The following is a 57,671-nucleotide window of genomic DNA, read 5'->3' as shown; positions in this document are numbered from 1 at the left end:
TTTCAAAAGCTGAAAATATATCCTGCTCAAAATCCTGATAAATAGTAGGAACATCTTTGAATTCAGGAATATATTTATCCAATAAAATCAATTCGTTTCTAGGTATTTTTTCTAAAATTGGTAGGTAAATATCTTTGTTTTCCAAAAAATGTGGCATGATTACATAGTAATTGTATTTGCCCAAATTTCTTACAATAATATCATCCAAAGATTCTGAAGAATAATTATGAATCTGTAAATCAACTATTCCATTTTCATCTAGACCTTTTAAGAGAGCATAATAGATGATTTTTTTATAAGAGCTCATTTTGTTCATTACTAACAAAACACGCATTTTCGTTTCGTTATGGGACTTTACAAAATACCCTTTGCCGTGCACGGACTCTATAAAACCCAGTTTTTTTAGTTCTCTATATGCTTTCTCAACAGTGTCTCTCGAAAGTAAATATTCAATACTAAGTTCAGTGATTGACATCAGTTGATCTCCATTTTTATAATGTCCCCGTTCAATCTCGTTCACTATACCATTAACAATCTGCTTGTATTTTGGCATTTTGTCTTTATCATTGATGGGTAGAAGTCTACTGGCGTTTTTCATTCAATATTATTCGGCGTTAATGTTTCTACAAATTAATGATTTTTTTCGAAAAGAGGTCTCCTGCACTGTCTTTTTAGATATTTTCTTTGCAATCGTTCCCGTAGATTTTCGATAAATACTGAAGAGTACAGGATTTGAAAAGTAGAAAAACCTATTAAATTGCCTTAAAAATCAACCAAAATGAAAAGACTAGCCTTCAAAATGAAGCTTTTCCCGGGAAAAGTAGAAGAATATAAAAAACGACATGATGAAATCTGGCCAGAGTTAGTGGATTTGTTGCATCAACATGGTATTTCTGATTATTCTATATTTTTAGATGAAGACAGTCTCTCGCTTTTTGGAGTTTTAAGAGTAGAAGATGAAGCCCAAATGGACGGACTTCCCAAAACGGAAATCATGAAAAAATGGTGGGCTTATATGGCTGACATTATGGAAACAAATCCAGATAATTCGCCAGTTAGCGTGAGTTTGAAGGATGTGTTTTATATGGCATAGTTTCACAAATAAGTAAAAATCTCATTTTGGTTTCAACTTATTTTGTCATATTATATGTTCATGCTGAAATGGTTTTAATTAAAAGAAAAATTTAAGACATATACTCGACTTCCCTCGAACTGACAAAGCTTGTCTCATCGAGCGTAGGCGAGATGCGTCATCTGAAATGTTCCAAATTTAATGAATAATGCGAGGCGTTTTTTTCGAGACCTTCTTTCACTTCTTCATTTGTTTTTTATAAGTCAAAAATTGAAGTGCTCGAAAAGATTTTATAGTTACAGCAAGCATTATTAAATTTTGATATTAAACTGAATGAAATTGAAATCAATAAGTCTAGAAATGCTCAGCATAAATCTTTAAATTTAAATTAATAAATAATCAAAATATCATTTTTGAAAAATGAAAATTACCTTTTTAATTACCACTTTATTCTTATCTCTAGCTTCATTCGCCCAACGAAATGTAACCAATGCCAACGACAGCAATACTCCTCTCCATTTGCTCCAGCCAGACTATCCTGTTCCTTATGGAATACCTAAAGTTGAGGACGTGAAAGCATCTTTAGATAGAGTTTACAACTATCTTAATGGTGTCACTCCAATGGCATTTGTGGATTCTAAAACGGGAGAAGAAATTACTGATTTGTCGAGAATATCAGGTACAACTGCTTTAAAAAAAGGTGACTATCGTTTGGTAAGCTATGAATGGGGTGTTACCTACGCAGCTATGTTGGCTGCCAGCAAAGCGACTGGCGAAGATAAGTACAAAAATTACTCCTTAGAAAGATTGAAATTCATAGCCAATGCTGCCCCATATTTCAAAAAAACATCTGAAGAACATGCCGATTGGGCTACCGCAGGTCCTTTGAGGGGACTGATTAGCCCAAAAGCATTGGACGATTGTGGAGCAATGTGTACGGCCATTTTAAAAACTAAAATGAGTGGCGAAACACTTGACGCTAAACTTTTGATTGATACGCATATAGATTATATCATGAAAAAAGAACACAGACTCAAAGACGGAACCCTCGCTCGTATGCGTCCACAAGCAGATGCACTTTGGCTGGATGATCTTTTTATGGGCGTGCCCGCCATTGCCAATATGGGAAAGTTTACGGGCGATAAAAAATATTATGACGAAGCAGTAAAACAGATTCAATTGTTTCATAATAAGATGTTTAACAAAGAAAAAGGTGTATATATGCATGGCTGGATACAGGGTATGAAAGAACATCCTCAGTTTCACTGGGCAAGGGCAAACGGGTGGGCGATTTTGACAAAAATAGAAGTTTTGGATGTGTTGCCAGAAAACCACCCAGGCCGTCCAATAGTATTGAAAATGTTGAATGACCACATAAGAGGCTTAGCAAAATACCAGTCTGGTTTTGGATTTTGGCATCAATTATTAGACAAAGAAGATTCATATTTGGAGACTTCAGCAACCGCCATTTATACGTATTGCATTGCTCATGCTATCAACAAGGGTTGGATAGACAAAATGGCCTATTCGCCAATGGCGATTTTAGGCTGGAATGCCATCTCAACCAAAATCAATGACAAAGGTCAAGTGGAAGGCACATGTGTAGGCACAGGCATGGGGTTTGACTCTGCTTTTTATTACCATCGCCCAGTCAGTCCATTTGCTGCTCATGGATACGGCCCAACTATATTAGCAGCATCAGAAATTCTCAATTTGCTGAATAACAACACTTTCGAAATTAATGATAGCTCAATTCAGTTGAAAAAGTAAATCAATTCTCCGAAATTGATTTTATTGTTTTAAAAAGAAAAAGCACAAAAAACATTATGTTAAATGTGCTTTTTTAAATCATTTCGTAATAGCATATCGTAAAGAAAGGCCAAAGTTTGGAAGGTAAAGGCCTGTATTGTTTACAAAGTTAAATTCTGGTTTCCAGTCTAGACTAATATTTAAAGGAATTTCGGTAAACGTATGCTCTAGGCCCAAAATCCCATCGGCTCCAACCTGAATGTAATTGTCATCATAGTATCTTTTATGGTAATTTGAAGCAACACCCATGTGACCTCCAAAGCCGTAATACCAACGCCACTGCCCTGTTGAAAATGCTTTCTCGTGCCATTCTGCTAATGCAGTCGCTTTTAAGCCATTTCCAAATCCGTTGAGTAATATTTCAGCACCAGGGCCTCTGCCTTTGTTGATTTTGAAAGTTAGACCAGCAGTTCTGTCAAATCTCGCACCGACAGCATATTTGTATTGTGCAGAAGCACTTATTGTGATGAATAAAAAGAATAGAACGAAATACTTCATATTATTGGTTTTTAATAAAAGTACGTCTATATAATCTGTTTAGTTTTTTTAGGTACTTAATTTTACCTTAAAATTTTTTTTGAAATTTTAAGCATAATTAGAACCAATTTGGCTCGATTCTGTCCAAATCGCTTGTATTCAAATATTTATTTTTGTGAAAGTATTAAAATGAGATTAAATTCTTAAATTCTTCATTTAAAGCCATGCCGTTTTCAAGATTCCATTTCTTTCTTTCCAAACCTTTTTCACCTGGCATTCTCACAGGATTTTTCTCATTTAAAGGTGTGCTCGCTAGACAAGCGTTTTTGAAAAACTGCATTTCTTTTAAAAAATAATTTTCTCCGGAAAACTTACTTGGATCTATAACTTGTACAAATACGGATGCTCCCCATCGCTCAGGATTGTCACTACGCCCATGGCCACCCAATGCACTCGTCATGGCTTCTACAATTATGCCCAATGCAAATCCTTTGTAGCCTAGGTCCATTCCACCAAGAGGCAAAACCGTAGAAGCTGGCTTCTCGAAAAATGTTTGTGGGTCATTTGTGGCAGTTCCGTCTGGTTTTAAAAGCCAATCGCCACCTAATTTTTCATTGTTTTTAGCGGCACGATTTACCACAGCATTCGCAGTTGTGGACATACTTACGTCAATCAAAATAGGCTCACTTTCAGTCGGAATTCCAAGTGCCAAAGGATTGGGAGAGTATACAGGAACTTTACCGCCAAAAGGAGCCACAGTAGCATTTCGTGGATCAGAACATGCAATTATTACCATTAAATTTTGTCTTGCCACCACTTCCAAAAAAGCTGCCAAACATGCAATGTGATGCGACTTTTGGATTACAACAGTGCCAATTCCTTCCTTTTTTGCAATTTCGGAAGCCTTTTCTATCGCTTTTTCGGTTAGCCAAGTGCCAGGCAAATATCTTCCGTCCCAAGTTTCAGTGGTGTTGGTGCTGTTCAATATCTCAAAACTTCCATCGGTTTCCATTTGACCTGATTCCAATTCATCCAAATATGGCTTAACCAAGGCCAAACCATGCGTGGTATGTCCCAAAAGTTCTCCTTCGGTAAGTATCCTTGCCAAAGATTCTGCCTTTTCAAAATCTAATCCTTTTGTTTCGAAAACCGTGGTCAGTTTCTGGATTAATTCTGGATATTTTATGCTTGTATTTTGCATTTGTTAAAAATTACAGTAAAACCAAAGGATATTCTTTGGCAATCAAATCAAAGTCTGAGTCATTTTGAACCAAATCACAATTAAAATGCATAGCATAATAAGCTATTAAGCAATCATTTGGTTTTCTAATGGTGATTCCTTTAATTCTTAGATTTTGGTAAATAAGTGCTGCATTTTCTGTTGCTAAGTATGGGTTGATTTCTAGTAGATTAAGTGCATTTAATAATTCAGATAGTCTATAGAACTGACTTTCGCTTTTGGTTCCTTGTAGTACTTCCTGGAAAATAGTTGGGCTTATATACACATCCTTGTCTTCTTCTAAAATAGACCGCAGCAGTTCACTTTTCTGATTTGAATTTCCTCTAATAAAATCTACCCAAATGGAGGTATCAAATAGGAGTTTTTTCATCTGTTCGCATTTGATTCAAGTCTCCTTCCCAAATATTGCTTCCCCAAAGTTTAGCCAATTCCTGCTTTTTTAATTTTTTAATTAAAGATTCAAGAGCGTAATTCACCATGTCTTTTTTGGTCCGCAATTTGGTTAAACTCATAGCTTCATTTACTAGTACATCATCAAGATCAATGTTGGTTCTCATATTCAAAATTGTTCATACACAAAAATAATATAATTAGTACACAAAAGAAATCATTTGGTTTTTATTCCCTTGACCCGACTTTGCTTTTTCCTAAAAACGATAAAAAAATATTCTTTTCCCAATACCCTAAACCGCAGGATGCTAAAACTGTTTTAGATTTCGTATTTTTGGAAATCAATAATATGCTTTGAATGAAAAATTTCTTAAGTCTAGTCTTACTATTAATGGTTTTTGGGGTAAAAGCTCAAAAAAACAAGTTTCCAGATGGATCCAAAATGTCTCCATGGTTTAGTGATTATACTAAAATCAAACTTGAAAATCTTGGTAAACAATATGTTATAACTGATTTTGGTGTAAAAAATGATAGTACAATTGTACAAACAGCTGCTTTACAAGCAGTAATTGAGAAAGCCGCTGAAAATGGTGGGGTAGTGGTAATTCCCGAAGGTGTTTTTCTATCAGGAGCTTTGTTTTTTAAACCTAAAACGCACCTTTATATTTCCGAAAATGCCAAATTGAAAGGTTCGGATAATATCAAAGATTACCCGATCATGCCTTCTAGAATGGAAGGTCAAAGTATTGATTATTTTCCTGCATTGGTTAATGCTTATGGCGTGGATGGCTTTACGATTTCGGGAAATGGTACGATAGATGGCAACGGTCTCAACTATTGGAAGGCGTTTTGGCAGAGGCGAAAAGAAAATCCAAATTGTACAAATCTGGAAGTTTCTAGGCCAAGGCTTTTGTTTGTTTGGAACAGCAACAATGTGCAGGTGCAAGACGTAAAACTGCATAATTCGGGTTTCTGGACCAGTCATTATTACAAATGCAACAATCTCAAAATTCTCAATCTGCATATTTACTCGCCACACGAACCCGTAAAAGCCCCAAGCACAGATGCAATAGACCTAGACGCTTGTACAAATGTGTTGATAAAAGACTGTTACATGGCCGTGAATGACGACGCCATAGCTCTCAAAGGCGGAAAAGGGCCATTTGCTGATACAGACCCTAACAACGGCGGCAATGCTAATATTTTGATAGATGACTGCGAATTTGGGTTTTGTCATGCGGCATTGACATGTGGCAGCGAAGCTATTCATAACCGAAATATAGTAATGAGAAACTGCAAAGTAAATGAAGCTATGCGTGTTCTTTGGCTCAAAATGAGACCAGATACACCTCAGAAATATGAATACATAAGTGTAGAAAACATTACAGGGAAGGCTCATAGCCTGATTTATGTAAAACCTTGGACACAGTTTTTTGACCTAAAAGGACGTAAAGACGTTCCTCTATCTTTCTCTGATAATATAAGCCTGAAAAACATAAAAATGAACTGCGATATTTTCTTTGATGTAGCCATCACCGAAAACGATAAACTCTCCAATTTCTCTTTTAAAAACCTAAACATAGAAACTCGAAATGCAAAATTGGATAAAAGTATTGTCAATGGTTTTTCTTTGAAAAATGTGGTTGTGAATGGGGAGAAGGTGAGGTGAAAAATTTAATTAATAGGGGAAATTAGCTGATTAAAGAATATGATACTTTGTTATAATTTAGCAATTTTATCATTTATGCTGCAATTAAGAGCTTTATTCACCGCAAAAAATGCACCAATTAATTTGTAAATGCGGTGAATAATATTAATATTTGTCGCAAATTATGCGGTGAATAGAAATGTTTATACATCAAAAATCGGAATGGCCTTCTTTTTATTGGGATGAGGCACTGCTATCTCAGCGGTTAGGAGAAGTGCGTCATTTGCAAGGTAAACTCTTAGGTAAAATGGAATCTTTGGGTTTTGAACTGCAAAACGAGGCTTTATTGGATACACTGACACTTGATGTTTTAAAATCTACAGAAATAGAAGGGGAATTTCTTAATCCTGAACAAGTACGCTCATCTATTGCTCGGCGGCTTGGAATGGAACTCGCTGGAGCGGTGCCATCAGACCGAAATGTGGACGGCATGGTAGATATGATGCTCGACGCTACCCAAAATTGTTTTGAACTACTTACTACAGACAGGCTTTTTGGATGGCATAGTGCTTTGTTTTCTTCGGGCCGAAGCGGTATGTATAAAATACTTGTGGGCAACTGGAGAGAAGATACAACTGGTCCAATGCAGGTAGTTTCAGGAGCCTTGGGCAGAGAAATTGTGCATTTTCAAGCACCTGGATCAGAGAAAATACCTGTAGAAATGGAGCGTTTCATGATTTGGTTTAACGCTAAAGCAGAAACAGATGAAGTGATAAAGTCAGCAATAGCACATTTGTGGTTTGTTACGATACACCCATTTGATGATGGCAACGGGCGTATAACGAGAGCATTAACAGATATGCTTTTGGCGAGGTCAGATCACAGCACGCAACGGTTCTACAGTATGTCAGCACAGATAAGGCTCGAAAGGAAATCCTATTACGATATATTGGAAAAGACACAAAGGGGTGATTTGGATATTACAGATTGGTTGATTTGGTTTTTAGACTGTTTATTGAAATCGCTCAAATCGACAGCTTTTGTTTTGGCTAAGGTACTTGAGAAAGCAAGTTTTTGGCAAAAACACAGAGCAACTAGTCTAAACGATCGTCAAAGGTCAATGCTCAATAAGCTTTTTGACGGATTTGAAGGTAAACTTAATACCTCAAAATGGGCAAAAATAACGAAAACCTCAACGGATACAGCATTGAGAGATATTCAAGATTTGGTGAATAAAGACATTCTGAAAAAGGAAGAGGCAGGAGGTAGAAGTACGAATTATGAGTTGATTTTGTGAGTTTTAATTTTTCGAAAATTGTACTTGAAAATTTTGAAGTTCTAAGTTTAAAAGATATTTTTATTTGAGAATAAGTTAAAAGGAAAATCACCAATGAAAAAAATCACAAAAAGAGAAGTAGTAGCATTCGTATTCGGAATTATGGCAGTATTTGTTTTAGATATAATTGTAAACTGGGATGACTCAGTGAAGGCATTTAATGAAGGTTACGATTCTGTAAGAATTCAAACCAATAAATAAATTGTATTGAAAACTAAAATAAGTTTTAATTGTCTTTCCATAAATAAGCTAAATGTGAAGAAATTTGCGATGTTTTTTGTTGTTTTAGCCTTTTTCTCCTTCACCCTAAAACCCAAACCTACCCTCTATCTCATAGGAGACAGCACTGTAAAAGCTGGCCAAGGAAAAGGTGAAAATGATATGTGGGGTTGGGGAAGTGTAATCGGGGAAAAGTTTGATTCGACTAAAATCAATATTGAAAATCATGCAATTGGCGGGCGAAGCAGCCGCACTTTTCTTTCAGAAGGTCGGTGGGAGCCAATTTTGAATAAAATGCAAAAAGGAGATTTTTTGATAATCCAGTTTGGACATAATGATGACTGGGCTATTAACGATACCATCAGAGCGAGAGGAAGTATTAAAGGTATAGGTTTGGATTCTGTGGAAATAGACAATTTGATAACCAAAAAGCACGAAGTAGTGCATAGCTTTGGATGGTACATTAGCAAGTATATTAATGAAGCTAAAGCCAAAGGAGTTGATGTTTTTGTTTGTTCGCAAGTGCCTTTCAATAAGTTTGAAGACGGCAAAGTGAAGCGACAAGAAGAGTATTATCCAAAATGGGCTAGACAAGTAGCTGAAAACAACAAAGCGAATTTTATAGACCTTCACGAAATGTCGGCAAAAGTATATGATACTTTGGGCTATGACGAAGTAAAATCCAAATTTTTTACACCAAAAGATAATGTACATACCAATAGGGCAGGAGCTCAGCTTAACGCTGAAAATGTAACTTTGGGAATTAGAAATACAAAGAAATCCAGATTGAAAAAGTATTTGAAGTAAGAAATCAAATTCATATAACAAATATAAAAAATCAGTAAAAATCCGTGTTCCGAAGGACCAGTGCCACCTGTGTGCCATTACAAAAGCATACATATATCACAAAATCTCATTATTTTTGATAAAACAATCAAATTTGAAATCAACTATCGTATATGGAATTTCTATGGCAGTTTTGCTATTTCTTTTGAAATGGCTGGAAGTTAAGTATTTGATAATGGACAACTTATTTGAATTATATGCAGGAATAATTGCTATCGTTTTCATGGTTTTAGGAGCTTGGTTTATGTACAGTTTGCAGCAGAAAAAACAAGAAATAGCGGAAAAAAAACAAATAATTCAAAATACCGAAATTGGCCTTAGTCAAAGAGAATTAGATGTTTTAGAATTGATGTCACAGGGATATTCGAACCAACAAATAGCAGACAAACTATTTCTTTCCATTCACACTATAAAAACCCATAGCTCCAATCTTTTCTTAAAATTAGACGTAAAAAATCGAACCCAAGCCCTACTAAAAGCAAAAGAATTAGAGATTTTTTGATAATTTCATACTAAAGTATGAGCGAATTGCATCTAAATATTTTGAATATTGCCTAAAATTTAAACAAAAAAATATGAAACAAATTATTCTTAAAAACGGAATCATTGCAGGTTTGGCTATTTCTGTTTTCATGGTATGCTCTATGGCCTATGTTTATAATTCAGAGCATGGAGAAGGCAGTATGCTCATAGGTTATGCTTCAATGTTGGCTGCCTTTTCATTTATTTTTATTGGCATCAAAAAATACAGAGATGCTGAATCTGATGGTAAAATTACTTTTTTTACGGCAATTAAAATCGGCATTGCAATAAGTGCTATTGCAAGTCTAATGTATGTGATAGCTTGGGGAATAGAATATCATTTTTTTATGCCAGATTTTTTGGATAAATATATTGCTTCTTCTATTGAAAAACTTCAAAAGTCAAACTTAAGTACAACAGAACTTGAATCGAAAATAAAAGAAATAGAAAATAGTAAGGGGCTATATGATAATATTTTCTCTTTTTCTCTTGTAACCTTTGCTGAGATATTTCCAGTGGGTTTATTGGTTACAATTGTAAGTTCTTTTATCCTTAAGAAAAAATAAGTCGTTTTACAAAAGTACAATTATTTGATTTAAATATCACATTCACAAAAATGCTAGTTCTAAGTGAATGTATGGAATACCTATCTGAAATTTTAAGCGTTTATTTAAAAGAAAAAAAGCATAAAAAAAACCTCCCAATTCAGGAGGTTTTCAATATTTTAAAACTTTAACGTAGCTGGTAAGTATTTCGCAACCAGATCTCTGTAATAAGGCATTAGCTCTTTTACATTTGGAGGCGTTGGGAGTTTTGAATACAAATCATAAGGATTGAATTTGTCCACCCATTTAAACATCTCGTGGTCATGCTCATTCATCAAGTGATCGTATGCATGCTCGCGGTGTTGTGAATAAAACGAATGATAACGCAACATATACAAACCTTCTTCTGGCAAATAATCTTTCATAATCTGATAAATGTATTCATCATGTCCCCAAGACATTTGCACTTTGTCTAAGCCACAATTTGGCTCGTAAATACCATATTTCGTATTGTATCTAGGGTCTGAAGAGTCAGGATTCTCTGCAAAAAATTCAGAATAAACGATCTTGTCGGAATGTTTACAACCAGTAGGGAAGGTGTCGCCCACCACAGCCCATTGTGGCTCACCAAACAGGCAAAGCACTTTGCCTAAGTCGTGTAAAAAACCAGTCAAAACAAACCAATCAGGATGACCATCTTGACGAATCGCCTCGGAAGTCTGCATTAAATGCTGCAACTGATCCATGCTGGTATCAGGGTCAGAATCGTCGATAAGTGTGTTCAAGAAATCTACTGCATCCCAAACGGCCATCTCCCTTTTGTCAAACTTAAGGAAATTCTCTTGCTTGGCTTTCGCAAACTCGTAGGTTTGGAAAATATGATTGAGTCTGTAAAATTCCTTTACGGTATCCTGACGTTCAGAATCCACATAATTTCTATACTCCTCTTTCGATTTTTCGAAAGGCTCAGGGTAACGCTCTAAAACATCATCTTCCCACTCTTCTATCGAAGCCAATGGGTTTATTTCTTTTTCTGAAAAATTATTTTCCATTTTGTAAATGATTGAATTTGTGACAAATATATCAATTTAACAAATCATAATGTATTTAGTGTTTCCAATATTTTTAATATAATTTTAACATCGTCAAAAAAGTATTATTTTTCATTAATTTATGCTTAAAAAATAATTGCATAATTTGTTTGTTAAATGGTAAAATTCTATTTTTGTTCTAAATACTTTAATCAAATAAACCTATGGGAAAACCTATACCTCAAGAGGCATATGTCTCTAAAAAGTCCTATTTTAAACCTCATCTAAAAAAGTTAGGCTCCATTAAAAAAATAACCTTGAAAACAGGGTCAACATCTGATTTTGGAGGAAATAAATATACTCCTTGATTTTATTTTTTAAAATAAATTTAACTTAAAAAGTGATGAAAAAATATAGAATTATTGTTTTTTGTTTACTCGTAAACGTAATTTCAAAGGCTCAAGATCCTTATATTGGAGTTGGTTCTGGTCAAGGTATAGGTCAATATGCTTACATTGAAAAAAATGCTGTCAGTTTTGCAAATTTATATCGAAATACTTATAACAACGTAGAATATTTAGCTGCGAGATTTTGGGTAGATGCTGGTAGTGGCGTGGAGTGGATATATTATACAAATTATGATAGCAACAATTGGCAATGTGGGGGAAATAATGATATTTATAAATCTACTCAAAATTTTGATCCAAGTAATTTTGGTTCTCAATGGATAGCTGGTGCAAATGTTTATGTTTCCGTCAGATCCGGCTATTGTGGAGGTGCTACTGGTGGCCCATTTAATGAGAGGCATTTTCAGATTTTCGATTTTGAGGTAAAAAATGATATTCCATCCGGTTCTGTTTTTGATGCCGATGGTAATTGTTCGCAAACTACCACAAAAGGGAATAATATTGTAGGAAGTTTTACAATTGATATAGGTTCTTTATCTAGTAAAACATTAGAACGTTTATTTTTTTCCAATTCAGGATCTTTTTCCGAAGGGGTACAAATACCAAATAATGGATTTAAATTATTTTTTGAACCTAGCACAGGTTCTGAAACGTTTGATGGGTCAGAATCAAGTGTACAATTGTATGGAGATTGGGGAGGAAATTCTACCTCAAATAACGAATATGGTGCCGACAATATGAACATTCCACTATCTGGTATTACTAGATTTTATGTAGTTTTATGTGATATCGTTAATGGTTCAGTAAATCCTTTGAGTATTGGGTCTTTTCCTGATGCAGTAAATTTAAATATTTTAAACGATGGACTTAGTTTAGGACCAAGCCTTGATGCCAAAACATTAGCCAGAATTAACCAAACATCTTTAAATTTAAATAGTCCGTTCCCCGTAAAACTTCTAAATTTCAAAGCAAATTCTGAAAATCAATTAGCTCATCTAAGTTGGGAAACAACAGAAGAAACTAACAATGAGAGTTTTGAAATACAAAGAAGTGCAAATGCTATCGATTTCGTTACAATAGGGCAATTAAAAGGTAATGGCACTACAAATGTCGAAAAAAGCTATAAGTTTACTGATATTTCACCTATAAATGGCCAGAATTATTACCGATTAAAACAAAATGACAAAGATGGGAAATTTGAATTTTCTAAAATTATTTCTCTAAAAATCAATACCTTAAATGAAAGGCAAGTTATTGTTTTTCCAAATCCAAGTAATAATGGTTTTAGAGTTAATAATCTAGCATTTGGAGCTAGTGTTTCAATTATGAATGTGCTTGGTAAAAAAGTTTTGGAAACTATTGCGGTGAAAGAATTTATGGAATTTAAAAGCGAAGATTTTGATTCTGGGACATATTTTTTAAATGTCAAATTTCCGGATGGAAAGCAGGAAACAAGAAAGTTAATCATTGAAAAATGAGAATTAATTAATAATATTCCTTAAACTTTTCAATCTTAATTTTATGAAGAAAAGTATTTTTTTGTTTACATTTTTCTTTGCTTACTATGCTCATTCTCAGAAAATAAGCTTTGACCCAATTGATTGGCAAGCTGATCAATCTGTTACTATTAATTTTGATTTTAATGGAACCTCTTTTAGCGGATACTCTGGCGATTTGTACTTATGGTCTTGGGTCAATAATGGTGCTGGTCAAGGTTTTGATGCTCCAAACAATGGCACATGGGCCAATTCAAGTATAAGTTCTAAATTGACTGATTTAGGAGGGAATTTAAGGAGCATCACAATTTTGCCAAATACCTTTTTTGGTTTACATGAAGATTTTTTAAAAGCTTCTGGAATAAATTTCTTAGTCAAAAAGCTTGATGGAAATGATGTTTCTGGTGGAGTGCCTGGTAAAACCCAAGATTTTGCAAATATTTATCCTTTTGCAAATGAAGGAATCCAAGCTAATATTAATTGGTCTGGAAACAAGCCAATCAGATTAATGGTTGATTTGGGTGGCACCAGCTTTTCCGGTTTTGTAGGGCCTTTGTTTTTATGGTCTTACTACAATAACGGAGGTGGAAACATAAATAGTCCATATAATGGTTCTTGGACAAATTCCAACCCAGCAAGTCAATGTACAAGAATAGGTAGTTCAGATCTTTGGTACATTGATTTTGTTCCAAATACATATTTTGGCACTTCGGCATCCAATCTAACCAAATCAACAGTTTTCGGATTGATAAAAAAGCAGAATGGAAACGATGGACAAACTGCTGACTTTGGATTAAACAAAACAGGTTTTAAAAAATATATAATTTATCAAAAAAATGCTAGCAATGTTAGCCTGAGTCTTAGTTTGCCTCCTGACAATGTACCTGTCACATTTACTTTTACAGCTTCGGATAATCTCATTGGCACTAGTCAAAAAGTTTTCATGCATTCAGGTGTGGTTACAGAAGGCTTGGCTTCTATAGCTTGGAACCATACCCAAGGGCTTTGGGGAGATTCTCTAATAAGCCCTGGTCAAATGACCAAAATCGGGTCTGATGTTTATACTTTAACTATTCCTTCTATTCGAGATTATTACCAATTGTCCTCGGCAGAGAAAGCTTTTAAAATAATGGCAGTTTTTAGGTCGGCAGACGGCACTATTATTGAAAAAGACGGCTCCTCAGATTTCCAACTTTTATTGGAGACAAGCAGATATTTAGAAACACGTGAACCTTCAGGGTCTTTCATTGCTAAGCAAATAAATAAACCTTTTAGAATAACAGGATTCACAAACCAAATTTCCGAATTTTCAATGTATGTAAACGGAAATTTAGAGCATTCAAGTATCGCAGCGAATAGAAGTAGCTTTTTGTATACTCCCACCTCAGAAGGAATTTATACTATTATTATCAAAGCAAATAATGGCATTTCTGATTTAGCAGATACTGTAAAAGTTTCTGTTTGTTCGTCAAACCCCATCTCATTGTCGTCTACATTACCTACAGGTTTAAAATATGGGATAAATTATTCAGTGGATTATACAAAAGCAACTTTGGTTTTACATGCTCCTACTGAGAATATCAATTCAGTTCATGTTGTTGGAGATTTTAATAATTGGTCAGTGAACTGCAACTTTCTGATGAATTATGACGCTTCAAAAAAAGTATTTTGGAAAGAGATTAATAGTTTATCACCAGGACAAGAATATGTTTTTCAATATCTCATTGATGGAAAAACCAGAATAGGAGATCCTTATACTGAAAAAGTCAGCGACCCATGGAATGATAGTTCTATATCTGGTGCAGTTTATCCAGGTTTGATACAATATCCTACCGAAGCTATGCCTAAAAATGGCGAAACACCTACCATTGCTTCTGTTTTGCAAACCCAATCAAGTCAATTCAATTGGCAGATTGAAAATTTTAATAGAATTCCTCAAAACAAACTCAATATTTATCAACTACATTTTAGAGATTTTACTACAGAGGGAACCTATTTGGCTGCTATTTCTAAGTTGGACTATCTCAAAAGGATGGGTATAAATGCTATTGAGACACTGCCAGTAAGCGAATTTGAAGGAAATGACTCTTGGGGTTATAATCCAAATTATTATTTTGCTGTAGACAAAGCTTACGGTACTAAAAACGACTACAAAACATTTGTTGATGAGTGTCACATAAGAGGGATTTCGGTTATTGGCGACATGGTTTTGAATCATGCATTTGGCACAAATCCACACGCTCGCATGTATTGGGACGATTTGAATAATCGGCCAGCTACCAATAATCCATGGTTTAATGCGGTTTCGAATTTTTCAAATCCTGCTGCACAGTGGGGCAACGATTTCAATCATGAAAGCCCGCATACTCAGGCTTTTGTGGATAGTGTAATACATTTTTGGTTGACCGAATTCAAAATAGATGGAATAAGATTTGACTTTACAAAAGGTTTTGGGAATACACCCTATCCAAATGGCCTTTGTGCTGATGAATGGGGTGGTTGTTATGATGCTTCAAGGATTGCATTATTAAAAAGGATGGCTGACAAAATGTGGCTCATTGATAATGGTGCTACAGGTTCACAACCTTATGTAATCATGGAGCATTTGGCCAATGTTTCAGAAGATAAAACACTTGCCGATTATAGTTTTGGAATTAATCTGTGGTCTGGCGTTTCGCCGAACAATAAATACAGTGAAATAGCTATGGGTTGGGCACCAGATGCGGGTGATCCTAATAAAAGCAATTTGGCAGAGGTATATTATAAAAACAAAACCTATAATAATCCAACCTGGGTGAGTTATATGGAAAGTCATGATGAGGAGCGAATTGCGTATAAACAAACTCAATATGGCAATGGCTTAATTAAAACAGACTTGGTTTTGCGTTCTAAATTTCTGCAAGTCTCAGCTGCAATGAATCTGCTTTTTACAGGTCCTAGGCAAATTTGGCAGTTTGGTGAGCTAGGTTATGATTACAGTATAAATTATAATGGTCGTACAGGTAAAAAACCGATTCGATGGGATTACTTTGACGTGCCAGAAAGAAGGAATATTTATGAAACTTATGCCAGATTATTTTGGCTTAGAAATCGAATGCCTTTGACATTTCATAAAGATTTTGACAATCTTGGAGGTGCCAAAACCGACCTTGTAAGCCAATTTAAAAGATACCATTTTTACAGCTCTGTTGGAGATACTGCAGTTACAATAATAGCCAATACAGCAAATTCAGTTATCACTGGCAATCCCGACTTTAACGCTTCTTTGAGCTCACAGTGGTATGAATATTTTAGCCAAACTTGGCAGACTGTTTCAAGTTCGATTACCCTACAGCCCGGAGAATTTAGGTTGTATTTTAATAAAAAACCAAACTTTCTTGCTCCTGATATTTCTTTAGTAAGTTACACAAATGCACCCAAAGGTGCTGATACTACGAGCCTACAAATAAGTTTTCCTGAGCCAGTTTTAAAAAGGAATTTGAATGATTTCTTAGGTGCAAATATTGTAGATTTTACAAAAGTTTTTGAATTGAAAGATGCTGAGAATAATGTTCACTTTTTTTCAGGCACAATTTCTTTTGATAATAAAAAAGTGTTAATAAAGCCGAATGTTAAACTTTATTCTGGTAATTATACACTAAAAATAATTGCTGATTCTGTCCAAAATTATGGCGGTATAAGACCAGACAATGACATTTATTTTAATTTTTCAATAGAGGCAACACCTAGACCCTGTGTTTTGTCAAGTATATTATCTAGTCCCTTAGACGACTTTTTTGAAAGTGCCGAAATTATACAATCTGCAAGTACTATTGAGGCAACAAACAAGATTATATTAAAAAGTCGAGTAGATTATGATGCTAAGAATGCAGTGATTTTGAATCCCGGATTTGAAATAAAACCGAACGATAAAGGGTATTTTTTGGCTAAAATCGGTGGATGTGACTTGTAACTAGAATAATACGGATTTTGTATTCAGGTATTTACAGAAGAGTGAAGTCGAGAATTAAGTATATTTTTGTCAAAAAAACAAATATATGAGAGTTCTAAGTATAATTTTATTTCTTCTATACAGCTTTTCAAGTAATTGTCAAAAGATTATTTCGAAAGAAACTGCCTTAGAAAACATGCGTTTGGCCAATGAATATTTGATGAAAAAATGGCCTGATCCATCTGAAAAAATTGTGCTGGACAAAGTCCGAACTTCTAATCTTTGGACGAGAGGGATTTATTATGAAGGCTTAATGGATTTTTACAAAATAGATGCCGATAAAAAATACATAGATTATGCTGTAAAATGGGGAGATGGCAACAAATGGGCTACTTGGTTTGGTGTGAATTCTCGACATGCAGATAGCCATTGCTGCGGTATCACCTATATTGATTTGTACCAAATGGACACCACTCAAAAACAACGTCTATCAGAAATTAAAGCTTCTATTGACTTAATGATTGCTTCTGAAAAAGTGGATGATTGGACGTGGATTGATGCTTTGCAAATGGCCATGCCAGTTTACGCAAAGTTAGGGGTGATGTACAATGACGAACGTTATTTTGAGAAAATGCATGAGCTTTATCTGTTTTCAAAAAACGTAGAAGGAGGTGGTTTGTATAATCCTAAGGATGGACTTTGGTGGCGAGACAAAAGTTTTGTGCCGCCGTTTACCACTCCAAATGGAAAGCAATGTTATTGGTCAAGAGGTAATGGCTGGGTAGTGGCTGCCATGGTGAAAATGTTGGAAATATTGCCAAAAGATACCAAGCATTATAAAGAATATGAGGAGATGTATTTGACAATGATGAATTCGCTTTTACCGCTTCAAAGGAAAGATGGTTTTTGGAATGTTTCACTGGCCGATCCTGATGATTTTGGTGGATCAGAATTATCAGGAACAGCACTTTTTGTGTATGGAATGGCTTGGGGAATAAATAACGGATATTTGAGTAAGAAAAAATATTTAAAACCCACCATTAAAGCATGGAATGCCATGAATAAAACCTGTCTTCATTCTGACGGAATGTTAGGATTTGTACAATCCACAGGAAAAGAACCAAAAGATGGCCAACCTTTGAGTTTTGACAAAAAAGCCAATTTTGAAGACTTTGGTTTGGGCTGCTATTTGTTGGCAGGTACGCAGGTTTATTTGTTGAAAAAGTAAATGGATTTATAAAAACAAAGCCAATCATTTTTAAAAAGATTGGCTTTGTAAATTGTTCTTACTTTATAGCTCCACCGCCACGTTCGTGGTTTCGGATTCTGACTGCATCATATACGTCATATACAAATATTTTGCCGTCTCCGATGTTTCCCTCAGAGGCGTTTTCTAATATTACATCTATACATTTTTCAAGGTTTTCGTCACTTACTACGCAGATTATCATTACTTTAGGTAACAGTATCATTGGTTTTTCTAAACCTCTGTAAATTTCGGAATATCCTCTTTGAAGACCAGCACCTTTCACTGGCATAACTGTCATACAAGGTATGTCAGCGGCAGTTAATCCTTTCTGAATCGCCTCCAATTTCGAAGGTTTTACTATTGCTTCTACTTTTTTCATTGTACTGTTATTTTATAATTATTCAAAAGTGGTGTAAGCCTCTACGCCAAACTCCACGGCATCTATTCCTACCAATTCTTCGTGTCGATGAATTCTGATACCTATCGTCTTTTTCATTATGAAAAAGATAGCGTAAGTCGTCAAAAATGAGAATAGAGAGATTACTACTACGCCCAAAGTTTGAATTCCTAGAAAACTCATATCACCCGAAAATAGAAGTCCTTTTTCTTCTGCAAAAACACCAACAGCAATTGTGCCAAAAAAGCCGTTTACGCCGTGAACTGCAATTGCCCCAACTGGATCATCGATTTTCAATTTGTCAATTAAAACTACACAAATATCAACAAAAACCCCAGCAAAAAAACCAATTACTATAGCCGAATTTGGGCCTACCAAATTACAACCAGCCGTTATGGCCACCAAGCCCGCCAATACACCGTTGATTACCATCGTGATATCGACTTTTTTATACCTTATTAAAGTATACGCCATCGTAGAAACTCCGCCAGCTGCCGAAGCCAAGAAGGTATTTACAGCAACTTTGCCTATCAATTCCCATTTGCCTACAGCAGCTAATGTTGAGCCTGGATTAAAACCAAACCAACCAAACCACAGCAAAAATGCCCCAACAGATGCCAAAGTTAGATTATGACCCGGAATGGCATTTGCAGAACCATCCGCATTGTATTTTCCCATTCTTGGGCCAACTAAAATTGCACCTGCTAATGCTGCAAAACCACCAACCGCATGTACTGCTGAAGAACCAGCAAAGTCATTAAAGCCAAGTTTAGCCAACCATCCGTTTGGATTCCAAACCCAGTTGGCCGCTACAGGATAGATTATGATACAAAATATTACTACAAAGACTGCATAAGACCACATTTTCATTCGTTCGGCTATGCCGCCAGAAACAATAGAAATGGAGGCGATAGCAAAGCCAAGCTGTAAAAACCAAAAGAGACTGTTGGAAATGGTAAGGTTTAATCCAAGGTCACCTGAAAGTATGCCTGTGCCAAAGGCAAAATAGCCATTGGATGCACCATAGGCAACTGCAAAACCAAAAGCATAAAATGCCAATCCACCTATCATGATGTCAATCATCACTTTGGCTATAATACTCATTGAGTTTTTGGAGCGTATAAACCCGGCCTCTAGCAATGCGAAACCTCCCTCCATTTGAAAAATCAAAGCAGCACAAAGTGCTACCCAAACACTGTCTATAGCATGCACCAATTCCTGCTGATTGGCAGCTAATTCTTTTATTTCGTCCATTATATTTTGTTGTACTTAAAAAATACTTGTTTTAAAGTATTTTTTAATTTTTTCTTAAAAAAGTGTGCAAATGTAAGCCTATATTTTTGGTAAAAGCAAAGATTTTTCAAAAAATAATACAAAATACTACCTATTTGATTTTATGTTTTTGGCAAATTATCTATTGGAAAAATGTATTTTCAAGAAATTTGTATTTGAAAACCATAGATTAATTGAAATATTGTAAACATTAATTGGGATATTTCAAGAAAGGATAGCTATGTTAGATTTTAAGTTTGGATAAAGGTAGATTTTTAATTAAAAACACGTTTGGATTTCGGTTGAAAAGGTTTTCAAATTGAACAAAATCAAATAAAATCAATATTCAGAATATTTTTATTTAAATTTGAAAAATGACCTTTTACAATAAATGAAAATTACTTTTTTTCTGAAAAAATATTACTTTTTTCAAACACTTTTCTTGTTCAAATCTTTGATTGGATTCACACAAAATACTAATTCCGTGGTAGCTCATAGAGGAGCATGGAAAGCAAAAAATCTACCTGAAAATTCTATTGCCTCATTAAAACAGGCTATTGCTTTAAAATGCAAAGGCTCAGAGTTTGATGTTCACATGACAGCTGATGAAGTTTTGGTAGTTAATCACGATGCTAAATATCATGATTTAGAAATCGAAAAATCTACTTATATGCAACTGTCTGCTTTTAAGCTGTCGAACGGTGAAAAGCTCCCAACTTTAAAGGAATATTTGAAGGCAGGAAAAAATGGATATACCCGATTAGTTTGCGAAATTAAGCCAGCTTCTAATACCGAAAGAGGAAGGGTGGTTGCCCAAAAAGTGGTAGAGTTGGTTAAAAAAACAAAGACAAAGGAAATTGTAGATTATATCAGTTTTGATTATGAAATATTATTGAAAATCAGGTCTTTAGATCCTATGGCTCATCTTCAATATCTGACTGGAACCAAGTCGCCAGCCGAACTTGAAAAAGATAAAATAGATGGATTAGATTATCATTTTTCTGTTTTTAAAAATAAGCCAGAGTGGATAGCTGAAGCTAAAAGTTTGGGATTAAGTCTAAACGCTTGGACAGTGAATGAGACCAAAGATTTAGATTGGTTGATAGCCAATAATTTTGATTTTATTACCACCAACGAACCCGAGCTGGCATTCGAAAGGTTAAAATTATCGCCAACACAAACCAACTGGAAATTGGTGTGGTCAGATGAGTTCAATTATAATGGCCTGCCAGATGATAAAAAATGGGGATATGATGTGGGTGGACACGGTTGGGGGAATAATGAGTTGCAATTTTATACAGAAAAAGATGCAAATACTGCTTTTGTAAAAAATGGTATTTTGACGATTTCGGCCAAAAAACAAAAAACAGAAAGCAAAGATTATGCTTCGGCGAGGTTAGTCACCAAGACCAAAGGAGATTGGTTAAATGGCAAAATAGAAGTGCGAGCTAAATTACCCAAAGGGAAAGGTACTTGGCCTGCAATATGGATGCTGCCTACCGACTGGGAATATGGTGGTTGGCCTGAAAGTGGTGAAATTGACATAATGGAACATGTTGGATATGAACCTGATACGGTTTATGGAACAGTGCACACCAAGGCATTTAATCATTCCATAGGAACCCATAAAACAGGGTCGTTTTTTATAGATACCCCATACTCAGAATTCCATGATTATGGCATAGAATGGGATCAAGAAAAGATAGATTTTCTGTACGACGGCAAGAAATATTTCAGTTTTAAAAACACCAAAAAGAATTTTCAAGAATGGCCTTATGACAAGCGTTTTCATCTGATTTTGAATATCGCTGTTGGTGGCAATTGGGGTGGCAAATATGGTGTAGCTGAGGATATTTTTCCAGCAAAAATGGAAGTTGATTACGTAAGAGTATTTCAAAAAAAATGAGTTGAATAAAAACTCAACTCATTTTTAATATGATATCCTAAATATTACAAGGCACCAGAAACTAAATTAACTAATTTGCCTAGTTTTTTCTCAGTAGCTCCTGCAGCTAATTTTCCGAAAAGACCTGATTTGTCTAATTTACCTACGCTTTTCGTTGTAGAACCTAATAGTTTTGAGAATTGACTCGATACGCCAGATCCTAAAACAGAAGAAGCACTTTGTAATAAGTTTAAGTTGCTCGTTATTGCCGAACCTTTTCCTAAAAGACTTGACTTACCGCCGCCCAACATATTTTTTAGTCTATTAGCAGCAACTAACATCTTTATTGTATTTACAATTTTTCCTAAACTGCCAAGATTTAATTTTCCTGAGGTTGCCAAAGGAATCAAGTTTTTCAAACCACCTACTTGTCCTAAAAGTTTCGATTTCATGTCAGCACTGCCCGTGTTGGCTTCTGTTTCCAACATAGAAACTCCTTTTCCTAAAAGCTCGGCTACCTGTGAACTATTGCCACTCTTACCAGCCAAAGAAACAGCTTTATCTAAAAGACCTTCAACTGACATTTGAGCAAATGAATGCGAAGAAACTAGAATCATTAATGATGCAAAAATTGCAGATATTGTTTTTTTCATTTTTAAAATATGTTTTGTTTTCTATTTATACGTACTTTACCTAAAAAAGTGACTTTTTTGGTTCGATAAAGTTTCCAAAAGGAGATATTTTAATTTAATTTTAATCGATATAAATAAATAATTTCATGAGAAAAATTTTGCTATTATCTTTTTGCCTAATAATTGGATTTAATATAAATGCTCAAAATGTAGAGCAAAAATTGGAGAAAATGGGTATAGTTTTACCCCAAGTATCAGCACCTATTGCAACTTATGTAAATGCGGTAAGAACAGGAAATCTCATCTATCTTTCTGGCAAAGGACCAACCAAACCAGATGGTAAATTCATAACTGGCAAAGTAGGAGCAGACCTGACAATAGAGGAAGGAAAAGCTGCTGCAAGAATAACGGGACTTAATCTTTTGGCTGCCTTAAAAGCGGAAATAGGAGACTTAGACAAAGTAAAAAGAATAGTAAAAGTATTGGGGATGGTAAATTGTCCGGCAGATTTCACCCAACAACCACAAGTAATCAACGGCTTTTCGGATTTAATGGTGGAGGTTTTTGGCGAAAAAGGCAAACATGCCCGCAGTGCAGTAGGAATGGGCTCGCTACCTTCTAATATTGCCGTGGAAATTGAGATGATTGTGGAGGTGGAGTGATTTTCGATTGATTCGATTTGCGATTAATTCGATTTACGATTTGTTAGCTTTTCGATTTGCGATTAATTCGATTTTCGATTTGTTGGATTTTTGTCAATTTAAATTATTGATAGAAATTTGGAAAAATAAGCCCCTTTTGGTTAGGTAGCTTTTAGTTTTTCTTCATCCAAATGTATTCTCCTCGTAGCCTGCACCAAGCTTTTTCTACTTTCCCATTTTGGTCTTTCAAAAATAGTACATTGAGGTACATTGAACTGAAATAATCAGGGCCTTCGTGATAAAACGGGGACATTTAAGCCATCAGATACAAAATTGACTTGGCCTTTATTTGCAGTTTTATCAGGAGCAAATACCGTAGGGCTAATGGCACCCAATGCCGACATTTTAATAAAATCTCTTCTTTGTAAATCTTTCAATTTGTTGATTATTTTTGAATTGGAAATTACTAAATATTTCTATAAAAGCTTTCATTTTTTTGTAATTTTAAAGACCATTAAAAGACCATCTATGAAAACTATATCAGATTTATTTATTAAAATTTCCAATTGGAAAAGTTTCGCTGTGTTTTTGGCATTATATATTGCTTTTAATGCTTATTTTCTACCAAAAGGTTTCAAATCAAAAGTGCCTACAGAGGATCTTAATTTGCCAATTCTGGATTTGCAGTTCGGTTTTAATCCGGAAAGAGTAAAAGATATAGTAAGTCAATATCATGGGGAAGCCAAAGAAGCCTATATAATGGGTGCAGGTATTACAGATGGAATATATCCAGCAGTTTATTTTTGTTTATTTTCGATTATATTAACCTTGGTTTTTTACAAATGGAAGATTTCTCCTTGGTTTAAATACCTTAATCTCTTGCCCATAGGTTTGGTTTTTTTCGATTATTTAGAAAACTACCATATCATAAAAATGCTGCGAACCTACCCCGAGAATATTGATTCCCTAGCCACCTATTGTTCTTTTTTTACTTTGATAAAGTGGGTGCTAGCTGGGATTGTCTTAGCGATTGTGATTGCTGGGATTGTTCAAAATGTTGTTTTTAACGAAAAGTAAGCTGGAAATTTTTATGATCCATCTGATTTATTTGGCTAGGCCAAGTTTGATCGAGAGTTCGAAATGTCCTTGTCCTAACCAATCATTAGAAAAAGTAGATGTTGGATATCGTTTAAAACCTTCAACTCCTATAGCTAAATTTATATCTAAAAAAGAATTGTTACTAGCTAAAGTTTGGTAGCCTAAAAGTGCACTTAGAGACCTTATTTGGATTTTATTTAGCATTGCCCCTATAGGTTCATTTTTATAAGTAATCTTATTGATATTAATGAAATATTCAAAACCAGTATAAATACCATTAAGATTATTCCCTTGTTTTCCTTTCCTTATTCTTTCTTTCATTCCTGCGTAATATCTTATTTGTTCTTTCAGTCCAAAGTTTAGAATAGGTTGATTGTAATCCTTTCCAGAATATATAGGTAATTTGTATTGAAATGACTCTCCATTTGGAGACACAATCAAGGTATCTTTATAGTCGTTATAATATGGTACTTTTAAATTGTTAACTCCGACTACTAAATTCGAATTTATTGAAAAAGGGGATTTTGCTATTTTTTGTTCATAGCTTAAATCTAATTTTAAGTTTTGACTCGATTTGTCTAAATAAAATCCATTGTTAATATTAAGTTTCCAAAGATTTTTTAAATTCAAATTACATTTTAAGAAATCGCAGAAATTGGCTTTTTGAATCGTTTTTTTTGGTAAAAGTAATCCAAGTCCTATTTGATTTTGAGTAGTAAAAAATAATTTATGATTTATTTTATCTAAATTCTGGGGTTCAAAAAAGATATAAGTTTTAAGCTCATTTCCTCTTTTTAGCCCTATCATAAAACTAAAATTTAAAGCATTCCCAAATTGTTTTCCAAGATTTAAAGAAGCATATCCATCTTCTAAAAATAATTCAGAAGGATATCCACTGAATAATTGATTATTATCTCTTAAATACTTAAAATTCATGTCATATTTATTCAGTGGTGTATGATAATATTGAACTTTTAGGCCGATATAATTACCAGTAATATTTGGTTTTTGACTAACTAAAGCCACTTTTTTCTTCATGGAGAAATACCATCTTGCTTCCACATCCGATTCAAAGGTTGTTGGACCAGCAATTTGAAATACATTTCCAATTGTTGCAATTACTGATATACTTTTTCCTATTTTCTGCTCATATTGTAAGCCAGCATGTTGAAAACTGTGCATGCCAGGATCTGAAATTTTCACCCTCAACCCACTCTTCACCACCCGGTTACCCCCAAAAGCTTTCTCATACTCATCAATGAGCGTAGTTTTTTCGAATTTTTCTACTTTTTCTTCGGAGAAAGTCACTTTTAGGCTGTCGGTTTGTGCGTGTAACGAGAAAGATATGCTGAGAAATAGAAATAGTTTTTTCATGATTTTTGGGGATTTATTTGGCTAGACCTAGTTTCAAGCTAAGGTTAAAGTAATTTTTTTGTTCTTTTTTTGTTTCATTTTCAAATCCATTAAAAAGTTTGAAAGTTGACCAAGATTTCCCAAAGGAGGCTGAAATGTCAATATATGAGTTTTTTGAAGCTAAAGTTTGGTAGCCAATTGATAAACCTAGGCTTGAAGAATATGTTGGTAAAATATAGGCTTTAGGAAAAGGGCCGATATTATAGGAATATTCTGAACCGAAATAATAGCCATTAAGTTTATTGATTTTGGAATTGTCTTTAATTATTCTAGGTAAATAGTACCTAAATTGTTGAGCTATACTTCCGTTAGCGTTTATTTCAGATTGTTTATTTAAGGAATAAAGTGGGAACAATCCAGAAATATTTTCGCCATTTGCATCAATAATTGTAGAATCTTTATACCCAATAAGTTGATTTTGAAATGTCCGATAAATGAAAAGTTGAAGACTTGAATTTGAAGAGAAAGAGGAATTCATAATCCTTTGTTCGAATGAGCCATCGAATTTCAAATGTTGATAGTTCTTTTCAATATAAAATGAATTATTCAAATTGAATTTAAATATTCTTTTTACATCGTAGTTGCATTTTAAAAAATCACAAGTAATGTTTTTACGTACTCCATTTGGAAAGAAAACACCTATCCCTACCTGGCTGTGCGTAGATAGGAAATATTTTTGACCGCTACTATTATAATTGAATGGAGGTTGGTAACCCCATGATTTTAGATTTATAGTTTTTAAACCTGCTTTTAAACCAATTTCTAGAATATTACCCAATTGTTTTCCCCAAATTATTGAATATGTTTTTTCTCCATTAATCATAAGTGTATTTGGATAAAAAGGAACTTGAATTAATTTTGAACCATTTATAAATGGAGAATAATTTTCTGGTGATTTAACGTTAAATGCTAAAAAATTACCAGTAATATTTTGCTGCTTTTTTTGAGATTGAATGTCTTTTTTCATGGTGTAATACCATCTACCTTCAATTGAAGCATTTATTTGCGTCCCGGGTCCTGAACTGAATCCTCCTGCAACTGACCCAATTATCGAAAATTGTTTACCTATTTTTTGTTCCAATTGAATTAAAGGTAAACTTCTTGGAAATGATTCAGGATTTGTAAATCTCACCCTCAACCCACTCTTCACCACCCGGTTACCCCCAAAAGCTTTTTCATATTCATCAATGAGTGTAGTTTTTTCAAATTTTTCTACTTTTTCTTCAGAGAAAGTCACCTTTAGGCTGTCGGATTGTGCATATAGCGAGAAAGATATGCTTAGGAATAGAAATAGTTTTTTCATGATTTTCATAGTTTTTCGAGTGTGATGTTGCCTGATTTATTTGATATTTTTATGTAATATTTAGCTGAAGTATTAAACAAAACCTCACGGTTATTTTTAATGGTTTTTACATCTCCTATTTCATTTGGTACATCAATTTGTCCGAAACTTGTGCTTAAATTGATGGCATATTTTCTAATAGGGATAGCTTTTAGTTTGATGTCTGATTTGTCTGCATTTAAGGTAAGGTTTTGGAGCTCTTTTGGCGATGCCAAGAGCATTTCACCATAATAACTTGTGATATTAAGGTTGCCAGAAAAGTTTTTTAAATGTAGATTTGAGCGTTCGGTTTTTATGGTTGTCGTTCCATCAATTCCGTCAATGTTTAAATCGCCATATTTGGTTTGTATTTTTATGTTGCCAGCTACATTGTTAATCACATTTACACAGAATTCTGTATTGATAGTCAGTTTTTTTGTTTCACCTGAAATATAGTTTTTTCCAAAACTGTTTTTGAGGTCTAAGTCTATGTTTTCTGGTATTTTCAAAACATACTTTGCTTTAAAGTTTGATTCTGGTTTTTTGTCTTTTTGGCCAAGCAAAAGGTAGTTTCTCAATACCAATTGCCCATTTTTTGCGTCGGTACCTATTTTGAGATAATTTATATCATGAGCCGCCGAGCTTTTGTCTGGATGTTTGGCACTCAAATCTATACTGAGACTCACTTTAGATTTATTCCAAACCACTATTTCAATATCTGCTTTTTCTGCATCTATTTTAATGGCATTTATGCCCTCAAATTCCTTTTCTAGGTGTTTTGTGGCTACTTGCAAGGTAGTTTGGGCTGCCGCTTGTGCCGCAAACCAAAATGCCAGAGTGGTTAATAATATTTTTAATTTCGTTCGCATCATTTTGTCAAATTTGTGCTGCCATTTTGCGTATAATGTCGGATTTCTGATTTTCTATTTGTGCCAATTGCGTTATCAGTTCGGGTTCTGTATTGTATTTGCCAATGGCCTCTTTTAGCTCTGTACTCGCTGTATTTAGTTCTTCTAGTTCGGTTTCAAGTGCCTTGAATTCAGGCTTTTCGCATACTATCTTATCTTCATTGCATATCTTCATTATTTCTTCATAACCATACTCGCTTAGGTCGTTTTCGCTAAGTAATAATTCGGGTTCTATCTGTTGTTTGGTGTATTTTATTTCGTTGTTTTTTTGTGAAAAATACACACTGATAAATATTATGATTGATGCTGCGGCAACCCATTTTACATATCCAAAATTTGATTTATTTAGTTTGCTCGATACTTTTTGCCATAGCTCATCCTTGGGCTCATATTCAGGTAGGCTTTTTAAGGCTTGCCGAAGAGCATCCTCATTGAGTTTGGCTTCTATATTTTGCCAAATTTTGTCCGATGGTTCGTATTCTGGTAAATTCATTTTTTTAACCTCACCCCCAGCCCCGCTCCATAGGAGAGGGGAGTTGATTCACTTTGTCTTTAATAATTTTAACATTCTTTTTTACTCCACCTCCAGTGGCTGAACGGAGTCCAAGCCAGCGGAGCCGAGCAATAAATCACTTCAACATCTCCCTTAATCGTTTTTTTGCGTGAAACAGTTGAGATTTTGAAGTTCCTTCCGAAATCCCCAAAAGTTCGCCCACTTCTCTATGCGTAAAACCTTCTATTTCTATCATCACAAATACCGTTCGGAAGCCTTCAGGCAATGCCAGTATGGCTTTTTCTAAATATTCAGAATTCATTTGTTCGTCCCAACTGATGAGTTCATTTTCTTCAAAATCCTCTTTTAGTTCTAAAAATTTAGGTTTTTTAAACCTTTGGTAGGCTTTTCGGGCCACTATGGTTTTTATCCAAGCACCTAGGGTGGCATCTTTTCTGAAACTTCCCAAGTTTTTGAAAACATCTAAAAAAGCATCTTGAAGCACATCATTGGCATCGTCAAAGTCGCCAGTTAACCTATAAGCAAGCGTGTACATGGCTCGTTTGTAAGAGTCATAAAGCGTGCGTTGAGCAAACCTGTTGTTTAGAATGCAAGCATCAATGAGCTCGTTTTCTGTCATGTTTCGACGATTTCTGAGGGTTCTATTCTAAAGTGTCTAAAAAGACATAGAATGGTTGTATGAAGATATTATTTTTTTTGTTTTAATTAAAAGGCCTCTTTTTTATTCTTTAAAACAGGAATAAAAAAGAAGCAAATTTTAAAAGAAATTCTTCCAACTCACACCATTTTTCCGGTCAAAATTGGCCTAGTGTCAGGCGAATTCTTGGCATTTTCATTGAAGCTACTCAAAAGTTTTATCGAGATTTTATTGTCGTCAAAGGTTACCGTTATTTTATCGCCATGTACTGCTTCTATAAATTTTAAATTTATTTGTAACACATTGTCTTTTATCCAAGTGCCTGTGCCGGCTATTTTGGATGGTACACTTGTACGATAACTAATAGGGAAAGGATTAGTATTTCCGTTTTTGTTTACTTTCCAATTTTCCCAATCAAAACCAATCTTTTTTATTTTACCATTTTCAAAAAAACGTAGAACACCTGCATCTGGAAATAGCCCAAAACCTAATTCTTTGATTCCAAATGGATTTTCGTCCATTTTAAATTTTTTATCTGAATATTTTGCCATCAGAGGCGAAGTTGTTTTTCCTTTTGGTACGGGCAATTTTAGGCTGTTTAAAACTTGGGCTAATTCCAGCTTTAAAGATGGATTTTCTGGTAATTTTTTATCCGAGAAACCCGGCAAGAGGTTTTCATAAGCTACAGTCATAGATTTTTGCAGATCAAAACTTTCGCTTGTCATCACCAAAACGGCATCCTGCTCTGGCATAACCATACAAAACTGCCCATAAGCACCATCGCCACGATAAAAGCCTGGCTTACACCGCCAAAACTGATAGCCATAACCCTGCGACCAGTCGTTGTCGCCGCCTTGTGAAGTTGTTTGTTTTTTTGTGGCTTCATCTATCCATGTAGCTGGCAATATTTGTTTTCCGTTCCATTTGCCTTTTTGGAGGTACATCTGACCAAATTTGGCAATGTCTTCAGTTTTTACACGTAAACCAAAACCCGCCGTATTTAGTCCTTGAGGAGATTTTTCCCAGTCGTAACCTTTGATATTAAGCGGCTCAAAAAGTCTAGGTTTTAGATATTGCTCTAAGGTTTGCCCAGTGACTTTATGAATTATTGCTCCAAGCATATAGGTGGCACCTGTATTGTATAAAAAATGCGAGCTAGGCTCAAACACAACCGGATGAGCTAGGAAACTTTTGACCCAAGTTTGAGGCTCATTTTGTCTCAAAACTGGCATGGTGTCCGTTTCGTGACCAGTGTTCATTGTCAGTAAGTGCTTGATTTTCATTGCTTTCAGGTTTTCGGAAAAGACACTTGGTAAATCATCTGGAAAAAATGAAATAACAGCATCATCAACAGATATTTTACCTTCAGTAACCAAAAAACCAATCGCTGAACTGGTGAAACTTTTTGAAAGTGAATATAGCGTATGTTTGTAATCGGAGGCAAAAGGCTTCCACCAAGCTTCGGCAATAACTTTTCCATGTCGCAAAAGCATGAAACTATGCCATTCTAAACCCGATGTTTTGGTGGCGTCTATAAAGTTCAAGAGAGCTTTTGAAGAAAAACCTTGTGCTTCGGGACTGCTGCGTGGCAAATCTGTGGTTGAGAAACCGAATGATTCAACATTCGGAAATATACTGAGTCCTAAAGTACTGGCACCAATGGTTTGTAAGAATTGCCTACGGGTATTTTTCATTGCTTAATTATTATGGTTGAATAGCTATAAAAGTATTGGATATTTTCAATATTTAAAAGCCCGATTTTCAAAATCGATAAAGATAAATGAAACCACTTTGAATCTTTCAACGTATATTTAAGCTAAACCTTCAAATAAACTCCTTTAATGAAGCTAAAAGACATTTTTCTACATCTTCGTTTACCTTTTTCTTTGTTTTTGATGCCAGTCTTTTGGTTGGCCATAAGTCAACAATCTCATGGGGTTTTTGAAATGAACCTTTGGATTTTTGTGATATTGCATTTGTTGATTTATCCTTCTTCTAATGCTTTTAATAGCTATTTTGACAAAGATGAAGGCAGTATAGGTGGACTAAAAAATCCACCAAAAGTAGATAAGCAACTGTGGCATGTAGCCAATATTTTTGATGCTTTGGGTATTTTGTTATCTATTGTTTTTGTCAATTTAACTTTTGCTGGTTTTGTGCTTTTGTATGTTTTGGTAAGCAGAATGTATAGTCATCCAAGTATCAGAATTAAGAAAATGCCGGTTTTGAGTTGGTTGATTGTAGGTTTGTTTCAAGGTGCTTTGGTATATATGATGGTTTGGGTTTTTGGGCAAGATTTTGATATAAGTTCTTTTCTAAAAACTCAGAATTCTGCTGGATCTCCGATATGGTTGGGGGCTTTGTTTTCTGCATTGATACTTTGGGCGGTGTATCCAATTACGCAGGTGTACCAACATGAGGAAGACGCCAAAAATGGCGACAAAACATTGAGTATTTTATTAGGCATTAGAGGTACTTTTGTTTTTACGATGTTGCTTTTTAGTATGGCGGTTGGAAGTGCTTATTTATTTCTGCCGCTACCTCATTTCTTTGCATTTTTGTTTTTTAGTGCTCCTATTGCCGTATTTATGAACTGGTGGTTTTTCAAGGTTTTGAAAGACCAAGCCAATGCGAATTTTAAATACACCATGCTGCTAAACGCCATGGCCTCATTGCTATTAAATATTTGTTTTGTTTATAATAGTTTGCATAAATAAAACAATACCCGAATTAGGTGGTTTGTCTTTTGAACGACAGTTTTGATTGGATTTTCGATATAATTTTCGCAAAAAATAAGGAATGAGCAGCATAACACACATAGGTACGGCTGTACCAAAATACAAAAATGAGCAGGCCAGTATATTGGAGTTTATGGCCAAAATAGGTTCGGAAGATGTCCGTGAAAAGCGAAGAACCTCGCTGATGTATGCTAGGAGCGGTATTTCTACACGATATTCTGTCGTTCCTGATTATGTTTGTGCTATAGAAGACAGAGAGTTTTTTCCTAAAACTGAAGATTTAGAACCATTCCCCAACATCGAAAAAAGGATGGAATTGTTTGAAAAAAATGCAACGGAATTGGCTGTAAGTGCTATTGAAAATGCGTTTTTTTCTAAAGAAATACCTCAAGATATTACACATTTAATAACTGTTTCTTGTACAGGATTATCCGCTCCCGGCTTGGATATTTCATTGGTTAAAGCTCTAGATTTGCCTTCAGATATTAACCGAACTTCGGTGAATTTTATGGGATGTTACGCGGCTATCCACGCACTCAAACAAGCAGATGCAATTTGCAGAAGCCAAGCAAATGCCAAAGTTTTAATAGTTTTGGTAGAGCTCTGCACTTTACATTTTCAGAAAGAACAAACTTTAGATTTCATCACATCCAACCTTCTTTTTGGAGATGGGGCAGCATGTAGTTTGGTTGAAAATAGTGACCAAGGTTTCCAAATTGAATCGGCTTATTCCAAGTTGTTTTTAGAAAGTCAGGAAAGCATGGGCTGGCATCTGAGTACCAATGGTTTTCTGATGAGTTTGAAAACCGAAGTGCCTAAATTAATTGAAGATAATATTGCGGCATTTGTGGAAACAGCACTCTCAAAAATAGATTTGCAAAAAGAAGATATAGCAAACTGGGCCATTCACCCAGGTGGAAGAAAAATTTTGGAAGTAACTGCGAAGTCTTTGGGTCTAAAATCAGATGAATTTAAAACTTCATTTGAAGTTTTAAAAAACTACGGTAATATGTCTTCCTGTACTTTGATTTTTATCTTGAAAGAAACGCTGGGCAAGAAGCTGGGGAAAACATTTGTGGCGGGTTTTGGACCTGGAATAACTATGGAAAGTCTAATTTTGTCTGAAGCATGAAAAAAAGTTATGAAAAAGAATTATTAGACCAAGACGACATAGCTGCGGAAGATTTATATCAAAATCTGAAAGAACTTAAGTTTATCAATACCTATTTAGGCGGACATGATGTGATCAAGAAAGGTCTAGGCTTTTTCAAGAAATCGACGTTGACTATTCTCGAAATTGGTTCTGGAGGTGGAGATAATTTAAAGTGTCTTAAACGTAAAAATCCTCAGCATCAATATTTTGGATTGGACATAAAAGAAGAAGCGATAACTTTCAGTAAAGCTATTGATAATGAAATTGTTTGGATTAAGGAAGACTATAAAAAACATCAACCAGTTAGGCTCTATGATGTAATTTTCAATTCCCTTTTTTGCCATCATTTTGATGATGAATCCTTGGTGGAATTGCTAAAATGGATGCATAAAAACTCAAGTGAAGGTTTTTTTATTGGGGATTTACATCGGCATGAATTGGCTTATTTTTCAATAAAATTTCTAACAAAAATTTTCTCTAAATCCTACTTGGTTAAAAACGACGCTCCTTTATCGGTAAAAAGAGGATTTACCAAAAAAGAATGGCGAACACATTTAGAAAACGCTGGAATCGAAAATTATCAAATAAAATGGTGCTGGGCCTTTAGACATTTGATAGTAGTGAAAAAATGAAAAGCAAAACCTACGACATAGCGATTACTGGCGGCGGATTGGCCGGTTTGAGCTTGGCGATTCTCCAAGCCAAGGCTGGTAAATCGGTGGTTTTGTTTGAAAAAAATAGCTATCCATTTCATAGAGTTTGTGGAGAATATATCAGTTTAGAATCTTGGGATTTTCTAGAAACTCTTGGGCTTCCACTTGGCGAAATGAAGCTTCCAATCATAAAAAAACTTATTGTAACATCTCCTTCTGGAACGGAAATACATGCTCCGCTTGATCTTGGTGGTTTTGGTATAAGTCGCTATAAACTAGACTTTGAATTGGCACTGATAGCCAAAAATCTTGGTGTAGAAATTAGAGAAAACACCAAAGTTTTAGATATTAAAAAATCAAATGATGGGTTTGAAACTATTCTAGAAAATGAAACTATCCATAGTGAAAAAGCTATTGGGAGTTTTGGTAAAAGAGCAAATCTAGACATAGAATGGAAGCGTGATTTTATTTCGAAAAACCGTACTTCCTTAAATCAATATATTGGTGTCAAATACCATATCCAAACGGATTTTCCTTTGGATACCATTGCTTTGCATAATTTTAAAGACGGTTATTGTGGAATTTCTGCCATTGAAAATGGTCAATATTGTCTTTGCTACATGACTACCAAAAAGAACCTTAAAGTCAGCAATAATAGCATCGAAGAATTAGAAAAAAATATACTTTCAAAAAATCCATATCTGGCAAAAATATTCGCTAATTCTACCAAACTTTGGAAAAATCCTGAGGTAATATCACAGATAAGTTTTGAGAAAAAAGAAAAGTTTTTTGGCGATATTCCCCTCGTGGGCGATGCCTCCGGAATGATAGCTCCACTTTGTGGAAATGGCATGAGCATGGCATTTCACGGAGCTTTTATGCTGAATACTATTCTTGAAAACGAAGAAAATCTAAATGAAAACTATCAGAAGATTTGGAAAGAAAACTTTGCCACAAGACTTTGGGTTGGAAGAATGGTTCAAAGATTATTTGGTAACACTTTCACGACGGATCTGCTCATTAGAATCTTGAAAACTACACCCAATCTCATGCAAAAAATCATCAAAAGCACCCACGGTTCTAAGATTGGAACTTGAAATTTTATAATTTCTCTGAAAAGTAATCCAAACGACATTCGCTTATTTTTGAATAATAGATATTTGTTTAAAAATTGAAGATATGAAATATAAGTTTTTGATATTATGTTGTTTTGCCGTTCAAATTTCACTTGCCCAAACTTGGTTGCCAAGCACCAGTAGTGTGACTTTTAAAACCAAAATGTTGGGTGTAAGCGTAGACGGAAGCCTAAAAGGTATGCGAACCAGTTTGAAGTTTGCCAACAATGAGCCCATAAGTTTGAGTGCAACGGTAGATTCCAAATCAGTTAATACTTCTAATAGTCTTAGAGACAAACATTTGTCTGAAAAGGAAGAGTTTTTTCAGCCTGATATTTATCCAAACATTGCGATGAGCAGTATTTCGATAGAAAAAGTTAGCGAGGGAAAATATACAGGAGTTTTTAAGTTGACCATAAAATCGGTTACTAAAAACGTTAAAATTCCTTTTACGTTTACAGAAGAAAACAATAAAGCTCAACTAAAATCTAGTTTTTCTATTGACAGAAACGATTGGGGTTTTGGTGGAAATACGCCGGGAATGAGTGATAATGTTAAGATTTCCATTCTTTTAAATTTGACCAAAAGCTAATGAGCAAATTACAGCTTTTGTTTATAAAAATTATGAATTTTGAATTTTGGCCTTGGAAAGTTTTCTACGCTCCATTGATACCTTATTATTTGTATTTGAGTATAAAAAATCGGAATATTTTTTTTCCTGCTAATGTCAATATTGGTTTAAAAAATGGAGGCTTTTTTGAGGAAGATAAAAAAGAGATTTTAAAAAATATTCCTTCTCAATTCTTGCCCAATTCTTTATATGTTTCGGAGTCTGAAACAACCGAAGGATTGATTTTGGAAATTTATAAAAACAATATAGCTTTTCCATTGATAGCCAAGCCATTAAATGAGCAAAGAGGCAAAAATGTTGAAATAATAAAAGATGAAAATGAATTAGATTTTTATCATAAAAAATTAGCAAAAGAATACATCGTTCAAGAGTTTATTTCTCATCCAATTGAGTTGGCGATATTGGTTTCTAGAATGCCAGGGGATAATCATTGGGAAGTAAGTTCGATTACTAAAAAGGAGTTTTTAAGTGTAAAAGGTGATGGAAAAAGAGATGTAAAAGGTTTACTTAAAACCAATCCAAGAGCTGTAATGATTTGGGAAGATTTACTGCGAAATGTAAAGGTAAATTGGGATGAGGTTTTACCTGAAAATGAAGTTCGAATAATTGAAAAAATTGGCAATCATTGCAGAGGTACAATATTTAGAAATGCTATTGAAATAGATAAAGAAAAAGTGGCAGTAGTTGTGAGCGAAATTTTAAAGAATTTTGAAGGATTTAATTACGGCAGATTTGATCTGAAAGTAAAAAGTATTGAAGATTTGTATGCAGGTGAAAACATTAGAATTTTAGAATTGAATGGGGTAAATGCCGACAGTGCACATGTATTTGATCCTGATTATAAATTATTTAACGCTTACAAAGATATTGCTTGGCATTGGAAAAGACTAAGTGATATAGCTCTTTTAAATGCGAAACAAGAGTTTAAATTTAAGGCTGTTTATGCCAATCTTAAAAACAATTTATTAACATGAAAAAGCTAGTATTTTTATTCTTTTTATTGATAGTAAGTCAGGCTTTGTGGTCCCAAAAAAGTAATTATTATATCACGAATGGATACGTGGCTGATGGTTATGATGTTGTTTCTTATTTTTCAAATTCACCTTTACTTGGTAATCCCGAGTTTTCGACTGTTTTTGATGGCGTCAAATTTAAATTTTCTTCAAAAGAAAACCTTAATTTGTTTAAAACAAATCCACAAAAATATTCTCCCAAATATGGAGGGTATTGTGCCTATGCTGTTGGGAAAACTGGCGAGAAAGTAAGTGTAGATCCTAAAAGTTTTAGAATTTATAAAGATCAACTTTTCTTGTTTTATAAAACTAAAAAATACGACACTTTACAAGATTGGTTGAAAGACGAAAACCACCTTTTTCTAGAAGCTGAAAAAAATTGGATAAAATTGAAACATTGAAATTAAAATATAGTTTAGTTAAAAACTATTAGTATACAGATGTATATTTGTGTAAACGAATTAAACTTAAATCAGCAAAGTGTATAGTTCCCAGTATTGGTATCTTCAGAATCATAACTTGTTTAAACACCTTAATTCTAAGGAGATAAACGAGATTTGTTATATCGCGAAATATAAGACTGTTAAAAAGGGTGACATTATTTTTTTTACAGAAGAAAACGTCGATCGGGTCTTTACACTGAAGAAAGGCAGCCTTAAAATTGTAAAAATAGATGCTGATGGCAATGAAATAGTAAAGGATATTTTGAAAAAAGGCGATATGTTTGGGTCTTTGGATTTGATACAATCTAATGAAGATGAATATGCTATCGTATTATCTGATACAGCAACTTTTTGTAGTTTCAAAGTGCCTGATTTTGAGAAATTTATCGAAAACAAACCCGAAGTTGCTGTCAAGTATTCCAAGTGGATAGGTTTTTGGTTTAAACGTCTCGAAAATCGCTATTCCAATATCATGTTTAAGGATGTAAGAACCAGGTTGGTTAGTTTTTTGAAAGACATCATCAAAGACTATGAAGAAGATGCCAACGGTATGATCACATTACCCAATTATCTCACACATCAAGATATTTCCAGTTTGATTTGCAGCACCAGGCAAACCGTAACCTCCCTATTGAATACCTTAAAATCCGAAGGAGTAATTGCCTACTCACGAAAGGAAATTATGGTAAAAAAATCTGCAATTGATGCATTAAAATAATCTTTAGTCTTCCAGCCGACAATCTGCTTTTTTGTCAACCGTTATATTTACTTCATATTTAATTTAAAACTAATTTTTAAATATGAAAAACTTGATATTTATTTTTTCTCTTTTGCTGCTTTCTTGTGGCAAAAACGAAATGCCTTCTCCCGACTCTAACTCACAAATAGACGATTCTTCAGCTAACATGGGTATGGATTTTTCTACTCAAAAGTTGCTTTTAGAAGGGACGTTTGTAAACGGAGCACATCCAACAAGCGGAAAAGCTAAGATTTATGAAGCTTCAGATGGAAAAAAGACCTTGCTTTTAGAAAATTTCAAAACAGATGCAGGGCCAGATTTGCGTATATATATAGCAGAAGATAAGGCTATTACGAACTTTAAAGAGCTCTCCATGAAAGTTGAAAATGGCAACAAATCTTATGAAATACCATCTACAGTTGATCTTTCCAAACAAAAGCATATACTCATTTGGTGTAAGCAATTTGCCGTATTATTTGGTCATTCAGAATTAAAGTAAATATAAAATTTAATGAAAAATTCAATCATTTTAATCTTGTTTTTCTTGAGTTTTACAACATTTCTTAAGGCTCAAAAATTTGATATTGCGGTAGCAGCTAAAAACGAATTTGCTCCTTCATTTTCTTATAGAACAACCTACGGAATGGGTCAATCTAAACATTTCGAAATTGGTTGGGGTTTAAGAGCGAATGGCTATTTTTCAGGTGAAAAAACTTATTTGACTGCACCCGCAAAACTCACTTCTGGCAAGCAAAGTATTGTAGCTTTTTTTACTGATTATAATCCTGAAAAAATTGATACTTTGAATCTTTCAAAATCAAGTTTGGTTTCTTTTAATACCCTAATTGTTTTGCAATATACCTTTAAAAAATCCTCGGTTGGATTTAATATTGACGCTTTGGGAGTGACTTTCGGTGGCAAACAAAGTGGTGTTTTTGATGCTTCAAATTCGAGTTTAGATCAGAGCGTTCAATCAGCAAAACCAACACCTTTTAATGTTTTGTTGATATCAGACAGCGACAGAGGAAGTCTGAATTCGGAGCTATATTATAAATACAAATTCTCACCTGATAAAGCCATCAGATTTGGCTTAAGTTTTCAGTTTATGGAATACACAACTGACAAAGTTTTGACCTATGAAAACGACCGCTTTAGGCATAAATCCTTGATGCCTTTTGTTGCCTATAGTTTTAATCCCAAAAAAAAATAAGCAAATGGAAAACCTTTTGAATTACCAACTCAATATTTTGGATGAAATAAAAATTCTCGTACAAAAAATTGATAATGAAGAATATACAGCCAAAATACAAGTCTTAAATGGAAGTACTTTGGGACAACACATTAGGCATATTGTCGAATTTTATATCTGTCTTTTTGCTGGCAATAAGACTGTGAATTACGAAAACAGAGATCGTAATCTATTGATAGAAAACTCTCCAGTTTATTCTTTACAGGTGATTGACGAAATCAAACATAATCTTCTTTCTTCCGATATAAGTCAAGAGGTTAATTTTATTCAAACAATAGGAGATTTGGAGGTAAATTTGAAGTCTAATATCGCTCGAGAATTAATTTATCTTTCAGAGCATACAATTCATCATTTTGCTTTGATTAAAATTGGTTTTAATGCCATTTGTCCACATAAATTTCTTCCTGAAGACTTTGGTGTAGCAGACTCGACTAAGAAATATCGTGAATCTAAACTTGCCGAATCATGTGCGTCTTAACCTATGTTCCGGTAGAAAATGGAGGGTTTGTAGTGACCTCAAATCGTGATGAAAACATTATCAGATCGAAAGCCAAACCTCCCAAAAAGCTTAAAGTAAATGGTATAGAAGTGTTTTGCCCTGTAGATCCATCTTCGGGAGGTACTTGGATTGCCACTTCTAAAAAACACACTTTGGTTTTGTTAAATGGAGGATATAAAAAACACATATCTCAGCCTCCATATAGACAAAGCAGAGGTAAAGTTATAATGGATTTTTTCAAATGGAATGATGCGGATTTGTTTCAGGAAAATTTCGAGTTTGACCAAATGGAGCCTTTTACTTTATTAATATTTGAAAATGAAAATAAGGCTCGAATCACCGAAATTAAATGGTGTTCCAATTCGGTTTTTAATAATAAATACGAAGGAAAAGAGCCATTGATTTGGTCTTCCGCAACACTTTATGATCAGGATGCGATTGAAAAGAGAGCTTCTTGGTTTTTGGAACATATTAATACTATTTCTCAAGAAAATACGCCTGAAGAAATTCTTGAATTCCATGAAAATGGTGGAAATTGGGACGAGAATGATAGTATAAATTTGAACCGTAAAAATGGAATTAAAACGGTAAGCATCACACAAATAGAGGTAAATACAGACACCAAGCGTATTTCTTACTTAGATATGGAAAATCACACACAGAAAAGATTTTTGGTTTTATGAAATTGAAATTACTATTTTTGAGGTAATTGAATTTCAATGAATGAGATTATTAGCTTTCCTCTTTTTATTTTTTAATTTAAATACTTCTGCCCAAAAGCTTAAGAAACCATTTGCTGCCATTGCCTTTTTCACTGCTCAAAATGATGCTGCCCATATCAGCTTTGTTAAAGAAGCCAATGTTTGGTTTGCAGAAATGGCAAAAATGTACAGATTTGGATATGATACCACCTCCAATTGGAACAATCTCAATGCAGATGTTTTGAAAGATTATAATGTGGTTATATTTTTGGATACGCGGCCTGAAACTATTGAACAAAGAGAAGATTTTGAAACCTACATGAAACATGGTGGGGCTTTTTTAGGCTTTCATTTTTCAGCATTTGCATTGAATAATTCTAAATATCCGCAAAATTGGGATTGGTATCATAAGGAATTTTTAGGTTCAGGAGAGTATAAAAGCAATACTTGGAAGCCTACTTCGGCAGTTTTAAAAACCGAAAACAAGAGGCACAAAACACTGAAACGTATTCCAAACAAGTTCACATCTGCACCTAATGAATGGTACAAATGGAGTGGGGATATTAGGAATAATAAAAACATAAAAGTGCTTCTAAGTGTTGATAAGAGCAGTTTTCCATTGGGGACTGGACCAAAACCGCATGAAATTTGGCATGAGGGAGACTTTCCAATAGCTTGGACAAATACGGATTATAAAATGGTGTACATGAATATGGGACACAATGAAATGAATTATGAAACCAATGAACATTTGTCATCGACTTTTCAAAGTCCTGAGCAAAATAGGTTTATTTTGAATACTTTGTTTTGGTTAGGTAAACGTTAGTCTTTTTGTTTAAGATATTTTTAAAACTTTTTACTATTTTACTTTTTTTTCAAAATTGAGCAATGGAAATTGTTTAAGCCAAACATATAACTTGATTTTTGTTAAAATTTTAATAATCAATGCTTAATAGCTATGAGAAAGGTACTTTTCGTATTAATATTATCTCTTTTATTTTCCTGTAAAAATGAAGAAAAGGAAATCACTTTCAGCGAAGAACCTGTAAAAAAACTGGATTTGACTGAGGCCGAACTTTACGACAAAGTTTTGGGCATGTTGGTCGGGTCGGCTATTGGTGATGCCATGGGTGCACCAACAGAAATGTGGGATAGAGGAAGTATAAAACTAGAGTATGGATTCGTGAAAGACCTTGATTCCATGGTGAGAGAAGTTTCGCCCGAAGGTACATGGAAAACCAATCTGCCAGCTGGAGGAACCACTGACGATACCAGATGGAAAAAACTTACATTTGAATATTTAACAATTCAAAATTCGAAAGACCTGAAAGCCAAAGATTTTGCTAATAAAATACTGGAAACTTACCAAATTTCTATTGATAATTATGGCAAAATAAAATCTTTCGAGCCTGAACCTTTTGAAGAAAACACGCTAAAAGTGGCTTGGCTACAAGAGTGGGCCAAAGTTTCTAAACCTTACGTGGCTGGAAATCTTGACGAATTCCAAACTGCTTTGAATAGATTTTATGGCGGAGAAATGGTTTGTGCAGGATTATTGTATGCACCTGGAATAGGCGTTTTTTTCCCTGGCGATCCAAATCGGGCCTATGATGAAATGTATGATTTAAGTATATTTGATATAGGATATGCTCGTGACATAAGTGCCTTGGCTGCTGCCATGACATCGGCTGGGATGAAGAAAAATGCTAAAAAAGAAGACCTTTTGGATGTGTTACGTAGCATCGATCCGCAAGGATATTTCAAAAGTAGATTGGTGGGTAGAACTTCTTACCGAATTCTAAGAACTGCATTGGCCATAAATCGTGATGCAAAAGCTATGGACAAAGACCAAATGCAAAAAGCCTTCGAACTCTTAGATCAAAATCTCCAAGATATGCCTTTTCATGCTGGTGAAATACACTTACAAGTGTTGACTGCCATGCTATTTTCTGACTTTGATTATATAAAAACCATGCAATTTTTGGTAAATTATGGCAGAGATAATGATACAACAGCAGCTATTGCTGGCGGAATTCTTGGGGCTTTTGTAGGTTTTGAAAAATTGCCAGCAGACAAAGAGAAAGTAATTGAAGTTTCTAAAAATCAACTAGATACAGACCTAGAACTTTTGGCTCAAAAATTAACCAAGAAAATCATTGAGCTAAATTCTTAAGGTTTTTTTTACAGATAGCTTTAATTCAATTCTCAAAATTAATATTATATACGGTTTTGCATTTATCTTTACTTTTCTAAACAAAGGAACCCGCCTTAGTAACGTAAAAGAGAGCAAGAACATAAAATCTTTTAAATGTCGAAACCAAACGAGAACGATTTTCTGCAAAAAACGAAAGCAATATTTGGTATTTATCCTTCATTGCCTTATATTTTTAAGTGGACATTTATCTCTGCTATTATCGGTGTATTGGTTGGTTCAGCTTCCGCAGGTTTTTTGATTTCTTTGGAGTTTGTCACCAATTTTCGAGAGTCGCACCTTTGGATTATTGCTTTTTTGCCTTTGGCAGGTTTAGCTGTTGGTTTGGTTTATCAATATTACGGAAAATCCGTGGAAACTGGTAATAACTTATTGATAGATAGTATACATGACCCAAAAGAGGCGATACCTTTGCGTATGGCTATTTTTGTTTATTTAGGTACAATAATTACGCATCTTTTTGGAGGGTCAGCAGGGCGAGAGGGTACTGCTTTACAAATGGCGGGCTCAATTTCTGACCAGTTAACCAAGCCATTTAGACTTAACAAGGATGACCGGAAAATACTAATCATTGCAGCTATTGCAGCGGGTTTTGGGTCTGTTTTTGGTACTCCTCTGGCTGGTGCTATTTTCGGATTAGAATTTTATTTTATTGGCAGAATTCGCTATAATGCTATCTTTCCTGCTTTTTCGGCAGCCATTATTGCAGATTTAGTCACCAAACTTTGGGAGGCAAAACACACTCATTATTTCATCGGAATTGTTCCCGATATCACTTTTATTAATCTTCTATATAGCATCTTGGCAGGTATTGCTTTCGGGATTTGTGCGGCTACTTTTAGCAAATCTATCCATTTTGTAAGCAAGGTTTTTAAATCCAAAATTTCATATCCTGCACTGCGTCCATTTGTCGGAGGTATTATTGTGGCATTAGCAGTTTGGTTGATAGGAACGACAAAATACATTGGTTTAGGTATTCCGACAATTGTTGATTCTTTCAATCAAAACCTCCCAGCTTATGATTTTGCTGTGAAAATCGCCTTTACAATCATAACCTTGGCAGCAGGATTTAAGGGTGGCGAGGTAACTCCTTTGTTTTTTATCGGAGCTACATTGGGCAATGCCCTCGCTTATTTTATTCCGCTTCCTGTAGGATTGTTGGCGGGTATGGGTTTCGTGGCAGTTTTTGCGGGTGCTACAAATACGCCTTTGGCCTGTACTATTATGGCTATTGAACTTTTTGGAGTCGAGTCTGGCGTATATGTTGCTATTGCTTGCGTTACCGCTTATTTGCTTTCGGGACATACGAGTATTTATACAAAACAGGTAATTGGAGAAGCAAAAAATGAAAAATATCAAGATTATGAAGGTAAGAATTTTCAAGATTTAACAAAATGAAAAAATACGAATACAAAGTACTAAAAACCAAGCAAGAAGGTTTTTGGAATCCGGAAATAAAGAGTGAGGAACTCATGCAGAAATTAAATGCTTTGGGAGCAGAAGGCTGGGAAATGGTGTCAGCTGTTGATACCAATAAGCATCAAGGAATTACCAACGAGGTTGTTTTGTTTTTCAAACGAGAGTCAGTTTTTTAAAATTAATATATCAAATGAATATTCAAGAATTATTAGATAAAATCAAGTCCGATCCACAAAACATTCAGTTTAAAGAAATTATAGGTTTTGTAGATGAAAACTACGTTTTCACACCTACAAAATTTACAAACGGTGAAACTACAAACGAAGCTGGCCAAAATTCAGGTTCATGCAAACTGTTTTCTTTTGCAAAAATGCATGGGTTAACGGAATCAGAGACCTTAGCTTGTTTTGGTGAATATTACCGAAATGATGTTTTAGAAAATCCTGAAGGCACAGATCACCAAAACATCAGAAACTTTATGAAGTTTGGTTGGGAAGGCGTAAAGTTTGAAGGTGAGGCATTGAGAATTTGAAACTTTAATTTCCCAAATTCCTTTTTATAGCCATCTCCATTCCTCTGATTTCTGCCAGTCCTTTTAATCGACCAATTGCCGAATAGCCAGGATACGTAGAAGAAGACAAATCATTCAGCATTTGATGTCCATGATCAGGTCTCATGGGTATTTCTGCATCATAATTACCATTTTTCCGACGGGTATTTTCTTCTTTTAATATTTCAGAAATGACCTCGTACATATCTACGTCGCCGTTTAGGTGGGCAGCTTCGTGGAAAACGAGGGTATTATACTCCGTTTCACGTTTGGTGGTTCGGAGGTGCACAAAGTGTATCCTATCTGCAAATTTCTTTACCATTGCTGGCAAATTATTATCTTCTCTAACACCAAGAGATCCTGTACAAAAAGTGATTCCGTTTGCTCTAACATCAGCTGCATTCATGAGCATTTCTAAATCTTGTTCCGTGCTTACTACTCTTGGTAATCCTAAAAGAGGAAACGGTGGATCGTCTGGATGTATGCATAGATTTATGCCAAGTTTTTGTGCATAAGGAGCTACTTGCGATACAAAATAATGTAAATTGGCTCTTAGTTCTTCAGCTCCAATATTTGCATAATTATTCAATAAACCTTGGAATGTTTCTAGGTGAAATGCCTCCATAGAGCCCGGCAAGCCCAATAAAACCGTATTTTGCAATTCGGCTTTTTCTTCTGCTGACATTTCCTCAAATCGCTTTTTTGCAGCTTTTTTGGTTTCTTCAGTGTAAGCAGTTTCTGCTGCTGGTCTTTTTAAAATAAATAAATCAAATGCGGCAAAATCTGTCCAAACAAAACGGAGAGCTTTTGAGCCATCTGGCATGGTATAATCCAGCTTGGTTCGTGACCAATCCAAAACTGGCATGAAATTATAACAAACTGTTTTTATCCCAAAATTAGCCAAGTTTTTGAGCGAAACTTTATAGTTTTCAATATATTTATCTCTACTAGGCAGTCCTTTTTTGATGTCTTCATGCACTGGTAGACTTTCTACTACCAACCACTCAAGTTTTGAATAACGATCGTTTTCTGCTTCAATGATTTGGATTCTTTCATTTATTTGCTTCTCCGACCAAACCTCACCAACGGGAATCTGATGCAAAGCAGAAACAACGCCAACGCAACCCGCCTGACGAATATCCATTAAACTTACTTGGTCGTTAGGACCAAACCAACGCATGGTAGCTAGCATATTTTGAGTAGAATTTTGTGCAAATGTACAAATTACCTAGATAATTTAAGAAATGTTATTTTGAGAGAAATTGATGGTTTAATTACATTAAATAATATTGAAGTATATTATTTTTCAGAAATTGGATATATTTGAAAAAACAAAAACAAATGTCTACTTTAAAGGAAAAAATACATGATTTAATTGATGGTTTGCCCGAAAATGAAAATTTGGAGGTATATTATTCATTGCTATTTAATTTTCAACAACAAGTTGAAGGAGAGTTGATTACTAAACTTACAAAGGAGCTAAGTGTTGAATTAGATTTGTCTTATAATGAAAGTTTTTATCCTGAAAATTTAGTTTCACATGATGAATTTTTAAAGCATAATGCAAAAAGGTTTACAAAGTAGTTTGGACTAAAAGAGCCATATTGAATTTTGATAAAATTATTGATTATTTAGTCGAAAACTGGACTTTAAAAGTAGCACGAGATTTCATTTTGAAAGTAAATGCTGTGGTTGAATCGATTAAGACATTTCCTAGAATTGGAAAGGTTGTGAATTTGGAGAAAGGTATATATGGATTTGTAATTTCTAAGAACACTTCTATTTTTTATCGTTTCGATTATAATACAATTTACATATTAAATGTGTTTGACAATAGTTTAAATCCAAAGAAAAAAGTAGAAAAGCCAAACTCCAAAGAATTTGGCTTTTGTTTAAATCAATATTGAGATAGAAAGAATTTGGCTTCGGCTTTTCCCCAACTAGGAGAGTAGCTTGTTTCAGATTTAAAAATTTCTGCTTTGCTTAATGTTTTTTCAAATAGCGGTTTAGCTTTGTCTTTTCCTCCTCCAAAGCCTTCTGGCGTATAATAAATATTGATGCCCATAACATAAGAAGTTCTTGGATTTCCTGGATTCAATTCTTCAGCATTTTTTAAAGAAGTCTGAAAATCCGCACCGTATTTTTGCCATCTACTCATAGGGTCTATCGAAACCTTTGCCATTGCGTATTGTGCCTTTATGACCTCTATTTCGTCATTTGAAGGGGAAATTACTTCCGCTTTTTTTATGAAAACGGCTGCTTTGTCTAGTAATAGATCTTTCTCACCTGCTTCTTGCATTCTGAAAGTTTCATTTATTAAGCAAAATGCGACCCAGTAGTTCGGCAGCCACTCTTTGCTTTCCGCCGCTGCTATTCTTTCCATTTTATTAGACAACGGAATATAGCTGCCTTCGTAGTTACTTTGTATATTGGTTACGAGGTCTGTCATCGTAGAAACATACTTTTCGTTTTGAGCGAAAATGACCGTGTTAAAGCCAAAAAACAAGATACTTAATACTAACTTTTTCATTTTATTTATTTGTTTAATTATTATAATTTAAAAATCTAATTCAGCTTCTTTTGATCTTCCGTTGAGTTTGCCAAAGGTCCAAGTTGCTCCGAAGAAAATGCTTCTTTTCATCATGGGATTAACTTCAAATCTTTTTGTGCCATCCAAAGAATATCTGTAGCCGAATACATTATTTCTACCAAGGGCATTGTCCACAATTACATAAAATACAATAAAGCTGTTGGCAGTTTGTTTGATTTTGCTTGCCATTAGGCTCAGGTTTTGGTAAGCTTTCAAATATTCTATTTTCTTAAAATCATCGTTCAAAATGTAAGTTGGTCGGCCTGTTGACTGCGAAAATGTTACACCAAGATTTGTAGATATTTTGTTGAAGAATTGCTTATAAACCAAACTCATATTGTGCTTGCTTGCAAAAGAAGGCGTGCTAGCAGTTGGGTAGTTTCTAAAATATCTTTCAGTGTCCAAAAATGAATAAGTAAGCCATAAATCTGCATTTTTTATACTCTTTTGGTCTCTGATAAACATATCGAAGCCACGTGCATATCCATTGCCATTGTTGGATGTCGGTCCACTTGGAAATCTGTATGGATTTGGATCAAAAAAGCCTGTTTTTTCTACTATCAAATCACTGTATTTTTTGTAAAATATCTCTGTTCTAAATGTCCTATTATCTTTTATGATTTGATAGTTTAAAATAGCATGGTCTGCAATTTCAAAACCCAAGTTTTTGTTTAGGTATAAGTATTCTTTATCTGGATTTTGGTAAAATCTGCCTCCTGCAAAAGACACTTGAGAATACTTGCCTGTTTTATAAGCCAAGGATATTCTTGGAGCTGCATTAAACTTATTTATTACGGAAGTGTACTCGCCTCTTATGCCTATCCTTATGGCTAATTTTGGAGAAACGTAGAATTCTGATTCGGCAAAAAGTGCTGAATATCTGTCTTTTAACTTAAAGTTGTATTCGCCATAAATATTGGATAAATCAATAAAATGTGACTCACCTCCGAAATTGAACGAGCTGCTTCGGTTATTTCCAAACAACCTGCTCATTACCAATCTGCCTTGTATTCTTTGGTCATCTCTATCAGACTTGAAGCCTCCAATGCTTAAATTGTCTAGGTTTTTGCTATATGAAAAACCGCTGTTTAAAACCCACAATCCGTCTTTATAAGATTGCCTGTAGGAGGCATTTGTGAAGGCATTTTTGTTTTTGTTATCAAATAAGTGTTTTGAATTTTGTTCGTCGTAGGTTGGTAAATTTATTGCAGAGCGATTATCCGCAATAGTGCCGTAAATTTTTAATGAATTATTGTGTTTAAAGTTTTCATTTACACTTACAGATGCACCTACACCTTCTGGTACTTTTTCAAAATCATAAGCGTTTTTTATGAGGGAAATCAAAGGCGTGATATTGCTATAATAAACTGTGCCAGTCAACCAACCTTTGTGTGTATGTGTAACAGCCGCACTCGCCAAGTTTGCACTTACTGTAGTTGATGTATTTTCTCCCAATTTGTCCTGTGTGTTTAGCAAAAGTACCGAAGATAGAGCCTGTCCGTAAAGTGCAGAGTATCCACCTGTACTGAAGGCAGTTCCTTTGAACATAAACGGGTCAAAACGGCCACGTTGAGGTACATCAGGCGTACTGCTGAAAAACGGATTTTGTACAATCATGCCGTCAATAACAGTTTTGGTTTCATTGGCTGAGCCACCTCTTACAAACAGTCCTTCTTTCTCCCCAACCCTGTTTGAGCCAGGCAAAAGCTGCATTACCGACACAATATCTGCGTTTCCACCAGCAGTGGTTACTATGTCTAATGGCTTGAGCATTACCATTTTCTTTTCGTCTGATGCTTCAAACATACCCGCAGTTACCACCACGGCATTCAAGGAATTTATAGATTCTTCTAATTTTATTTCTAAAGAAACTTTCTCTCCTTTTAATTCTATTTCTTTTGAAAAAGGCAGAAATCCGACCATTGTTACCACCAATTTTTTAGAACCTTTTTCGTCTGTCGAAAATGTAAACAGTCCGTTTTCGTTTGCAGATGCTCCGTCGTATGTTCCTTGGAGAGCCACATTGGCAAATGGTAGGACTTCTCCTTTCTTGTCGCTTACTTTTCCTGAGATTATTGTTTGTGCTTGAGTGGATAGGATTATCGTTGTAAATAATAATGTAAATAGCTTTTTCATAATTTGAATTTTTAATTTCTGCCTCAAAATTGGCAGAAAACCCAAAGGCAAAGAAGAGTAAATCGATAAGCAGGTGGGTTTTTACCGATGAATGAATAGAAAAAACCTTTGAAGGAAATGATTGTGGAATCGTTTGTTGGTTATTTTGGTTTTTTAGAAAGACTCAAATAAACAGTTTGTATTTTACTTAAATGGAAAGGTATGAATACAGAATAGGTTTTCTGATATTTATTTTTTGAAAAGTTATTATTAAAACAATAAAGCCTTTTAAAGGCCGGGCTTATTCCAAGGCTTTATTATGTAATTGGTTCTTTTTTGATTGTCTTTTCCGCCATATATCAATGTTTTGGATAGTACATAATCTTTGGCAAATTCTTCGAAATGATCCAATCCTTTAAATTGTTCAGAAAGTATAGTTTTGGAAGATTTTATTTCAAAAATATGGTATTTTAATCCCTCTATTGATAACAAATCTACTTCGTGTCCGTTCGAATCTCGCCAAAAGTAATACTCATTATTAATGGCATTATGAGCACTCTCTTTGTATAATTGTGCTATTGTTAAATTTTCGAACAAACTCCCTTTGTAAGGATTTAGAAGTAAATCCTGTGCTTTTTTTATTCCTAAAAGATGGCATAAAAGGCCAGTATCAAAAAAATAAATTTTAGGACTTTTTACTATTCGTTTGTTGAAATTTTGAAAATAAGGCGTAAGCTGGAAAACAATATAACTTGTCTCTAATATAGAAAGCCATGACTTGGCAGTTGGTTGGGAAATTCCACAGCCATTTGCTATGTCGTTGAGATTGAGTAGTTGTCCTACTCGTGCAGCACAAAGTCTTATAAATGCCCTGAATTTTGACAAATCTCGAACATTTACCAAAGTTGTAATATCACGTTCCACATAAGTCTGCAAATAATTATTGTAAAAATCTGTAGAGCTTAGATTTCTATTATAAATGGCAGGATAAAAACCTTTAATCAAAGCTTCCTCATAGTTTTCGGATAACAAGCCGGCTTTTTCTAATTCTAAAAAATCAAAAGGGAAAAGTTTGAAAATTGCAACTCTACCTGCTAAACTCTGTGTAATGTTTTGCATCAAATGGAAATTCTGAGAACCCGAAAGTATAAATTGGCCCATTTTACCAGAGTTGTCCACTATTGTTTGTATATACGAAAACAACTCAGGTAATCCTTGAGCTTCGTCAAATATAACTTTGTCTCCATATTCTGCTAAAAATCCGGTAGGGTCTTTCTTGAAAAAAGCCTTTACTCTTGGGTCTTCTAGTGATACGTATTTATAATCTGGAAAGGACTCTTTCAAAAAGGTAGTTTTACCTGATTGTCTGGGGCCAGTCACAGCTATTACTGGAAATTTATTTATCAGCTTTTTTAAACTACTTAATATATGTCTTTGTATCATTGTAAGTCCCTAATTAGTAGGCAAAAATAATTTAATAAATTGAAATTACATAGACTTTATTTTGAAATTGCATAAGTTTTATTTTTAAATTACATAGAATATATTTTGAAATTACATAGATTTTATTTTGAAATTGCATAAGTTTTATTTTTAATTTACATAGAATATATTTTGAAATTACATAGATTTTGTTTTGGATCTGCATAAGTTTTATTTTGGAATTACATAGATTTTATTTTGAAATCACATGGACTTTATTTTGAATCTACATTAGTTTTATTTTGAAATTACATAGATTTTATTTTAAATTTACATAAGTTTTATTTTGAAATTACATGGACTTTATTTTGAAATTACATAGAATATGTTTTGAAATTGCATAGAATTTATTTTGAAATTGCATAGAATTTATTTTGAAATTACATAAGTTTTGCTTTAAAGTTACATATACTAAATTTTGAATTTGAATAAACTACACAAGGTTTAATTAACATGGATTCCGATTCCTGAAAAAACAAAAAATAGATATAAATACCTTCTGAAGTATTTTTTATTTAATTTGAAGCCTCAAAATTTCAACCATAAAAATGATTCTCAAAAAGATTGCCTTCTTACTTTTTATAAGCACTTTCGTTTTTGCACAAAAAACCATTAATCTTTATCCTTCTACAGCACCAGGTTCAGAAAGCTGGAACTGGCGTGAATCTGAAATAAAAATGCCAGATGGTAATACGATAGCATATAATGTAGTAATTCCTACGCTAAGTATCTATTTGCCTGATAAAAACAAAGCAACCGGAACAGCGATGTTGATAGCTCCTGGTGGAGCTTTTCATATACTTTCGATGGATAGTGAAGGTCATGCGGTGGCCAAAATGCTCCAGGCAAAAGGTGTTGCGTCGTTTGTACTGAAATACAGATTGGTTCAACTAAAAACTGACAATCCATTTGGGGAGTTGGGTGGAAAAATGAAAGACTTCAAAAAGTTGGATGAAGAAAATGCACCAGTAATAGAATTGGCTATTAAAGATGCACAAACTGCTTTAAAATACATAAGAGATAATGCAACAGAGTTTGAAATAAATTCAGACAAAGTAGGGATGATGGGTTTTTCTGCTGGTGGAACTTTAACACTAGGTACATTTTATGCATCTTCTCAAGAAACCAAGCCCAATTTTATTGCTCCAATATATCCTTATGTGCCTGCTGTAGATTACTTGAAGAATATTCCTAAAGAGAAATATCCGATTTTTATAGCTTTGGCAGACAATGATAATTTGGGTTTTGCACCCGCAAATGCCCAGTTGTATTTAGATTGGCATAATGCAGGCCAAGCGTCTGAAATGCATATTTATGAAAAAGGTTTGCACGGTTTTGGAATGAAAAAAAACAAAATTCCGACCGATACTTGGCACGAGCGTTTGACTGATTGGATGAAACTTCAAGGATATTTAAAAAAGAAACATCCGCAACCATGGGAAGTAGGCAAAACAGATGAGCAGTTGGAAGCTGAAGCAAAGAAAAATGCAGAAAGAGAACAACGTGACTGGACAAATCTTGGGAGATATAGAGATGCAAATGCAAAAATTGGAGCACCCAAAAGTGGCAAAACGAGAGTGGTTTTAACAGGTGATTCAATAACAGATGGTTGGGCTTATGCAAGTCCAGATTTTTTTGAAAAGAACAATTATGTAGGCAGAGGAATCAGCGGACAGACTTCTCCTCAAACGCTATTAAGATTTCGCCAAGATGTGATAGATTTAAAGCCAAAGGCCGTGGTAATCAATATCGGAATAAACGACATTGCAGAAAACACAGGCGATTATATGCCAGAATTTACACTTGGCAACTACCGCTCAATGATAGAAATAGCCAAAGCAAACAATATAAAAGTAATATTGGCTTCTGTGCTGCCTGCCTATCAGTTTCCTTGGAGAATGGAGATTACAGACGTGCCTGCAAAAGTGATCGCCTTAAACGAAGGAATAAAAAAACTTGCCAAAGAATATAATGTAACGTATTTGGACTATTTTAATGCTCTAAAAGACGAGCGAAATGGACTAAGTAAAGAAATGGCTGGAGATGGTGTTCATCCTACAAAAGAATGCTATGCTATCATGGAAAAAATGGTAAAAGGTGCAATAGATAAGACTTTAGGGAAATAATTGAGATTGAAGTCAAAAAACTATCTTTTTAGAAATTGATATTTTCTTAATTTAAATTTATAAAAAAGGTTGTCAAGATTTGATTTGAACATTTAAATAATAGTCGAAAACTAATAAATTGCCTTTAATCCAATTTACTGGTCTGTTAGGTACTGAAAAAACACTTTAGCTATGGCAGATACTGAAATGATTTGATCACAAAAATTAAAAATGGAAGTGATAGATAGCGATATATTTAGGCAAAATGTATGCAAGTATTTGGGGTTTTCAAAAACCGATAATCTTGAATAATCTGACTATAATTAGTGATGCTTTTTAAGAACAAAAAAATCAGGTTTAATTGATAATACCTCCATTTTAAATAAATAGGAATCAATAGATTTAATTTTAAATTTTATAAAAAATGCATATGAGAATAGGCTTAATTTGTAACACACACGCATCTTTGCCATTATTAAATTGGCTACATTCTCAGCAGGTTTTGGTGGCAATAGGTACTGCAAATAATAACAAAGACTTTAAGGATGATTTGACGGTTCTTAGTTCTCAGATAAATACACCATTGGTTGTTTTTCAAAAAGATAATTTAAAAAGCCAACTCTCTGTTTGGTTGTCTGATAAAGCGATAGATCTGGTTTTAGTTTTAGCTTTTCCATACAAAATACCAAAGAAAGTATTAGAACTTCCTAAGTTTGGTTTTTATAATTTTCATTTCGGTAAATTGCCCAAATATGGTGGTAGTTTTCCGGTTTTTTGGCAAATAAAAAATGGTGAGAAGGAGGCAGTGCTTACAATACACCAAATGGATGACTCCTTTGATACTGGCCCAATTGCTTTCGAAATCCCGATACCATTAAATCCCGAATTTTCTCTTGGTACTTTAGAAATGAATTTTAGTTTTGTTGCAATAAATGGTGCCTTTTTGCTGATTGATAGCATTTTGAAGAATAATCTAAAACTTAAGAAGCAATTAAATAAAAAGGCGATATATTACTCTAAACCAAATCTTAAAGATTTAATTATTAACTGGCAAAATCAAAACGCGACGCAGGTTGTCGCTTTGGTAAAGGCATGCAATCCATGGAACAAAGGAGCATATGCAAGGGTTGAAGGTTTTGATTTGAGGATATTAGAAGCAAAAATTTCAAAAAATACAAGTCTAAAACCAGGTGAAATTATAAGTATTTCTAATGACGGAATCCAAGTTGGTTGCAAAGACAATTCTTCTATTTTGGTAAGAATCATATTTTGTTCATTTGGTTATTTGGATGCTGAAAATATGGGTGTATTAGGTTTAAAGCAAGGTGTTGTTTTTGAAAAAATAAATATTTGATTCTTAAAAGTGGAAGTTCATATGAAGAAATGATTTACGTTTCTGTATTTTCTGATATTTTTTGCAAGATTTGAATTAATAGTTTTTTTATTTGAATAATGAGCCTACAAATTAAAAAGTTGAAGTAAAATCTTTAAAACAATAGGCCGATGGTCTTGCTCTAACTTGCTCGGCATATATTTCCCGCAAATTTTGCTCTATTGTTTTTTTACTATTGTCTAATAAAGAGTTTTTATATTCAAATTTTTGATTTTCGGGATATTCGTTTTGATAATGTTGTATTGCAGCAAATATTAACATTGTTCTTTTCTCAATCAAATCTTCAGAATATAATTCTTCTAATCTTGCTTGTGTAATGGATAAAAACTCAAAATATATTACCCTTCTAAGTTTGTTTCTTTTTAATGGTTCTGATTTGTGAGCGAGCATCATGTCATGAATTAGCACATCTCCTGCTTTTACAGGAAGCTGTATAAGTTTTTTCTCCATGATTTCACAAATAGGTTTATTTGACAAATGACTTTCTGGTATTACACATAATGCACCGTCGTCTTCATCGGCATTGTCTAAATAAATACCCATTGTAAAACATTTCCCTCTTCGTTCATTCACCATATCTTGATGCCATAATACCGGTAGTCCATCGCCTAGGTTTTTTATTACTGCAAATTCTTGAATCATAAAAAAATCATTCCCGCAAATTTGCTCTGCAATTTCTAAAATAGGAGGATAGCCTAACAATTCCAGGCAGCTTAAGTCGCCTTTACAACAAATTTTTTCTAAATTAGTAACGAATTTAGTCCCATTGTTTTCAATTATGACTTTTTCTGTAGAGTCATTGATATCCATTAATATTTCAAATAAATTTCTTAATTTTTCGATAAGAATATTTGGTATTAAACTCGGGAAAACTTCGTAGCCAAGCTTTTCATATTCTTCGGAAACTTTGGTATTATATTTCATGGTATTTTTTTGGTAAAAATTGAAAACCTTAATGGTTATAACATTTCCTCTCTCAACTTTTTAATCATTATCTCGGCTGTTTCAGTTTGCATAAATGATAATTGTTCTATCATCATCAATTTTGTTTTTTTGTCATATTTTACTTTTTTTTCATTCTCAAAATCAAATCCAATTTCAGCGAAAAGAGCGTCTGACCATTTATTTCTAATACAATCAATCACCAAGTGTATTCGGTCTGAATTCCCTTCGTTTGATACAAAATGTGGCAAATTAAAATCAGCATACCAACATTCTCCAACTTGCATAGGTAAGATTTTGCCGTTAAGTCTAAAAACAACCTCTGGGTTTGTCAATATAGGGACATGTATTCTGAAAAAGCCATCGGAATAACCGGCTGCATTGTCACTATGCTCTTTTATAAAACTATTAGGTGAAAGGGATAGTAACCGAACGGCTTCTTTCGGACATTTAAAATAGTTGATGATTTCTAGAAAATATTTGCATTTATTTAGGGTAGGCGTATCATTGTAAATTGCATTAGGTGTAGCTAATATATCTAATTCTTTGCCCGATATTGAACGTAAAGCAAAACTAGACCAATGCCCAGTGAAATCATTTTTATTAAAGTGGAGTGGCCATTGGATAGATTGACACATTCGAAGGTCTTGGAGTAATTTATTACTATCAAAATAAAATGAAAACTTATGAGATTCCATGGGTCTTTTGTTTTTAGAGGCTATTCAATTATGGCCTTAAATATAATGTAGAATTATATTGTTACTGACCAATAATTATTAAAATAAATAGTCTTTTGATAAAATTTCCGCTTAATAAGATTTTTAAGAAACGAAAATATAGGATAAATTAATTTTTATATTGCCAAAAAAAGTTTTTGGTATATGTTTATATTGAATTAAAATCGGTAATTAGATGAGTCAAAGTGAAGAAGTAATATTTTCAAAAATCATTGATTTTATTAAAGGAATAGGTATTCCGGTAGTTTTTTCTGAAATAACAGATGAAATGTTTTTGCCAGGATTACGAGTTGAAAATGGTGTTTTAAAAATAGATATTGATAAATTATCCTATATAGGAGATATTTTACATGAGGCAGGACATATAGCTGTTATGAGCAAAGAAGAAAGAGAGTGTTTATCTGGAAAGCTGGATAATCAAGAAAACGACGCCGCTAACGAAATGGCAGTTATGGCTTGGACTTATGCCGTATGTCTTGAAATTGGTATTGAACCTAACGTTGTTTTTCATGCAGATGGCTATAAAGGAGATTCTGAAAATATTATTAATAATTTCGATAATGGTCATTATATAGGTGTACCTATATTGCATTGGTACGGAATGACTAATGAAAAATTTGATTTGAATCAAAAAAATGCAGCAATTTTCCCTAAAATGTTGAGATGGGTAAGGCCATAGCAAACTTATAGTGATTTTGCAATTTAGAATATTGCTTTTTGAGAATTATATCTTAGGTTTTGATTCTAATTTGGTCATCTTGTCTAAATTCTTAAAATATTTGACTAACCAAGGGTTTGGACTTTTAATTGGACTAGTCCAATGAAGCAACCTTTGATAGGATTTTATAAATTTTCCGCATTTTTAGTTATTGGCTTTAGCGAGAGTACTCTTATTTACTCTTGCTTTGGTTTATTTTTTTTGGAGACTTGTTAATTAATTTTCTTTTGCTAGATGAAAACCATGGACTGTCTTGTTAAAGGGTTGATTTAAAGTGGTTTAAATTAGAAAATGAAAGTTTTTATTTTGTGAGATTGACTTCCAATTATTTTTTTGTTTATACTATTATTAGTTACTTTTAATTCAAATTCAAAAAATAGACAAGCAAATATTAGCCTCAGGCTTGAATTTTGCGTATTTTTGAATTAACAGAATAAATGGAAATAGTCATGAAACTTTCTGCATTCTGATTTAGTCTTCAAAATATTTTTTTTGTGTAGACTGAAGAAATTTTAATTAATAAAAAAGTTTTGAATTTTTAGGAATTTAGTAAAGAAGTATATTGAATCGTGATGCCTTCCTTCCAAAATAAAGACTAATACTTCAATTTGTTTTTTATTTAAAAGATTAAAAAATACTAAAACAGGTAATTTTACCCATACATAGTAAAATTGTACATTTTACTTTTGCCAATAATAATTTTTTATAATGGTATGAATAGGTAATTTATTTGAATACAAACGAAGTTTTCAAAAAGTAGATAACCATTATAAAATTTTAAAATGACAAGTAGCCGTAGAAAATTTGTAAAGAAAACAATTGCATTCACCTTAGGAATTAATGCAATATTTCATTCTAAATTGTTTGCATTGGAAGGTTCTCCTTCAAAAAATGTTTTTACCAAAGGGAATCAAAATAAGCTAAAGGTTTGGGGCTTGTTAAAAGATGAAAACCTAAAACCTTTAAGAAATGTAGAAATAGTGTTTAAACATAGTAATTCATCTAATAACGAAAACGCTTTCGAGTATTTTGGCAAGATTTTGACTGATGGATTAGGTAGATACTCTTTTATAACTGACAAGCCATTAGGGTATTTTGAAGATGGTCGCAAGAAAATGAACAGGATGTTTTTTGAAATAAAAACACCAATAGGTAAGGGATTGAAAACCAAGTTGTTTTTTGATTCATTAGGAATGACTTATGTAGATAATCATCACGTGCAAAATACAGATTTTAAATCTGGACCTGTCTTACCAAAGACAAGTTTAGAAAATGAAAATTTTGCAAATGTTGAATTTAATATTAATATAATTTTATAGCCAATTAAACAAAAAAAAGTATGGATCCTTTAATCGCAGAAATCAAATTGTTTGGAGGGAATTTTGCACCCAGAGGCTGGGCATATTGTGACGGAGCATTGTTGCCTATTAGTCAATATAGTGCACTGTTTTCAATATTGGGCACTATGTATGGAGGGGATGGTAGAACCACTTTTGCTTTACCAGATTTGAGAGGTAGAGTACCAGTAGGACCTAGGC

60 protein-coding genes (1 of these 60 running past the window's edge) are annotated in these 57,671 nt (G+C 34.0%); 38 read left to right on the top strand and 22 right to left on the bottom strand.

Annotated elements, in window-relative coordinates; all coding sequences use genetic code 11:
• Positions 1-598, bottom strand: partial view of a GntR family transcriptional regulator gene (locus tag EGI22_RS19995; RefSeq protein WP_255070224.1) — the 5' portion only. Its footprint begins 422 nt before the window's first position; only the first 598 of its 1,020 coding nucleotides appear in the window; its start codon is at positions 596-598; its stop codon lies beyond the left edge, outside the window.
• A 180-nt stretch (positions 599-778) separates the two neighbouring features.
• Between EGI22_RS19995 and rhaM the strand changes: the two genes are divergently transcribed.
• Positions 779-1,093 (top strand): L-rhamnose mutarotase, encoded by a 315-nt coding sequence (gene rhaM, locus EGI22_RS19990; RefSeq protein WP_255070223.1) that lies wholly within the window; start codon positions 779-781, stop codon positions 1,091-1,093.
• A gap of 399 nt (positions 1,094-1,492) precedes the next feature.
• A complete protein-coding gene (locus tag EGI22_RS19985) occupies positions 1,493-2,842 on the top strand; it encodes a glycoside hydrolase family 105 protein (RefSeq protein ID WP_255070222.1) in 1,350 nt (449 codons plus the stop codon).
• 78 nt (positions 2,843-2,920) lie between these two features.
• Here EGI22_RS19985 and EGI22_RS19980 read toward each other — a convergent pair whose 3' ends face one another.
• The 4 genes from EGI22_RS19980 to EGI22_RS19965 form a co-directional block, all read right to left on the bottom strand.
• Positions 2,921-3,379, bottom strand: coding sequence for a hypothetical protein (locus EGI22_RS19980; RefSeq protein WP_255070221.1), 459 nt, complete (start codon positions 3,377-3,379; stop codon positions 2,921-2,923).
• Positions 3,380-3,542: 163 nt separating this feature from the next.
• A complete protein-coding gene (locus tag EGI22_RS19975) occupies positions 3,543-4,559 on the bottom strand; it encodes an Ldh family oxidoreductase (RefSeq protein ID WP_255070220.1) in 1,017 nt (338 codons plus the stop codon).
• A 10-nt stretch (positions 4,560-4,569) separates the two neighbouring features.
• Positions 4,570-4,968: a PIN domain-containing protein gene (locus EGI22_RS19970; protein ID WP_255070219.1), complete on the bottom strand. Its 399-nt coding sequence runs from the start codon at positions 4,966-4,968 to the stop codon at positions 4,570-4,572.
• Complete coding sequence (locus EGI22_RS19965; RefSeq protein ID WP_255070218.1) at positions 4,949-5,155, bottom strand: type II toxin-antitoxin system VapB family antitoxin; 207 nt, start codon at positions 5,153-5,155, stop codon at positions 4,949-4,951. Before EGI22_RS19965 ends, EGI22_RS19970 begins: the two co-directional genes overlap by 20 nt.
• 224 nt (positions 5,156-5,379) lie before the next feature.
• Between EGI22_RS19965 and EGI22_RS19960 the strand changes: the two genes are divergently transcribed.
• From EGI22_RS19960 to EGI22_RS19935, 6 genes are all read left to right on the top strand, one after another.
• A complete protein-coding gene (locus tag EGI22_RS19960) occupies positions 5,380-6,657 on the top strand; it encodes a glycoside hydrolase family 28 protein (RefSeq protein WP_255070240.1) in 1,278 nt (425 codons plus the stop codon).
• A 178-nt stretch (positions 6,658-6,835) separates the two neighbouring features.
• Positions 6,836-7,933, top strand: coding sequence for a Fic family protein (locus EGI22_RS19955; RefSeq protein WP_255070217.1), 1,098 nt, complete (start codon positions 6,836-6,838; stop codon positions 7,931-7,933).
• A gap of 93 nt (positions 7,934-8,026) precedes the next feature.
• Positions 8,027-8,173, top strand: a complete 147-nt coding sequence (locus EGI22_RS19950; protein ID WP_255070216.1) for a hypothetical protein — start codon at positions 8,027-8,029, stop codon at positions 8,171-8,173.
• A 54-nt stretch (positions 8,174-8,227) separates the two neighbouring features.
• On the top strand, positions 8,228-8,998 hold the full coding sequence (locus EGI22_RS19945; protein WP_255070215.1) for a rhamnogalacturonan acetylesterase: 771 nt from the start codon (positions 8,228-8,230) through the stop codon (positions 8,996-8,998).
• Positions 8,999-9,131: 133 nt separating this feature from the next.
• Positions 9,132-9,539 (top strand): response regulator transcription factor, encoded by a 408-nt coding sequence (locus EGI22_RS19940; RefSeq protein WP_255070214.1) that lies wholly within the window; start codon positions 9,132-9,134, stop codon positions 9,537-9,539.
• Between the two features lie 73 nt (positions 9,540-9,612).
• Positions 9,613-10,125: a DUF4199 domain-containing protein gene (locus EGI22_RS19935; protein WP_255070213.1), complete on the top strand. Its 513-nt coding sequence runs from the start codon at positions 9,613-9,615 to the stop codon at positions 10,123-10,125.
• Positions 10,126-10,283: 158 nt separating this feature from the next.
• On the opposite strand, the gene EGI22_RS19930 is transcribed toward EGI22_RS19935, so the two are convergent.
• Positions 10,284-11,156: an inositol oxygenase gene (locus tag EGI22_RS19930; RefSeq protein ID WP_255070212.1), complete on the bottom strand. Its 873-nt coding sequence runs from the start codon at positions 11,154-11,156 to the stop codon at positions 10,284-10,286.
• A gap of 382 nt (positions 11,157-11,538) precedes the next feature.
• On the opposite strand from EGI22_RS19930, the gene EGI22_RS19925 reads away from it, so the two are divergent.
• From EGI22_RS19925 to EGI22_RS19915, 3 genes are all read left to right on the top strand, one after another.
• On the top strand, positions 11,539-13,020 hold the full coding sequence (locus tag EGI22_RS19925) for a T9SS type A sorting domain-containing protein (RefSeq protein WP_255070211.1): 1,482 nt from the start codon (positions 11,539-11,541) through the stop codon (positions 13,018-13,020).
• A gap of 43 nt (positions 13,021-13,063) precedes the next feature.
• Positions 13,064-16,990, top strand: coding sequence for an alpha-amylase family glycosyl hydrolase (locus tag EGI22_RS19920; RefSeq protein WP_255070210.1), 3,927 nt, complete (start codon positions 13,064-13,066; stop codon positions 16,988-16,990).
• Positions 16,991-17,075: 85 nt separating this feature from the next.
• On the top strand, positions 17,076-18,197 hold the full coding sequence (locus EGI22_RS19915; protein WP_255070209.1) for a glycoside hydrolase family 88 protein: 1,122 nt from the start codon (positions 17,076-17,078) through the stop codon (positions 18,195-18,197).
• Between the two features lie 58 nt (positions 18,198-18,255).
• Here EGI22_RS19915 and EGI22_RS19910 read toward each other — a convergent pair whose 3' ends face one another.
• Both EGI22_RS19910 and EGI22_RS19905 read right to left on the bottom strand, forming a co-directional pair.
• Positions 18,256-18,597 carry a P-II family nitrogen regulator gene (locus EGI22_RS19910; RefSeq protein WP_255070208.1) on the bottom strand — a complete coding sequence of 114 codons (342 nt, stop codon included), beginning with the start codon at positions 18,595-18,597 and terminating at the stop codon, positions 18,256-18,258.
• Between the two features lie 18 nt (positions 18,598-18,615).
• Positions 18,616-19,869: an ammonium transporter gene (locus EGI22_RS19905; RefSeq protein ID WP_255070207.1), complete on the bottom strand. Its 1,254-nt coding sequence runs from the start codon at positions 19,867-19,869 to the stop codon at positions 18,616-18,618.
• Positions 19,870-20,278: 409 nt separating this feature from the next.
• Between EGI22_RS19905 and EGI22_RS19900 the strand changes: the two genes are divergently transcribed.
• Positions 20,279-21,793: a family 16 glycosylhydrolase gene (locus EGI22_RS19900; protein ID WP_255070206.1), complete on the top strand. Its 1,515-nt coding sequence runs from the start codon at positions 20,279-20,281 to the stop codon at positions 21,791-21,793.
• A 44-nt stretch (positions 21,794-21,837) separates the two neighbouring features.
• Here the strand turns inward: EGI22_RS19900 and EGI22_RS19895 are convergent, their stop codons facing one another.
• On the bottom strand, positions 21,838-22,425 hold the full coding sequence (locus EGI22_RS19895) for a hypothetical protein (protein ID WP_255070205.1): 588 nt from the start codon (positions 22,423-22,425) through the stop codon (positions 21,838-21,840).
• 125 nt (positions 22,426-22,550) lie between these two features.
• On the opposite strand from EGI22_RS19895, the gene EGI22_RS19890 reads away from it, so the two are divergent.
• Positions 22,551-23,066 carry a RidA family protein gene (locus EGI22_RS19890; protein ID WP_255070204.1) on the top strand — a complete coding sequence of 172 codons (516 nt, stop codon included), beginning with the start codon at positions 22,551-22,553 and terminating at the stop codon, positions 23,064-23,066.
• Positions 23,067-23,329: 263 nt separating this feature from the next.
• On the opposite strand, the gene EGI22_RS19885 is transcribed toward EGI22_RS19890, so the two are convergent.
• Positions 23,330-23,482, bottom strand: coding sequence for a hypothetical protein (locus EGI22_RS19885; protein ID WP_255070203.1), 153 nt, complete (start codon positions 23,480-23,482; stop codon positions 23,330-23,332).
• A 91-nt stretch (positions 23,483-23,573) separates the two neighbouring features.
• Between EGI22_RS19885 and EGI22_RS19880 the strand changes: the two genes are divergently transcribed.
• On the top strand, positions 23,574-24,122 hold the full coding sequence (locus EGI22_RS19880; RefSeq protein WP_255070202.1) for a hypothetical protein: 549 nt from the start codon (positions 23,574-23,576) through the stop codon (positions 24,120-24,122).
• Positions 24,123-24,149: 27 nt separating this feature from the next.
• On the opposite strand, the gene EGI22_RS19875 is transcribed toward EGI22_RS19880, so the two are convergent.
• From EGI22_RS19875 to EGI22_RS19850, 6 genes are all read right to left on the bottom strand, one after another.
• Entirely contained in the window at positions 24,150-25,517 is a 1,368-nt protein-coding gene (locus tag EGI22_RS19875) for a hypothetical protein (RefSeq protein WP_255070201.1), read from the bottom strand.
• Between the two features lie 13 nt (positions 25,518-25,530).
• Entirely contained in the window at positions 25,531-26,859 is a 1,329-nt protein-coding gene (locus tag EGI22_RS19870; protein WP_255070200.1) for a hypothetical protein, read from the bottom strand.
• A 5-nt stretch (positions 26,860-26,864) separates the two neighbouring features.
• Positions 26,865-27,749: a DUF4097 family beta strand repeat-containing protein gene (locus tag EGI22_RS19865; protein ID WP_255070199.1), complete on the bottom strand. Its 885-nt coding sequence runs from the start codon at positions 27,747-27,749 to the stop codon at positions 26,865-26,867.
• 4 nt (positions 27,750-27,753) lie between these two features.
• Complete coding sequence (locus EGI22_RS19860; RefSeq protein WP_255070198.1) at positions 27,754-28,278, bottom strand: hypothetical protein; 525 nt, start codon at positions 28,276-28,278, stop codon at positions 27,754-27,756.
• Positions 28,279-28,414: 136 nt separating this feature from the next.
• Positions 28,415-28,918: an RNA polymerase sigma factor gene (locus tag EGI22_RS19855; protein ID WP_255070197.1), complete on the bottom strand. Its 504-nt coding sequence runs from the start codon at positions 28,916-28,918 to the stop codon at positions 28,415-28,417.
• Positions 28,919-29,076: 158 nt separating this feature from the next.
• Positions 29,077-30,630 carry a serine hydrolase gene (locus EGI22_RS19850; RefSeq protein ID WP_255070196.1) on the bottom strand — a complete coding sequence of 518 codons (1,554 nt, stop codon included), beginning with the start codon at positions 30,628-30,630 and terminating at the stop codon, positions 29,077-29,079.
• A gap of 147 nt (positions 30,631-30,777) precedes the next feature.
• Between EGI22_RS19850 and EGI22_RS19845 the strand changes: the two genes are divergently transcribed.
• The 17 genes from EGI22_RS19845 to EGI22_RS19765 all read left to right on the top strand — a co-directional run bounded on the left by EGI22_RS19845 (position 30,778) and on the right by EGI22_RS19765 (position 44,033).
• On the top strand, positions 30,778-31,653 hold the full coding sequence (locus tag EGI22_RS19845) for a UbiA family prenyltransferase (RefSeq protein ID WP_255070195.1): 876 nt from the start codon (positions 30,778-30,780) through the stop codon (positions 31,651-31,653).
• 82 nt (positions 31,654-31,735) lie between these two features.
• Entirely contained in the window at positions 31,736-32,806 is a 1,071-nt protein-coding gene (locus EGI22_RS19840; protein WP_255070194.1) for a type III polyketide synthase, read from the top strand.
• Positions 32,803-33,459, top strand: a complete 657-nt coding sequence (locus EGI22_RS19835) for a methyltransferase domain-containing protein (RefSeq protein WP_255070193.1) — start codon at positions 32,803-32,805, stop codon at positions 33,457-33,459. The genes EGI22_RS19840 and EGI22_RS19835 overlap by 4 nt, the downstream gene beginning before the upstream one ends.
• Positions 33,456-34,577 carry an NAD(P)/FAD-dependent oxidoreductase gene (locus EGI22_RS19830; protein ID WP_255070192.1) on the top strand — a complete coding sequence of 374 codons (1,122 nt, stop codon included), beginning with the start codon at positions 33,456-33,458 and terminating at the stop codon, positions 34,575-34,577. Before EGI22_RS19835 ends, EGI22_RS19830 begins: the two co-directional genes overlap by 4 nt.
• Positions 34,578-34,659: 82 nt before the next feature.
• The gene (locus tag EGI22_RS19825) at positions 34,660-35,187 is read left to right on the top strand and encodes a YceI family protein (RefSeq protein WP_255070191.1); all 528 of its coding nucleotides are present in this window, start codon (positions 34,660-34,662) and stop codon (positions 35,185-35,187) included.
• 32 nt (positions 35,188-35,219) lie between these two features.
• Positions 35,220-36,200 carry a hypothetical protein gene (locus EGI22_RS19820; RefSeq protein WP_255070190.1) on the top strand — a complete coding sequence of 327 codons (981 nt, stop codon included), beginning with the start codon at positions 35,220-35,222 and terminating at the stop codon, positions 36,198-36,200.
• Complete coding sequence (locus tag EGI22_RS19815; RefSeq protein ID WP_255070189.1) at positions 36,197-36,640, top strand: YHS domain-containing (seleno)protein; 444 nt, start codon at positions 36,197-36,199, stop codon at positions 36,638-36,640. Before EGI22_RS19820 ends, EGI22_RS19815 begins: the two co-directional genes overlap by 4 nt.
• A gap of 118 nt (positions 36,641-36,758) precedes the next feature.
• Entirely contained in the window at positions 36,759-37,400 is a 642-nt protein-coding gene (locus EGI22_RS19810) for a Crp/Fnr family transcriptional regulator (protein ID WP_255070188.1), read from the top strand.
• 82 nt (positions 37,401-37,482) lie between these two features.
• A complete protein-coding gene (locus EGI22_RS19805) occupies positions 37,483-37,920 on the top strand; it encodes a DM13 domain-containing protein (protein WP_255070187.1) in 438 nt (145 codons plus the stop codon).
• 12 nt (positions 37,921-37,932) lie between these two features.
• Positions 37,933-38,631 carry a hypothetical protein gene (locus tag EGI22_RS19800; RefSeq protein ID WP_255070186.1) on the top strand — a complete coding sequence of 233 codons (699 nt, stop codon included), beginning with the start codon at positions 37,933-37,935 and terminating at the stop codon, positions 38,629-38,631.
• 4 nt (positions 38,632-38,635) lie between these two features.
• Positions 38,636-39,148 (top strand): hypothetical protein, encoded by a 513-nt coding sequence (locus EGI22_RS19795; RefSeq protein ID WP_255070185.1) that lies wholly within the window; start codon positions 38,636-38,638, stop codon positions 39,146-39,148.
• Complete coding sequence (locus EGI22_RS19790; protein ID WP_255070184.1) at positions 39,136-39,852, top strand: NRDE family protein; 717 nt, start codon at positions 39,136-39,138, stop codon at positions 39,850-39,852. The genes EGI22_RS19795 and EGI22_RS19790 overlap by 13 nt, the downstream gene beginning before the upstream one ends.
• 40 nt (positions 39,853-39,892) lie before the next feature.
• Entirely contained in the window at positions 39,893-40,696 is an 804-nt protein-coding gene (locus EGI22_RS19785; protein WP_255070183.1) for a ThuA domain-containing protein, read from the top strand.
• 132 nt (positions 40,697-40,828) lie between these two features.
• Positions 40,829-42,043 carry an ADP-ribosylglycohydrolase family protein gene (locus EGI22_RS19780; protein WP_255070182.1) on the top strand — a complete coding sequence of 405 codons (1,215 nt, stop codon included), beginning with the start codon at positions 40,829-40,831 and terminating at the stop codon, positions 42,041-42,043.
• Positions 42,044-42,178: 135 nt separating this feature from the next.
• On the top strand, positions 42,179-43,480 hold the full coding sequence (locus EGI22_RS19775; protein ID WP_255070181.1) for a voltage-gated chloride channel family protein: 1,302 nt from the start codon (positions 42,179-42,181) through the stop codon (positions 43,478-43,480).
• Positions 43,477-43,677 carry a DUF4177 domain-containing protein gene (locus EGI22_RS19770; protein WP_255070180.1) on the top strand — a complete coding sequence of 67 codons (201 nt, stop codon included), beginning with the start codon at positions 43,477-43,479 and terminating at the stop codon, positions 43,675-43,677. The genes EGI22_RS19775 and EGI22_RS19770 overlap by 4 nt, the downstream gene beginning before the upstream one ends.
• Before the next feature lie 14 nt (positions 43,678-43,691).
• Positions 43,692-44,033: a HopJ type III effector protein gene (locus EGI22_RS19765; protein ID WP_255070179.1), complete on the top strand. Its 342-nt coding sequence runs from the start codon at positions 43,692-43,694 to the stop codon at positions 44,031-44,033.
• A gap of 4 nt (positions 44,034-44,037) precedes the next feature.
• Here the strand turns inward: EGI22_RS19765 and uxuA are convergent, their stop codons facing one another.
• A complete protein-coding gene (gene uxuA / locus EGI22_RS19760; protein WP_255070178.1) occupies positions 44,038-45,243 on the bottom strand; it encodes a mannonate dehydratase in 1,206 nt (401 codons plus the stop codon).
• Positions 45,244-45,392: 149 nt separating this feature from the next.
• Between uxuA and EGI22_RS19755 the strand changes: the two genes are divergently transcribed.
• Both EGI22_RS19755 and EGI22_RS19750 read left to right on the top strand, forming a co-directional pair.
• Complete coding sequence (locus tag EGI22_RS19755) at positions 45,393-45,635, top strand: hypothetical protein (RefSeq protein WP_255070177.1); 243 nt, start codon at positions 45,393-45,395, stop codon at positions 45,633-45,635.
• Positions 45,636-45,655: 20 nt separating this feature from the next.
• Positions 45,656-45,958, top strand: coding sequence for a type II toxin-antitoxin system RelE/ParE family toxin (locus EGI22_RS19750; RefSeq protein ID WP_255070176.1), 303 nt, complete (start codon positions 45,656-45,658; stop codon positions 45,956-45,958).
• On the opposite strand, the gene EGI22_RS19745 is transcribed toward EGI22_RS19750, so the two are convergent.
• The 3 genes from EGI22_RS19745 to EGI22_RS19735 form a co-directional block, all read right to left on the bottom strand.
• On the bottom strand, positions 45,949-46,581 hold the full coding sequence (locus tag EGI22_RS19745) for a hypothetical protein (RefSeq protein WP_255070175.1): 633 nt from the start codon (positions 46,579-46,581) through the stop codon (positions 45,949-45,951). The genes EGI22_RS19750 and EGI22_RS19745 overlap by 10 nt on opposite strands.
• A 27-nt stretch (positions 46,582-46,608) precedes the next feature.
• The gene (locus tag EGI22_RS19740) at positions 46,609-48,777 is read right to left on the bottom strand and encodes a TonB-dependent receptor (protein ID WP_255070174.1); all 2,169 of its coding nucleotides are present in this window, start codon (positions 48,775-48,777) and stop codon (positions 46,609-46,611) included.
• 267 nt (positions 48,778-49,044) lie between these two features.
• Positions 49,045-50,199 (bottom strand): ATP-binding protein, encoded by a 1,155-nt coding sequence (locus EGI22_RS19735; protein ID WP_255070173.1) that lies wholly within the window; start codon positions 50,197-50,199, stop codon positions 49,045-49,047.
• Positions 50,200-50,786: 587 nt separating this feature from the next.
• Here EGI22_RS19735 and EGI22_RS19730 point away from each other — a divergent pair.
• Positions 50,787-52,364 (top strand): GDSL-type esterase/lipase family protein, encoded by a 1,578-nt coding sequence (locus tag EGI22_RS19730; protein ID WP_255070172.1) that lies wholly within the window; start codon positions 50,787-50,789, stop codon positions 52,362-52,364.
• 403 nt (positions 52,365-52,767) lie between these two features.
• Positions 52,768-53,697, top strand: a complete 930-nt coding sequence (locus EGI22_RS19725; RefSeq protein ID WP_255070171.1) for a methionyl-tRNA formyltransferase — start codon at positions 52,768-52,770, stop codon at positions 53,695-53,697.
• 111 nt (positions 53,698-53,808) lie between these two features.
• On the opposite strand, the gene EGI22_RS19720 is transcribed toward EGI22_RS19725, so the two are convergent.
• Positions 53,809-54,660, bottom strand: coding sequence for a phytanoyl-CoA dioxygenase family protein (locus EGI22_RS19720; RefSeq protein WP_255070170.1), 852 nt, complete (start codon positions 54,658-54,660; stop codon positions 53,809-53,811).
• A gap of 35 nt (positions 54,661-54,695) precedes the next feature.
• On the bottom strand, positions 54,696-55,376 hold the full coding sequence (locus EGI22_RS19715; protein ID WP_255070169.1) for an aspartyl/asparaginyl beta-hydroxylase domain-containing protein: 681 nt from the start codon (positions 55,374-55,376) through the stop codon (positions 54,696-54,698).
• A 214-nt stretch (positions 55,377-55,590) separates the two neighbouring features.
• Here EGI22_RS19715 and EGI22_RS19710 point away from each other — a divergent pair, with 214 nt between their 5' ends.
• From EGI22_RS19710 to EGI22_RS19700, 3 genes are all read left to right on the top strand, one after another.
• Positions 55,591-56,094, top strand: coding sequence for a hypothetical protein (locus tag EGI22_RS19710; RefSeq protein WP_255070168.1), 504 nt, complete (start codon positions 55,591-55,593; stop codon positions 56,092-56,094).
• An 821-nt stretch (positions 56,095-56,915) separates the two neighbouring features.
• Positions 56,916-57,452 (top strand): hypothetical protein, encoded by a 537-nt coding sequence (locus EGI22_RS19705; protein ID WP_255069275.1) that lies wholly within the window; start codon positions 56,916-56,918, stop codon positions 57,450-57,452.
• 20 nt (positions 57,453-57,472) lie between these two features.
• A partial coding sequence (locus tag EGI22_RS19700; protein WP_255069324.1) for a phage tail protein occupies positions 57,473-57,671 on the top strand: 199 nt, incomplete at its 3' end.

The sequence above is a fragment of the Lacihabitans sp. LS3-19 genome (assembly GCF_024343575.1).
In the GTDB taxonomy this organism is placed as follows: Bacteria; Bacteroidota; Bacteroidia; order Cytophagales; family Spirosomataceae; genus Leadbetterella.
This window is presented reverse-complemented; position numbering and strand designations above follow the sequence as displayed.

Excerpts from the sequence above, each read along its gene's own strand:
- rhaM (WP_255070223.1), top strand. The coding sequence starts at position 779 with ATGAAAAGACTAGCCTTCAAAATGAAGCTTTTCCCGGGAAAAGTAGAA.
- EGI22_RS19985 (WP_255070222.1), top strand. The coding sequence starts at position 1,493 with ATGAAAATTACCTTTTTAATTACCACTTTATTCTTATCTCTAGCTTCA.
- EGI22_RS19980 (WP_255070221.1), bottom strand. The coding sequence starts at position 3,379 with ATGAAGTATTTCGTTCTATTCTTTTTATTCATCACAATAAGTGCTTCT.
- EGI22_RS19975 (WP_255070220.1), bottom strand. The coding sequence starts at position 4,559 with ATGCAAAATACAAGCATAAAATATCCAGAATTAATCCAGAAACTGACC.
- EGI22_RS19970 (WP_255070219.1), bottom strand. The coding sequence starts at position 4,968 with ATGAAAAAACTCCTATTTGATACCTCCATTTGGGTAGATTTTATTAGA.
- EGI22_RS19965 (WP_255070218.1), bottom strand. The coding sequence starts at position 5,155 with ATGAGAACCAACATTGATCTTGATGATGTACTAGTAAATGAAGCTATG.
- EGI22_RS19960 (WP_255070240.1), top strand. The coding sequence starts at position 5,380 with ATGGTTTTTGGGGTAAAAGCTCAAAAAAACAAGTTTCCAGATGGATCC.
- EGI22_RS19955 (WP_255070217.1), top strand. The coding sequence starts at position 6,836 with ATGTTTATACATCAAAAATCGGAATGGCCTTCTTTTTATTGGGATGAG.
- EGI22_RS19950 (WP_255070216.1), top strand. The coding sequence starts at position 8,027 with ATGAAAAAAATCACAAAAAGAGAAGTAGTAGCATTCGTATTCGGAATT.
- EGI22_RS19935 (WP_255070213.1), top strand. The coding sequence starts at position 9,613 with ATGAAACAAATTATTCTTAAAAACGGAATCATTGCAGGTTTGGCTATT.
- EGI22_RS19930 (WP_255070212.1), bottom strand. The coding sequence starts at position 11,156 with ATGGAAAATAATTTTTCAGAAAAAGAAATAAACCCATTGGCTTCGATA.
- EGI22_RS19925 (WP_255070211.1), top strand. The coding sequence starts at position 11,539 with ATGAAAAAATATAGAATTATTGTTTTTTGTTTACTCGTAAACGTAATT.
- EGI22_RS19920 (WP_255070210.1), top strand. The coding sequence starts at position 13,064 with ATGAAGAAAAGTATTTTTTTGTTTACATTTTTCTTTGCTTACTATGCT.
- EGI22_RS19915 (WP_255070209.1), top strand. The coding sequence starts at position 17,076 with ATGAGAGTTCTAAGTATAATTTTATTTCTTCTATACAGCTTTTCAAGT.
- EGI22_RS19910 (WP_255070208.1), bottom strand. The coding sequence starts at position 18,597 with ATGAAAAAAGTAGAAGCAATAGTAAAACCTTCGAAATTGGAGGCGATT.
- EGI22_RS19905 (WP_255070207.1), bottom strand. The coding sequence starts at position 19,869 with ATGGACGAAATAAAAGAATTAGCTGCCAATCAGCAGGAATTGGTGCAT.
- EGI22_RS19900 (WP_255070206.1), top strand. The coding sequence starts at position 20,279 with ATGAAAATTACTTTTTTTCTGAAAAAATATTACTTTTTTCAAACACTT.
- EGI22_RS19895 (WP_255070205.1), bottom strand. The coding sequence starts at position 22,425 with ATGAAAAAAACAATATCTGCAATTTTTGCATCATTAATGATTCTAGTT.
- EGI22_RS19890 (WP_255070204.1), top strand. The coding sequence starts at position 22,551 with ATGAGAAAAATTTTGCTATTATCTTTTTGCCTAATAATTGGATTTAAT.
- EGI22_RS19880 (WP_255070202.1), top strand. The coding sequence starts at position 23,574 with ATGAAAACTATATCAGATTTATTTATTAAAATTTCCAATTGGAAAAGT.
- EGI22_RS19875 (WP_255070201.1), bottom strand. The coding sequence starts at position 25,517 with ATGAAAAAACTATTTCTATTTCTCAGCATATCTTTCTCGTTACACGCA.
- EGI22_RS19870 (WP_255070200.1), bottom strand. The coding sequence starts at position 26,859 with ATGAAAAAACTATTTCTATTCCTAAGCATATCTTTCTCGCTATATGCA.
- EGI22_RS19865 (WP_255070199.1), bottom strand. The coding sequence starts at position 27,749 with ATGATGCGAACGAAATTAAAAATATTATTAACCACTCTGGCATTTTGG.
- EGI22_RS19860 (WP_255070198.1), bottom strand. The coding sequence starts at position 28,278 with ATGAATTTACCAGAATACGAACCATCGGACAAAATTTGGCAAAATATA.
- EGI22_RS19855 (WP_255070197.1), bottom strand. The coding sequence starts at position 28,918 with ATGACAGAAAACGAGCTCATTGATGCTTGCATTCTAAACAACAGGTTT.
- EGI22_RS19850 (WP_255070196.1), bottom strand. The coding sequence starts at position 30,630 with ATGAAAAATACCCGTAGGCAATTCTTACAAACCATTGGTGCCAGTACT.
- EGI22_RS19845 (WP_255070195.1), top strand. The coding sequence starts at position 30,778 with ATGAAGCTAAAAGACATTTTTCTACATCTTCGTTTACCTTTTTCTTTG.
- EGI22_RS19840 (WP_255070194.1), top strand. The coding sequence starts at position 31,736 with ATGAGCAGCATAACACACATAGGTACGGCTGTACCAAAATACAAAAAT.
- EGI22_RS19835 (WP_255070193.1), top strand. The coding sequence starts at position 32,803 with ATGAAAAAAAGTTATGAAAAAGAATTATTAGACCAAGACGACATAGCT.
- EGI22_RS19830 (WP_255070192.1), top strand. The coding sequence starts at position 33,456 with ATGAAAAGCAAAACCTACGACATAGCGATTACTGGCGGCGGATTGGCC.
- EGI22_RS19825 (WP_255070191.1), top strand. The coding sequence starts at position 34,660 with ATGAAATATAAGTTTTTGATATTATGTTGTTTTGCCGTTCAAATTTCA.
- EGI22_RS19820 (WP_255070190.1), top strand. The coding sequence starts at position 35,220 with ATGAATTTTGAATTTTGGCCTTGGAAAGTTTTCTACGCTCCATTGATA.
- EGI22_RS19815 (WP_255070189.1), top strand. The coding sequence starts at position 36,197 with ATGAAAAAGCTAGTATTTTTATTCTTTTTATTGATAGTAAGTCAGGCT.
- EGI22_RS19805 (WP_255070187.1), top strand. The coding sequence starts at position 37,483 with ATGAAAAACTTGATATTTATTTTTTCTCTTTTGCTGCTTTCTTGTGGC.
- EGI22_RS19800 (WP_255070186.1), top strand. The coding sequence starts at position 37,933 with ATGAAAAATTCAATCATTTTAATCTTGTTTTTCTTGAGTTTTACAACA.
- EGI22_RS19795 (WP_255070185.1), top strand. The coding sequence starts at position 38,636 with ATGGAAAACCTTTTGAATTACCAACTCAATATTTTGGATGAAATAAAA.
- EGI22_RS19790 (WP_255070184.1), top strand. The coding sequence starts at position 39,136 with ATGTGCGTCTTAACCTATGTTCCGGTAGAAAATGGAGGGTTTGTAGTG.
- EGI22_RS19785 (WP_255070183.1), top strand. The coding sequence starts at position 39,893 with ATGAGATTATTAGCTTTCCTCTTTTTATTTTTTAATTTAAATACTTCT.
- EGI22_RS19780 (WP_255070182.1), top strand. The coding sequence starts at position 40,829 with ATGAGAAAGGTACTTTTCGTATTAATATTATCTCTTTTATTTTCCTGT.
- EGI22_RS19775 (WP_255070181.1), top strand. The coding sequence starts at position 42,179 with ATGTCGAAACCAAACGAGAACGATTTTCTGCAAAAAACGAAAGCAATA.
- EGI22_RS19770 (WP_255070180.1), top strand. The coding sequence starts at position 43,477 with ATGAAAAAATACGAATACAAAGTACTAAAAACCAAGCAAGAAGGTTTT.
- EGI22_RS19765 (WP_255070179.1), top strand. The coding sequence starts at position 43,692 with ATGAATATTCAAGAATTATTAGATAAAATCAAGTCCGATCCACAAAAC.
- uxuA (WP_255070178.1), bottom strand. The coding sequence starts at position 45,243 with ATGCTAGCTACCATGCGTTGGTTTGGTCCTAACGACCAAGTAAGTTTA.
- EGI22_RS19755 (WP_255070177.1), top strand. The coding sequence starts at position 45,393 with ATGTCTACTTTAAAGGAAAAAATACATGATTTAATTGATGGTTTGCCC.
- EGI22_RS19745 (WP_255070175.1), bottom strand. The coding sequence starts at position 46,581 with ATGAAAAAGTTAGTATTAAGTATCTTGTTTTTTGGCTTTAACACGGTC.
- EGI22_RS19740 (WP_255070174.1), bottom strand. The coding sequence starts at position 48,777 with ATGAAAAAGCTATTTACATTATTATTTACAACGATAATCCTATCCACT.
- EGI22_RS19735 (WP_255070173.1), bottom strand. The coding sequence starts at position 50,199 with ATGATACAAAGACATATATTAAGTAGTTTAAAAAAGCTGATAAATAAA.
- EGI22_RS19730 (WP_255070172.1), top strand. The coding sequence starts at position 50,787 with ATGATTCTCAAAAAGATTGCCTTCTTACTTTTTATAAGCACTTTCGTT.
- EGI22_RS19725 (WP_255070171.1), top strand. The coding sequence starts at position 52,768 with ATGCATATGAGAATAGGCTTAATTTGTAACACACACGCATCTTTGCCA.
- EGI22_RS19720 (WP_255070170.1), bottom strand. The coding sequence starts at position 54,660 with ATGAAATATAATACCAAAGTTTCCGAAGAATATGAAAAGCTTGGCTAC.
- EGI22_RS19715 (WP_255070169.1), bottom strand. The coding sequence starts at position 55,376 with ATGGAATCTCATAAGTTTTCATTTTATTTTGATAGTAATAAATTACTC.
- EGI22_RS19710 (WP_255070168.1), top strand. The coding sequence starts at position 55,591 with ATGAGTCAAAGTGAAGAAGTAATATTTTCAAAAATCATTGATTTTATT.
- EGI22_RS19705 (WP_255069275.1), top strand. The coding sequence starts at position 56,916 with ATGACAAGTAGCCGTAGAAAATTTGTAAAGAAAACAATTGCATTCACC.